Origin of the sequence: Pseudomonas sp. Xaverov 259 (genome assembly GCF_019352915.1) — a bacterium.
Taxonomy (GTDB): domain Bacteria; phylum Pseudomonadota; class Gammaproteobacteria; order Pseudomonadales; family Pseudomonadaceae; genus Aquipseudomonas.
This window is the reverse complement of record NZ_JAAAFV010000021.1, coordinates 277,748-332,600: the sequence shown is the minus strand read 5'-3', so window position 1 is coordinate 332,600 and position 54,853 is coordinate 277,748. Positions and strand designations below refer to the sequence as shown.

Genomic DNA, 54,853 nt, shown 5'->3' with positions numbered 1-54,853 from the left:
TTGGATGCGCTCGCCGGCATTTTTAGCCAGGAAGCCGCCGCTCACAGCACCGCGTTGACCCGACGCGCCATTAGCGGGCCTGTCACACCTGTCGAGCAACTCGCGCAGCTCTATGATCGGCTCGGCCATCCCGCCCAGAAAAGCCTGGCAAAGATGGTCATCGTGGCCAGACAGCATCTGGAGCGCCAGCAGAGTCTCGAAAAGTTAGTCGAACTTACGGGTGGGGACCCTGCACGTACCTTTGTTGTGCTTCGTCAGCTGACGGCGCAGGCCGAAGCACTCGTGCGCCAGACCCAGGCAGCGTCGACGCGTGACGCGCAAGTCAAAAGCGAGGCGGCACTGGCACGTGCTGCGCTGGCCAAGCTGGAGATTCAGTACAAGCGGGAGATCCAGGCGGGCCTCAATATTGCCCTGGCCCTGCAGTCAGGCAGTGATGATCCGGCGCAATGTCAGGCGATACGTACGCTCTACTACGCCAATGTGGTAGTGCGCCAATCCCTGGCCAGCATGATGCAGGCGCTTTTGAAAGAGTACGGTGGCGAGCAGTTTGCGGTCGGGCTCAATCTCATGCGCCGGGCCCTGGCTGATGATATTGCGGCGTACGTTTCGTCGATTCCTACCGCCAAATTGCGCACGCTTTTGTTGGGGTTACAGAGCTGTGGTCAATTGGGTGGAGTGCTGTCCAATTGCCAAGACCTGGTTCAGCGTCTGAATGTTGAACACGACGCCGTTGACCTGTTGCAACGTCTATTGGGCTATGCCGGCAATGGCATTGCCCCCTCCGAGGTTCAACTGCTGGCGGATGACTTGGCTGGGGATGCGGCGGCCCGCCAGTTGGCCTCTCTCAATGCGCTTTATCCTTTGATCAAAGGTTTGCCTGCGGCCTTATGGCGCGACTCGCGGGGGCGTGAGGAGGCTTTGCATAACTTCCTGCTCGTGATGGATGAGTTCACACGCCTGGAGAAGGGCCAGATTGAGCCGAGGGCGTTGATGTGACGGTACTGGCGTTTATCAACCGCTGGCTGCTCAAGGTCGCACAACGTGCTGAAGTCCTTGGTGCTGTCGTGGTACTGGCGATTGTGTTTATCTTCATCGTGCCACTGCCGACCTGGCTGGTGGATATCCTCATCGCGCTGAACATCTGTATTGCCTGCTTGCTGATCGTTCTGGCGCTTTACCTGCCGGGGCCTTTGGCGTTTTCGTCGTTCCCCTCGATTCTGCTGCTGACCACCATGTTTCGCCTGGCACTGTCGATTGCGACCACGCGGTTGATCCTGCTGGAGCAAGACGCCGGTGACATCGTCGAGGCGTTCGGCAACTTTGTGGTGGGTGGCAACCTGGCCGTAGGGTTGGTGATCTTCATGATCCTCACCCTGGTCAACTTTCTGGTTATCACCAAGGGTTCCGAGCGGGTTGCCGAAGTGGCCGCACGCTTCAGCCTGGACGCGATGCCCGGCAAGCAGATGTCTATCGACAGCGACTTGCGTGCAGGACTGATCGACGGTAATCAGGCGCGGGACAAGCGCGACCAGTTGTCTCGCGAGAGCCAGCTGTTCGGGGCCATGGACGGCGCCATGAAGTTCGTCAAGGGCGATGCCGTTGCAGGTCTGGTGATCGTGCTGATCAACCTGTTGGGCGGCTTTTCCACAGGCATGTTCCAGCATGGCATGACCGCCGGCGAATCCATTGCGCTGTATTCGGTATTGACCATCGGTGACGGTTTGATTGCGCAAATCCCTGCGCTGCTGATCTCGCTGACGGCGGGCATGATCATCACCCGTGCCGCGCCGGATGGGCGCCGGGGCGTCACTAACATGGGCGCAGAAATTGCCCGTCAGATGACCAGCGAACCCAAGAGCTGGATGATTGCATCGGTGGGCATGCTCGCGTTTGCGGCGTTGCCTGGCATGCCGACCCTGGTGTTTATTTTTATCTCACTGATGACGGGCTCCCTGGGCTATTACCTCGCGCGCCAACGTCAACGCCAAGAAGCTCCCGCGGCCGAGGCCACGCAGGCCGTGCGCCCGGAAGAAAACGGTGAAGAGGACTTGCGCGGCTTTGACCCGTCACGCCCCTATCTCCTGCAGTTTTCTCCCGTCTTGCGTGGAACGCCCGAGGTGGTTGATCTGGTTCACGGCCTTCGTCAGGCCCGCAATGCGCTCGTTGCGAATATCGGGTTGACGTTGCCGCCGTTCGAAGTCGAACTCGACGACTCGTTGGCGGACGACGAAATGCGCTTCTGCGTACACGAAGTGCCGATGATCAAGGCTTCGGTTGTTACGCAAGTGGCCGTGGAGCGTACAGCCTTGGCGCAGGTACCGGAGCACGCGATACCGGGCCTGGCCGAACGCGATGAGCAGGATTGGGTGTGGTTGGCGCCAGATGATCCTTTGCTTGATGACCCCGCGCTTGAGCGCTTCACTGCGACGAACCTGATCGTCGAGCGCATGAAGCAGGCGATGATGCTCTCCGGCCCCCAGTTCCTGGGGATCCAGGAGAGTAAGTCAATTCTCAGCTGGCTTGAACACAACCAGCCGGAGCTGGTGCAGGAACTACAGCGAATCATGCCGCTGTCGCGGTTTTCGGCAGTCCTGCAACGCCTGGCTGGCGAAGGCGTACCGCTGCGCGCCGTGAGGTTGATTGTCGAGTCGCTGATTGAATACGGCCAGCATGAACGAGAGCCGGACGCTTTGGCGGACTACGCGCGTATTGCGCTCAAATCGCAGATTTTCCACCAGTACAGTGAGGCCGACGGCCTGCATGCCTGGCTGCTGTCTCCACAGACCGAAAACGTGCTGCGCGAATCGCTGCGCCAGACCCAGACCGGGGTGTTCTTCGCCCTTGATAATGACAGCAGCGCGTCACTGATCCACCTGCTCAACCAAGCCTTCGTGGCTCGCCCCAAAAGCAAAAGCGTGATGCTGGTGGCGCAGGATTTGCGCAGCCCTTTGCGCACTCTTTTGCTCGAAGAATTCAACCACGTCCCTGTGATGTCTTTTGCCGAATTGGGGAGCACCTCAAAGGTGAAAGTGTTGGGGCGTTTTGACCTTGGCCAGACCGAGCTGATGCGTGGTACGGCGGCATGAAGACTGCGCCAGTTTCAGCACGGCGGAGCGTCCAATGATGTTCGAGCTGCGTGTTCTCGATGGCCTGCACCAAGGGGCCGCGCTGCCGCTGTTCGGTGAGCAGTGGAGCATCGGTGCCCATCCAGAGGCTGACTTGGTGCTGAGCGATCCAGGGATCGCCGAGCAGCACGCGCTGTTGCGGTTGGTCGGCTCCACATGGTCGGTGCAGGCCCAGGCGGGGTTGTTGCAGGGCGCAAAAGGGCAGGTAGTGGCGCAGATCACGCATCTGGCGCTGGGCGAACAATTTGGCGTGGGCGCCATTCGGCTGTATGTCGCCGTGGCGGATCAGCCTTGGCCCGAAGCACCCGCGCCGGCAACGTCAGCCAAGGTTATGGCCAAAGAAGCGCCCCAGACGTTGAAGTTGTCGGCCCTCGGGCCCTCGCAGCAAAAGCGTTTGATCAGTGTGGTGCTGGTGGTCGCAGTCATCATCATGGTGGTGGGCATTGCCTCCACCGGGGAGCGTGATCCGCAGGCCTCACTGATGCCAACAGGGCCCCAGAAAACCGAATTGGCCTCGCCGTTCGAGGTGCGCCAGCAGTTGCTGAATATGCTCAGTGAGCGTGATTTGAGCCAGCGGGTCAGTTTGCAGGTGATCAATGGCCAGGTCGCGCTCAACGGCGATGTTTCCGAGGAGGACCTGGCGTTGGTGACGCGCATGCTCGACCGATTTGGTGAGCAGTTCGACAGCGTTGTGCCAGTGCTCAGCCGTGTGCGTGCGCACGACAATGAGCTGCCATTCAAGATCGTTCAGATTATCGGAGGGGCGAATGGTCACGTCGTGCTGGAGGATGGCAACCGACTGTTTGTAGGAGACCAAGTGGATGACTTGCGCCTGGTGATGATTGACAACAGCAAGGTGGTTTTCGAGGGCGCGCAGCGCTATGAGGTGCGCTGGTGAATAAGGATTTGCAGGCGCGTCTCGACACCTGGCAGCGGCACCAGTCCCAGACGCTGGCAGGTTTTGCGCCGGTGACGATACGCGGGCGTGTGCAGCGTGTGAACGGCATGTTACTGCAATGTCGACTGCCTCAGGCACGCATAGGCGACTTGTGCCAAGTGGAAAAGCAAGGCGAGCACATGCTCGCCGAAATTATCGGGTTCGACCAGCAGGATGCCGTGCTCAGTGCGCTGGGTAACCTGGAAGGCGTGCGTGTGGGGGCGAGCGTAGAGCGCCTGGGCATATCCCATCAGGTACAGGTCAGCGAGAAGTTGTTGGGCCAGGTACTGGATGGATTTGGGCGGCCGATTACCGGTGAAGGCGCCAGCGCTTTTGCGCTGGCCGACACGGCGGACACCAGCCCCGTATTGTGCGAAGCGCCTTTGCCCACCGACAGGCCGCGAATCAATCGCGCGTTGGCCACGGGCGTGCGTTCGATCGATGGCCTGCTGACGCTGGGCGAGGGGCAGCGTGTCGGCCTGTTTGCCGGGGCCGGCTGCGGCAAGACCACGTTGCTGGCGGAGATAGCCCGCAACGTTGAGTGTGACGTGATTGTGTTCGGCCTGATCGGCGAGCGAGGCCGGGAGCTGCGCGAGTTTCTTGATCATGAACTCGATGATCAACTGCGCGCCAAAGCCGTCCTGGTGTGTGCCACCTCTGATCGTTCGAGCATGGAGCGGGCACGCGCAGCCTTCACGGCGACAGCCTTGGCCGAAGGCTTCCGACGCAAGGGCAAGCGTGTGCTGCTTCTGATCGATTCCCTCACACGGTTCGCCAGGGCCCAGCGAGAAATTGGCCTCGCCGCCGGCGAGCCCCTGGGCCGTGGTGGCTTGCCACCTTCGGTGTACAGCCTGTTGCCGCGCTTGGTCGAGCGTGCCGGGTTGACGCGTGAAGGCGTGATCACGGCGATCTACACGGTGCTGATCGAGCAGGACTCCATGAGCGACCCGGTGGCCGATGAAGTTCGCTCGCTGCTCGACGGCCATATCGTGCTGTCTCGCAAGCTGGCCGAGCGTGGGCACTATCCGGCAGTGGACGTATTGGCCAGCCTTTCGAGGATCTTGAGCAACGTGGCCGAGCCCGGGGATATCCAGGCCGGCACGGCGCTACGTCGGCTGTTGTCGGCGTACCAGCAAATCGAGCTGATGCTCAAGCTGGGTGAGTACCAGCCGGGTAGCGATGCATTGACCGACTTGGCGGTAGACAGTCGCAGCGCAGTGGACAGTTTCCTGCGCCAGGACTTGCGTGAACCCTCGCCGATGGCAGCCACACTGGAGCAACTCAAGGAGCTGACGGCCTATGTCCCATTCTGACGTGTCGATGGCGGATATCGAGACCTTGCGACGCCTGCGCCGTCATCGGGCCGACCGCGCTGAACGGGCCTTGCGTGAGGCCAAGCGAGCGCGGCAAACCCTGCAGACCCATATTCAACAGGCCCAGCAAGCCCTTGAGCAAACCCGTCAGGAAGAGGCTCAGCAAAGTGCGCAGTTGCTCAGCGAGCATCAGGGCCAGGTGCTCACGCTCAAAGCGCTGAACGCCTGGGGGTCACAAGAGCGTTCGTTGTCGGCCAGCACTTTGCGCGACGAAGGCCAGGTGCAGGCACTGCAAGCGCAGCACAAGGATAAGGACATCCAGGTGGGCAGTGCCCAGAAGTACGCCACGGAGTGTTTGCGCCAGGTGGAAAAACTTCAGGAACTGTCCAATTTGCTCGCTCAGGATTCGCTATGACACAGGTTTCAAATACCGCGCCTGAGCATCGACGCACGCGTGAGCTACGGGAGGAACGCGAGCCTGGCGTGGGGGCTTACGTTCCCTTGGAACAAGGGCGACTGTTTGCGCATCTGCTTGCCGGCGGTGCTGCAGAGAAGCGTTTTGGGCATTCGCGCCTGGATATCAAAGCCTCAGTCGAGGTCGCCAAGGCCGATGTATTGGTCGACCAACTCGTGGCGCCGATTCAGGCCGGTACACAGTGGCCGCTGCAATTCGTACTGAGCTTGCCACGCCTGGGGCGGATCAACGCCCTTGTGCATCGTGAGCAGAGCAGTTGGGCCATAGAACTGGACGCAGAGGACGATGCCACCAAGCATTGGCTGCGTGGTGTGCGGCAGCAGTGCCAGGAGCGGTGCACGCAAGCCTTGGGGCAACCGGTCAGGTTCTACCTGCCAGGTGACTGTACGTGATGAAGGTGCCTTTTTTAGCGTTACCTGTGGTCAAGCAGAGCACGGTGGCTGCACGCCGCAGGCTGGGGCGTGGGCTGCGTTTACCGTTTCAGGTTGCAGGGCAAGCGGGTGAGCTGCTGATCGAGCCCGGGCGTGCCCCTGTTGGCGGCGAGGCGTTGTGTTTTGAAACCGCCCTCGGCGTGTTGGCGTTCGCCGAGGCGGGGCCGTTGTTGAGCCTGCTGGGTGAATGCCCCGTGCCATTGGCCAAGGCTGGAAACGACCCACATTCATGGTTCTGGGCGCTGTTTGAGCACCACCTCAGTCCTCAAGTGAAAGCGTTGTTTGGCTATATGCGATTGCTGGTGACTGCGCGTCCGGTGGGTTTCGGCTGCCGAGTCAGCGTGACATTGGGGGCCTCTCGGGTTGTGGGCTACGTGTGGCTGGCCCACCAGAGCTTTCTGGCGTTGTGCGAGGCCGCACCTTGGCGCTCTATCGCCGCGCCGATGCCGGCGCAGTTCCAGCTGGCAATTGCCGTGCCCCTTGGGACCTTGCAGCTACCCATCGCACAAGTGCGCAGCCTGCGGATGGGTGATGTGCTGGTGCTCGAGCAGGCTTTTTTTCAATCCCAGGGCAATGGCTACGTGCAGGTCGGGAGGCAGCGCCTGCACGGCTGCATTGACGATGACACCGGGCCGCTGTGCCTGACCCTGACTTCTATAGAGGACACGAGTGTGAACGAGGACTTTTCAGCAGCCTATTACGCTGAGCCGGAAGATGAACCCGTGGCCGAAGTATTCGGGCACGAACCGTTCGATGACTTGAGCATGGCGTTAAGCGTGCGTTGTGGAATGCTCAACTTGACGCTGGGCGAGCTGCGCAACCTGGTTGAGGGTTCAGTATTGGGCATTACCGGTTATGCACCGGGAATGGCCGGCCTGTACTACGGTGATCGGCCGATCGGCCAGGGGCAGTTGGTGGAAGTGGATGGGCGCTTGGGCCTGCAGGTGACGCGAGTGGTTTTTTCGCGATGAGTATTCAGGGCATAGACCCCTTTGTACTTGCACTGTTCCTCGGCGCATTGTCACTGATGCCCATGCTGTTGATTGTGTGTACGGCCTTCTTGAAAATTGTCATCGTGCTGATGATCACCCGCAACGCGATAGGTGTGCAGCAAGTACCACCGAGCATGGCCATCAATGGCATCGCGCTGGCGGCGACGCTGTTTATCATGGCGCCGGTGGGTTACGAGATCGCCGAAACCGTCAAGGTATCGCCGCTGGATTTAAGCAGTGTGCAAATGGCCCTGCACACCGGCGGGGAGGCGATCAAACCCTTGCGCGCATTCATGCTGCGCAATATTGATCCGGATGTGTTGACGCACTTGCTGGAGAACACCGCGCGCCTATGGCCGGCCGCCATGGCCCAGGAAGTTCAGCGAGAAGACTTGATTCTGTTGGTGCCGGCTTTTGTGCTGTCGCAATTGCAGGCGGGGTTCGAGATCGGCTTCCTCATCTACATTCCGTTCATTGTGATCGACCTGATTGTCTCCAATTTGCTCCTGGCATTGGGCATGCAGATGGTCTCGCCGATGACCATTTCCCTGCCGCTCAAACTGTTGTTGTTCGTGATGGTTTCCGGGTGGTCACGGCTGCTCGACAGCCTCTTCTTTTCTTATCTCTGAGTGGCGTATGGAACCGATCGTGCTGTTCAAGCAGGGCATGCTGCTGGTCGTGGTGTTGTCGGCTCCGCCGTTGATTGTGGCGGTGGTGGTCGGCGTACTGACCTCTCTTGTACAGGCGTTGATGCAGGTACAGGACCAGACCTTGCCGTTTGGCATCAAGCTGGTGGCAGTGGGGATCACGCTGGTCATGACGGGGCGCTGGATCGGCGTGGAGTTGATTCAACTGATCAATCTGACATTCGACATGATCTCTCGCTCCGCGCTGAACTGAGGTTGCACCTGTGCTGCACTATCTTGATTACCTGCCCAGCCTGTTGGTCGGCATGGCGCGCATCTACCCTTGCGCCTTTCTGGTCGCGGCGTTTTGTTTTCAACATATCCGTGGCATGCCGCGCCACACCATTGTGGCGGCGCTGGCACTGCTGCCTGCGCCGGGCATCCATGCAACCTTCGCCGACCAGGAATTCTCTACGTTGATGCTCAGCGCGTTGGTGCTTAAAGAGGCGGCCCTGGGCACCTTGCTGGGTATATTACTGTCGATGCCGTTCTGGATGTTCGAGGCGGTGGGAGCGCTGCTGGATAACCAGCGGGGAGCCTTGGCCGGTGGCCAGCTCAACCCTTCGCTTGGCCCGGATGCGACACCCATCGGGCATCTGTTCAAGGAACTGACGATTTTTTTGTTGATGGCCACCCTGGGGCTTGGGGCGCTGACGCAAGTGATCTGGGACAGTTACTCGATCTGGCCGCCAACCGTATGGTTTCCACTGCCGCATGCCAATGGGTTTGGCGTGTTTCTCAACCTGCTCGGCGACACGTTCACCCACATGATGCTCTACGCCGCACCTTTCATTGCGGTACTGCTGTTATTGGAGTTTGGCATTGCACTGCTGGGGCTTTATAGCCCGCAGTTGCAGGTGAGTACGCTGGCCCCACCGGTCAAATGCCTGGCGGGTATTGGTATTTTGCTGTTGTATTTTGAACTGTTGCAGGACCTGATCGTCGGCCGCTTAAGCCTGCTGACTGAACTCAGGCACGCCCTTGGGCTGATGTTCAAGGTGGGAATGCCATGAGTGATTCCGGTGAGAAAAAACACCCGGCCAGTGCCAAGAAGCTGCGTGATCAACGCAAGAAAGGCCAGGTTGCCCAAAGCCAGGATGTCGGCAAGCTTCTGGTGCTCACAGCCATCAGCGAGCTCGCGCTATGGACCGCTGACCGCAGCCTGCAGCGGTTTCAGGAAATGCTGCTGCTGCCGATATCCCGCCTCAGCCGACCCTTTGTGTCAGCCCTGGAAGAGGTGTTGCTCGACGCCATGGTGGTGTTTTTTTCCTTTGCATTGCTGATGGTTTCAGTGGCGATCGCCGTCAAGCTGCTCAGTAGCTGGATGCAGTTCGGCTTGCTGTTCGCGCCAGAAATCCTCAAGTTGGATTTCAAACGTCTCAACCCCCTTAATCAGCTCAAACAGATGTTCTCCGCGCAGTCGCTGATGAACCTGCTGATGGGGGTCGCTAAGGCCGTGCTGTTAGGTGTGGTGTTGTATGCGGTGATCGGTCCCTCCCTTGGCGCCTTGATCAATTTGGCCAACAGCGACCTGCCCTCCTATATCCTGGCGCTGATCGAGCTGTTTCGCTACCTGCTGCATGCGTGCCTGGGCCTGTTGCTGGTGCTGGCACTTATCGACCTGACGCTGCAGAAGCACTTCTTTGCCAAGCGCATGCGCATGACCCAGGTCGAAGTCGTCAAGGAGTACAAGGACATGGAGGGCGACCCCCATGTGAAGGGCCAGCGCCGTTCGCTGGCGCAGCAATTGGCTCAGGAAGAGCCGAAGGTCAAGCTGCCCAAGCTGGAAGAGTCCGACATGTTGGTGGTCAACCCAACGCACTTTGCCGTCGCGTTGTATTACCGCCCCGGCAAGACACCGCTGCCGTTGCTGGTGGACAAAGGCACGGATGCCGACGCGCGTGAACTGATCAAAAGGGCTAAAGCGGCTGACGTGCCGGTCATTCAGTGTGTATGGCTGGCCCGCACGCTCTACACCCATAAGCTTGGCGCCAGTATCCCGCGTGAAACCCTGCAGGCCGTCGCGCTGATCTACCGCACCTTGCGTGAACTGGATGATGAAGCCAAGCGTGAAACCCTGGAATTGCCTGAGCTGGAACAGCGCTGATCAACGCGTGGCGTGAGCATCCAATGCATCAAGGTTGGCCAGTGACAACAGGCGGCTAATGGCACTCTCAAGCGCGTCGTGTTGAGCCGGCAGCGAGCGCCAGATGACCAAATTGCCCTGCGCGTCGAGATAGACAAAACAATCGTCATACGTCAGTGCTTGTTCAAAACGTCGTTCCAGTGCCTGTTGCACCTGCCCGGCTTGCAACGCTTCGCGCGCAACCTGCAAGGCCAACCCCTGGTGTGTGCCGGCCTGCAGCGTACACAGGTGGATACCGGGGAGGAGCTGCAGGTGAGCGGCAACGCCACTGCGCACGTCGGCTAAAAAAGCCTGACGATGCAGCGCATCGTCAGGCTGTGTCGTGGCGCTCATCGTTCCAGGGAAATGGTCTGGTAGTCTGCCCGTTCCCCAGAGGGCCCGGAGTCTACGCGCATCTCTGGCGGCCACCAGACCACCATTTTGTCACTGCTCGATTGCGGACGCGTGCAGGAGTCGCCCTTGCAGGTTGGCGTACAACCCGCGGCGATCATTGCTGCGCCGATCATGATAATGCTCAAGAGTGCGTGTTTCATGGCGTGGTCTTCAAGGGGGCGGTGAGGAGGGAAGGGCGGGGTGTGCCGATATGTTCATCTTTCACGACGGGCCGCATGGCGATAAACACTTCAGCTTCTTCACCTGGCTTGAGCCAGGCGCGTGGCCACACACTGACCGCCAGTGTTTGTGAGTTGCTGCATTCTTTTTCATCGATGCGCACGTTGCGTTTGATCTGGTTGCGCAAGACCACCACCGCCACATTGAACTGTGGGCCGGTGTACCACTGGCTGCGCTCGCTGTTGAGCGCCAACAGATCACGCGTGGCGCACAGTGTGTCCAACTGCAGCGGCATTGGCTTTGCCTTGAAGCCGTCGGGCACTTCGCCGCTGACCAGGTGCGCCAGGGCGCTGGTGATATCGCTGCGATTTATAGGCGGTTGATGGGCGGCTTGCCGGCGCGCCAGGGGCTTGAGGGCGGCCTGCAACTGGGCCTGATCCTCCTGGGGCAAGTAACGCGAAGGGTCAGACTGGTCACCGATGACCCGTGGGGTGAGGATGAACAGGCGCTCGCGTCGACTGTTCTGTCGTTCAGTCGAGGAGAACAATGCCTTGCCCAGCAACGGAATATCGCCCAGCAGTGGCACCTTGCTTTGTTTGTCTTTGTTGTCTGTGACATGGAAACCACCGACCACTAAAGAGCGCTTTTCCGCCATCACCGCCTGGGTGCTCACCTTGCCACGGCGAACATCGAGGTCATCGGGCTGTGCGTTGAGTTCGTCGAAATTGCCGTCTTCAATATCCACCACCAAATGGATCTGGTGGCCACCACGGCTGGTGATCACCCGTGGCACCACCTGAAAGCTGGTGCCGACGGTCACGGGTAAAATGGTTGCGTAGCGACTGCCGGCTTTCAGGTATCGCGTGCGGTTGAAGTCAATGACCGCCGGTTGGTTTTCCAATGTGAGCACCGAGGGGTTGGAGACCAGGGTTGCCAGCCCTTGGGCTTCCAGGGCTCGTATGTGGGCATAGAAACGCCCGGGGTTGCCAATCGACAACTGCGAGGTCGTGCCCGGTGCCACATTGACGCCGCCACGCCAGCGGCTGTTTTGAAAGCCCCATTCAACCCCGAACTCTTGCAACTTGGTGCGTTCGATGTCGAGGATGATGGCGTCGATCTCCACCAGCTTGCGCGCAACGTCGAGTTGGGTGATCAGCTCGCGGTACATCGTTTGGCGCTCAGGCAGGTCGTAGATCAGAATCGCGTTATTGCGCACGTCGGCTTCAACCCGGATGCGGCTGGTAGCGCGTGGGCCTCGAGGGCCGAGCGAGGCGCCCGTCGACAGCCCCTCTGCGTTCCCGGGGTTGCCGAGCATCTGCTCCAGCAGCGGGTTGTTCAGCCGCGGCACGTTGGGTGTAATCAAGCCCGGCGGTGAAGAAGTGCCGGAGGCTTGGGTGGCGTTGGCGACTGCGGAGTTGGAGCGCGGCTCCAGCAACCCACGCAGCACGCTGGCCACGCCTGCGATGGTGAGCTTTTCGCCGCGATAATCAATGGTGCGATCGGCCGCGTTGGCGTACTTGAGCGGGTAAGTCAGTATGCTCTGTTTTTCATCCGGGGATCTGCGCTGGCTGCTGAACTGTTTGATCTGCTCGATATAGCGTTTAGGACCGGAGACGAGCACAACGCCATCGTCCGGCAATTCACCCCAGCCAAATCGGCTGTCGAGCAGGCCAATATCGGTCAGGGCCTTTTTAAGGTTTGCGATCGTTTCCGACGAAACTTCCAGCCGCGCAGACTCTTGCTGATCCAGCGTGCTGATGTACAAGGTGTTGTTGTACAGGTACCACTGGAAGCGGTGTTCGACCCCGAGCCTGTCGAGCAGGGACTGGGGCGTGTTAGCGCGTATTTTGCCATTGACGACGCCCTCCAGCAGGCCTTCGATTTGCAGTTGGGTGCCGAAGGTCTGGGCGAAGTCCTCGAGCACTTCGCGTACAGGCTTGTACTGGGTTTCATAGGCATATGCCGTGTTTTTCCATTCCGAGGGAATCGCGGCAAGGGCGCTTTGCAGAGGCATCAGCAGGCACGTCAGAACCACTGGAATACGCCAGTCGGCGTGTTTCAATCGCGCACAGGGCGAGCTGATAGACAAGCGTAAACGCTTGTAAATGGGGTTGTTCATATAGGGTTCTCTAGTTAATAAAACTGCGCACGCAGCGGAGTGGGCCCAAGGTTTTGGGGCGTTCGGGCCAGCCGCTTGACCGTGGAGCGCCAGGTGTCGCGCTGATTGAGAAGGGATTCAAGTTGGTTAAAAAGAACGGCCGGATTGGCTTCTTGCGAGACGCATTGAAGTAGCCAGAGCTGCCCGGTGGAGGGCTCGACCGAAAGCGCTCCCTGAAAATACGCCAGGCTTGCCCCACCCATTCGTAGCCATGTTTCCATGGCTGTTTGTGTGGGCGTTGGCTGATGGGTAAGTTGGGCACTGAGCAAAAAACACTGCGGGTAGCGGCGCAGGTTTATGGCGTCGCCGCCCTCGTACAGCGTGATTTCTTGCTCTGTCCCCATCCGCCACTGGGTGAGCCGCTCGCTGAAACTCTCAGGTCCCATTGAAAATGATTTTTCCCATCTCGGCTCGGTGGCTGAGCACCGCTCCGGCGGCAGTCGTCTGTAGCATCAAGTCTTGTTTGAGCCTTAAGTGTTCATCCATCAAAGATGAAAACTCTCTCGAAGATAGTTCGTCAGGGACGTCCTGACCGAGCTGTTCGAACTGCCGGTTGTTTTTGGTTAAATCCCTGAAGATTTGCCCGCCCTCGCGTGCGTCGAGTTTCATACGCTGATCTCCGTTGAACGTGTATTTTTTATGTGGTTTGCGTTTGGGATCCGTTCCACGATTTTTTAAATATCCGGTAAAAAAATGCAGCTGGTCGGTTGAGAGGTTATTCCTCTGAAACAAAGTCTGAGTGAGGCACCAACAACGCATTGATCGAAGAGGCCCAGTCGATACGAAAGCTGCCTTCCTCCGCCTCCAGGATCAGCACTTGTGGCTCAACGGACTCGTCACACTGCAGGCGCCAGGGCGCTTCGGTATGTTGATTCAACCAGTGCTCTACATCCGCTTGATCCTGTGGGTTGCAGACCAGCTTTGCGCGGATCGCCGGAGCCTGGGCTACGAGCATTTGCTTGAGCATGGCCGACACCCGCTGAGTCGTCGTTGTATCCTCGAGCAACCTGCGAATTGCGCTGTGGGTTACCGATGTGGCGATGCGTTCGATGTTGTCGAGGATCGCCTGCTGTTGCGTGTGCCACAGGTGCAATTGGCGATTGGCGCGTTGCCAGAACTCATGCTGTGCCTGCAGCAGCAACTGATCGCGTTGCACATGGGCCTGGCGCAGGATTTCATCGGCCTGATCCTGGGCACTGTTTAACAATTCGGCGTCGCGAGCGCAGTCCGCCAACGTTTCCAAAGGAATCAACGAACTCGTGCGTGAAGGAAGTGGCTTGCTTAGCTCAATCGTGCGTTTGCACAGCATCGTCCTGGGACTCCTCGGCGAAGGAAAACACCGGCTCGTTGTTTGACGCACCGGTGCGCCATATAGCGGCCTTCCAAATTGTTTCGAGCTTGTCGTGGGTTTCACTCAGTCGAGGGGTCTGCTCAAGTGCGAGCACCCGGTGGCGGTCAAAGCTCAACCGCAGCCGCTGCCATATAGAGGGCTCTACCCAGGCGCGTAAATAGTGCAGAGGGTCTTCAGTGCTGATTTTCAGGGTGTTGGGCATCAGTGCCTTGGAAAGGCGTGCGCACCAGAGTTGCAGGTCCTGGCTCAACGGTGTGTGAGTCTTGATCTGGTAAACACCGCCGACCAGCGCGAGGATAAGGTCTCTGCGTTGCGCAGGTTCAAGGACCAACTGCAGCAGGGCTGGCGACGGTTCGACAGGCAGGCATGGGGCAATTCCCAACGCCGTTGCCATTGCCGCGTGCTGGCTCTGGCAGAGTGTTTTCGAATAGGGCCATGATGGGGTGAACGGCGGCCAGTCGTGGGGCGAATCGAGCCAGGGGCAGGCCCACCACTTGGCCCAGGTGAGGTTGTCATGCGTCATTCGCGTTCGGCTCGGCTTGTTGAGCGCCGCGCGCCTTTTTCAGCCAGAACCCTGCCGCTGCACACCCTGCTACCAGGACGATAAAGAACAATGTAAGCGTGGTCTGCCAAAAAGCGAGGTCACTCGGCTTAATCAGAAACGGCCCGAAGTAGGCGAGTTGCTGCTTTTGTTTGTAGGCGGTAGCCGGCACAAAGATCACGGTCAGTTTTTGCGGGTTTGCAACGGCCGTGGTCATGCCCGGTATGCTACTGGCGACCATCCGCCGAATGCGCGGCAGCAGGCTGTCAGGTTCCAGCCGTGGATCATGCTTGATGAAGACCGATGCCGAGGCCGGTTGTACCGGCTCTCCCGGTGCGACTCGCTCGGGCAGTACCACGTGCACCCTGGCGACAAGAACTCCATCGATATTGGACAAGGTCGCTTCCAGCTCCTGAGACAACGCATAGATATAGCGGGCACGTTCCTCAAGCGGTGTAGAAATCACACCTTCCTTGCGAAAGACGTCGCCCAGTGTGGACCGCGCAGTCTTTGGCAGCCCGGCGGCGGCAAGCGTGTGGACGGCGGCAGCAATATCGTCTGTACGCACGCGAACGACCACGCCGTCTTTTTCCAGCTGTTTTTGTGCCCGAATCTGCTTGTCTGCCAATTCAGCGATCACCTCATTGGCTTCCTGCTCGGATAACTTTCGGTGCAGTTCGACGCTTTCACCGCATCCGCTCAGCACCGATAAGAGGGTCAGCCATAAGAGAATAAAGCGGCAGCGGCGCATGGTTCACCTATTGCAGGTTAGTGGCTTTCTCAACGAACGAAGCGCAGTGTTTTATGACCTTGACGCCGATGTTGAGGATTTCTTTTGATTCAATAATGGTCTGTGCGGCGTCCGCCATTTTCAGCTCGTTTTGGGTCTTGGAGTATTCACGCAGCAGCTTGGGGATTTTTTCGTGGTTGGATTTCAACCGCTCTGATTGGTCCACCAGCGACCGACTGTTTCCTGGGACGGGGGGAGCCTGCGGGTAAGTAATGTTCTGCTCCAGTGCCGCACTGAAGAAATGCGCGTCGTGGGTGCTATCGCTGCTTTTTTCGGCGGGAAACCCGGGGGCACCTGAATAGGTTCCCCGCTCTTTTTCAAGCGTTGTGCGCATAGATATATCCCTCAGAAAAATAGTAAGGCTTTCTCTGGTTTTTAAACTAGAGAAAGCCTGTGCTACTTATTGTACTTTGTTCAGTACTTGGCTCCACTTGTTAGCTTTTGTAACTTGTGTTTCAATTTTTGCCATTTCGAGGGTGTTCTTGTTTCTTTCCTTAAGCTCTTTATTCAGTTCGCCCTGCAGTGCTTCGCTGCTGATGCTGCCGCCACTGTTACCGCCGCCGATTGGAGAGGACATAAATTCACCTTTGGGGTTACTGTCAGTTAATAGAGTGTTTGTTATGAGCTATTCGATTAATCGCGCTAAATCTTTATTTGATAATCGACGCTCGTATCCTTAGTGGCGAAGCCTCTAGAAACAGTTCCATCGGCGGATGGCTACTTGTTTCTATTTTTTTCATGCGTTAAGTGCAACACCCAGCTGCTTCATTCGATAATAGAGGGTGCGCTTGGCGACACCCAATTCCAACGCCACACAATCCACGCTGTAAGTGTGACGCTGTAGAGACTCTTCGATGAGTGTTTTCTCAATGCGTTGCAGACGGTCTTTCAGGCCCAGTTCCAATGGTTCGGCATTTGATGCCGATAAAGGCGGCAGCCCAAGGACAAAACGCTTGGCCGTGGAGCGTAGTTCGCGGACATTGCCCGGCCACGGATGACACAGCAACTGCTGGAGCAGTTCGGTTGTGGGGTGGGGGGCTGTGCAGTTGAAGTGCTCTGCCTCGTGTTTAACCATCTCCAGAAACAACGGTACGATACGCTCACGTCGGTCACGCAGCGGCGGCAGCTTGATATTAATAACGTTCAGGCGAAAATACAGGTCCCGCCTGAAGCTGCCTTGCTCGACCATGTCATGCAGTGATTGTTGAGCGGACGCAATGACGCGCATGTCGACCGGGATGAACCGTGTTGAGCCGAGCCGTTCAACACCGCGTGATTCGAGCATTCGCAATAGCTTGGCTTGAAGCGAAAGCGGCATGCTGTCGATTTCATCCAAATACAACGTACCCAAGTGAGCCGCTTCGATAAACCCTGCGCGTGACTGCACAGCCCCGGTATAAGCACCACTGTTGACACCGAACAATTGGCTTTCGGCGAGGCTCTCCGGAATGGCTGCGCAATTTACCGCGACAAAGTTGCCTCGTCGGCCCGACAGGCGGTGTACGCGTTGTGCCAGGGTATCTTTACCCGTACCGGTCTCTCCCAGCAACAAGATGTCAACATTAAGTGTCGCTGTGCTATTGATCGTGTTCTCTATATCCGAGCCATCAATGAGTGGCGTATCGGTTTCGCGTTCTTTTTGATCGGCGGCCGACATCGGATAGGTGCTCCACTCTCGTGATTTTTTGCGATTAAAAGGCTGTTATTCAAAACGTGCTTGGACTGCGCGTAAAGTATAAGATTTCTCGTCGAGTATGCAGGTAAGAGTAAGCCAGGCTTGCGTAGGAAAAGTCATTAACTTGTCGCTTAACATCATTCAAAGTGATTGATCTGTTGTTTGCGTAATAAATAGGAAATATCTTAAGCTTTCAAATAAACAACAAGATAGCGATTGCCGATAGACAAACAACCGCCCACAAAAAAGCCGATGCAGGGCATCGGCTTTTTGTTTGCGGCAATGCCGCAGGTGGCGCTTATACGTTGAAACGGAAGTGCATTACGTCGCCATCCTTGACGATGTACTCTTTGCCTTCCAGGCGCCATTTACCGGCTTCCTTGGTACCGGCTTCACCCTTGTACTGGATGAAGTCGTTGTAGGCGATGACTTCGGCGCGGATAAAGCCTTTTTCGAAGTCGGTATGGATCACGCCGGCGGCCTGTGGTGCGGTGGCACCGACCTTGACGGTCCAGGCGCGGACTTCTTCGACACCGGCGGTGAAGTAGGTCTGCAGGTTAAGCATTTCGTAACCGGCGCGGATCACGCGGTTCAGGCCAGGCTCTTCCAGGCCCAGGGCCTCGAGGAACATGTCCTTTTCTTCGCCGTCATCGAGCTCGGCGATTTCTGCTTCGATCTTGTTGCACACCGGAACCACGATAGCGCCTTCTTCGTCGGCGATGGCCTTGACCACATCCAGCAAAGGGTTGTTCTCGAAGCCGTCTTCGGCGACGTTGGCGATGTACATCACAGGTTTGGTGGTCAGCAGGTGGAAGCCTTTGACCACGGCTTTCTCGTCGACGCCCATGTTCTTCATCAGGCTGCGTGCCGGCTTGCCTTCGGTGAAGTGCGCGATCAACTGCTCCAGCAGGCCTTTTTGGACCACTGCGTCCTTGTCGCCGCCCTTGGCATTACGCGCGACTTTCTGCAGTTGCTTCTCGCAGCTGTCGAGGTCGGCGAAGATCAGCTCCAGGTCGATGATCTCGATGTCGCGTTTCGGGTCAACGCTGTTGGAGACGTGAATCACGTTCTCGTCTTCAAAGCAGCGGACCACGTGGGCGATGGCATCGGTTTCGCGGATGTTGGCCAAAAACTTGTTGCCCAGGCCTTCACCTTTCGACGCACCGGCCACCAGGCCTGCGATGTCGACGAACTCCATGGTGGTCGGCAGGATACGCTTGGGATTGACGATCGCCGCCAACGCGTCCAGGCGCGGGTCTGGCATCGGCACGATACCGCTGTTGGGTTCGATGGTGCAGAAGGGGAAGTTCTCCGCCGCAATACCGGACTTGGTCAGGGCGTTGAACAGGGTGGATTTGCCGACGTTGGGCAGGCCGACGATGCCGCAATTGAATCCCATGGTGTTTCCCCTCGGTAAGAGTCAGGCCTTCTGGCTGTGCAGGTTTTTCATCGCGCGGTTCCATTCACCGGCGAAGATATCCGGCAGCACGCCGAGGGCAAAGTCGATGCTGGCATCGAGTTTTTCCTGTTCGGCGCGTGGCGCACGACCCAGGACGAAATTTGAAACCATACTGGCAACGCCTGGGTGGCCAATGCCGAGCCGCAGACGGTAAAAATTATTCTGATTGCCCAACTGCGCAATGATGTCGCGCAGGCCATTGTGGCCGCCATGCCCGCCGCCGAGCTTGAGCTTGGCAACACCGGGTGGCAGGTCCAGTTCGTCATGGGCCACCAGGATTTCTTCGGGTTTGATCCGGAAGAAGCCCGCAAGCGCCGCGACAGCCTGGCCGCTGCGGTTCATGTAGGTGGTGGGAATCAGCAGACGAACATCCTGACCCTGGTGCGAGAAGCGCCCGGTCAGGCCAAAATACTTGCGATCGGCCACAAGGTTTACACCTTGCGCGTGGGCGATGCGCTCAACAAAAAGGGCCCCCGCGTTATGCCGGGTCTGTTCGTATTCGGCGCCTGGATTTCCCAGGCCAACGATCAGTTTAATGGCAGTCACGACAGGGGCCCTTCCTTTGGAGTTGTGGATAACATCGCCGCAACCTGTGTGCGGCGAAAGCGGTCAACAAAAGATCATTTACTCAAGAGTAAACGCCGCGTTATCGCCCGCTTTCTCGCTACGTTCCGGTCCGCGATGTTTCCTCAAGCTCCGACATTACAGAGTGAATTACTCTGCAGCGCCTTCTTCAGCTTCTGGTGCAACGCGTGGAGCGTGAACGTTTGCAACAGCTTTGTCATCACCGTGAGCCAGTGCAACAAACTCAACGCCTTTAGGGGCTTTGAGGTCGGACAGGTGGATGATGGCGCCGATTTCCAGAGCCGACAGGTCGACTTCGATGAACTCAGGCAGGTCTTTCGGCAGGCAGGTCACTTCGATTTCGTTCAGGACGTGCGAGATTTCGCCGCCTTTCTTAACCGGAGCTTCTTCGCCAACGAAGTGTACTGGAACGATGGCGGTCAGTTTCTGACCGGCAACAACGCGTACAAAGTCAGCGTGCAGCACGTGGCCTTTGGCCGGGTGACGTTGCAGAGCCTTGATGATTACGTTTTGCTTTTTGCCGCCAACGTTCAGTTCGATAACGTGGCTGTAGGCAGCATCGTTTTCGAGCAGTTTGGCGATTTCTTTGGCCAGCATGCTGATGGATTCAGGGGCTTTGTCGCCACCGTAAACTACAGCTGGAACCAGGCTTGCGAGACGACGCAGGCGGCGGCTCGCACCTTTCCCCAGGTCGGAACGCGCTTCAGCATTCAGAGTAAAATCGTTCATGTTGTATCTCCAAAATAACCACATTCGCCCCAGCGTTTGCGACCAGCGCTAAAGGCGATATGGGCAAAAAAGCCCCGCCCCAACAGAATGCTGGGGCGGGGCGCTTTTCGTCAGTGGGATGTTTCGTAAGGTTTGACCCTTATCGGAACATCGCGCTGATCGATTCTTCGTTGCTGATGCGGCGAACCGCTTCGGCAACTACCGGTGCGATATCCAGTTGACGGATACGCGAACAGGCTTGAGCTGCTGCGGACAACGGGATGGTGTTAGTCACCACCAGTTCGTCCAGCATGGAGTTCTCGATGTTCTCGATCGCTCGGCCCGACAGCACAGGGTGTGTGCAGTAGGCGAAGACTTTTGCTGCACCGTGCTCTTTCAAGGCTTTCGCCGCGTGGCACAGGGTGCCGGCGGTGTCGACCATGTCATCAACCAGAATACAGGTACGCCCTTCGACATCACCGATGATATGCATCACTTCAGAGTGATTGGCTTTCTCACGGCGTTTGTCGATGATCCCGAGGTCCACGCCCAAGGATTTGGCAACAGCCCGTGCACGCACGACGCCGCCAATGTCCGGGGACACGATCATCAGGTTTTCAAAGCGCTGGTCTTCGATGTCATCCACCAATACTGGGGAGCCGTAGATGTTATCTACCGGAATATCGAAGAACCCCTGGATTTGGTCAGCGTGCAGGTCAACCGTGAGAACACGGTCGATGCCTACCACGGTCAGCATGTCAGCAACGACTTTCGCGCTGATAGCCACACGTGCGGAACGCGGACGGCGATCCTGACGGGCATAACCAAAGTAAGGGATTACAGCTGTGATTCGAGTCGCTGAGGAGCGGCGGAAGGCATCAGCCATCACGACGAGTTCCATCAGGTTATCGTTGGTCGGAGCGCAAGTCGGCTGAATAATGAAAACATCTTTACCGCGGACGTTTTCATTGATCTCGGCTGTAATTTCGCCGTCGGAGAATTTACCGACAGAGATGTCACCGAGAGGGATATGCAGCTGACGTACGACACGTCGAGCCAGATCGGGGTTGGCATTCCCCGTAAAGACCATCATCTTGGACACGCGCAGTACCTAGAGGCTGAGGGTAACCTGGATGAGTATTAGAAAATGGCAGGGGCGGCTGGATTCGAACCAACGCATGGCAGGATCAAAACCTGCTGCCTTACCGCTTGGCGACGCCCCTGTATCTGTTGCAACGAGTACCCAGTACTCGGTTCCTTTTAGAGCAGACTTTGCAGCTTGCGATGCAACATCGAAACGTTGCTTCCCTTTGCTACAAACCCTGTAAGGGTCTCTGTAAGAAGGGCCGAGACTTTATCAGCTTCAGCTTTGCTTGGGAAGCCCCCAAACACACAACTTCCAGTTCCGGTTAATTTTGCTTCGGTAAATTTACCTAACAAATTCAAAGCGTTACGTACCTCTGGATAACGCCTTGCTACAACCGGTAAGCAGTCATTTCGACTGTTTCCCTTGGGAACGGGGCGCACTTTAATGGGAGGAGAGTTACGTGTCAACAGTGGATCTGAAAAAATTTCTGCTGTACTTACAGATACTTGCGGAACAAGCACGACATACCAAGGCTCTTCGGGGTATTCCGGGGTGAGTTTCTCCCCAACGCCTTCGGCAAAAGCCGCGTGCCCACGCACGAAAACCGGTACGTCGGCGCCCAGTGTCAGGCCTAGCGTGGCCAGGCGATCGTGGTCCCAGCCCAGTTGCCACAAGTGATTCAAACCGAGCAGCGTGGTCGCGGCATTTGAGCTGCCGCCACCGATGCCGCCGCCCATGGGCAAAATTTTATCGATCCAGATGTCGATACCGAGGGGGCAACCGGATTGCGCCTGAAGTTTTTTTGCGGCCCTGACAATCAGATTGCTGTCGTGGGGCACGCCTTCGAATTCGGTGTGCAACTGGATCACGCCATCGTCACGTACGGCGAAGGTCAGTTCATCGCCGTAATCGAGAAATTGAAACAGCGTCTGCAGTTCGTGGTAGCCGTCTTCGCGGCGACCAAGAATGTGCAGCATCAGGTTGAGTTTGGCGGGAGAGGGCAGCGTCAAGCGTTCTGAGGTCACGTTATTGCCCCAGCTTGCGCGGTTGCCATTCCTTGATCACCAGCGTGACGTCAAGGTCGGTGCCATGCAACTTGATGCGTTCAGGCAGCCAGTAACCGCTCTGTTCTACATAGCTCAAATACTCGACCTGCCAGCCATCCTGCTCAAGCGTAGCCAGGCGGCTGTCGCCGTTGAGGCTCAGGCGGCTCTTGCTGTCCGGCGCAGGCAAACCGCGTACCCACCACACCAGGTGCGAAACCGGCAGCTTCCAGCCGATCTGTTGTTCCAGCAGTTCTTCCGGCGTGGCTGCCTCATAGCGTCCCTGGTTGGCCACTTCCAGGCTCACTTGCCCGGGTCGGCCGGTCAGGCGTGCTGCGCCACGGCCCAGCGGTCCGGACAGACGAATATCGTAATAGTCCTGACGTTGCAGCCAGAACAAAGTACCGCTGCCGGAATCTTTCGGTGCGCGCACCCCGACTTTGCCGTCGATCTGCCAGCCGTCAATGCTGCTGAGCTGATCCTTGTGCTGCTGCCATTGCGCCTGGTTGCCCTGGCCTTCAACGGATTCACGGCTGCCTATGCCCGCGCAACCGGCGAGCAGGGCGATAAAACTGAAAACAATAACGTGGCGCAAGAACATAAGCTTAAAGGGTCTCGGATCCGGTCAGGCGCTTGATGGTACTGCGCAGGATGGGGCTTTCGGGTTGTTCCTTGAGGAATTTCTCCCAGATCTGGCGTGCTTCGCGCTGTTTACCGTTGGCCCACAGCACTTCACCCAGGTGGGCGGCCACTTCCTGATCCGGGAAGCGTTCGAGTGCCTGACGCAGCAAGCGTTCGGCTTCGTCGAGGTTGCCCAGGCGGTAATTCACCCAGCCCAGGCTGTCGAGTACGGCCGGGTCTTCCGGGTTGAGCTTGTGCGCCTGTTCGATCAGCACCTTGGCTTCAGCGTAACGCGTGGTGCGGTCCGACAGGGTGTAGCCCAGGGCGTTGAGCGCCATGGCGTTGTCCGGGTCGCGCTTGATGATCAGGCGCAGGTCTTTTTCCATCTGCGCCAAGTCATTGCGTTTTTCCGCCTGCATGGCGCGGGTGTACAGCAGGTTCAAATCGTCGGGGTATTGCAGCAAAGCTTGTTGCAGCAATTTCCAGGCGCGTTCGCCCTGCTTGTTGGCCGACAGCGTCTCGGCCTGGATCAGGTACAGCTGGATCGCATAGTCCGGTTCGGCATCGCGTGCCGCCGCCAGGCGTTTTTCGGCTTCGTCGGTGCGGCCGTTGCTCATCAGGATGTCAGCCTGACGCAGTTGGGCTGGCAGGTAGTCATTGCCAGGGCCGACCTGGGCGTACTCAAGCAGCGCAGCCTGCGGGTCGTTGCGTTCTTCCGCGATGCGGCCGAGGTTCAGGTGCGCCGAATCCACGTGGCTTTCGCGCTCGATCAACTCTTCCAAGTAACCCTTGGCCTCGTCCCAGGCCTTGGCTTCCAGGCACACCAGTGCCAGGGAGTAACGCAACTCGTCATCGTCGGGGTATTGCTGGACCAGGTTGGCGAACTGCACTTTGGCGTCTTCCATGCGGTCTTGCTCAACCAGCATTCGCGCATAGGTCAGCAGCAAACGCTTGTCGCCCGGGTACTTCTTGATGCTTTTTTCCAGCAGTGGAATGGCTTCCTTGCCGCGATTAAGGTTCTGCAGCAAGCGGGCGCGCAGCAGAATCGGGGCGATCTCGCCGTCTTCCGGCGGGTTCTGCTCCAGCAACTTGAGCGCAGCGTCGGCTTCGTCATCTTGTTGCAGCAGCAAAGCCTTGCCGAAAATCAGCTGGCTGTTCTTCGGATGTTTTTGCAGCAGGCGGTCAAAACTTTTCATCAAGCCATTGCGCGTGTCCTGGTCGGTGTCGGCAGCCGACAGCGCGAGGAAGTCGAAATGCGTGTCGCCCTTGCCCTGCAGGACTTTTTCCATATAGACCATGGAGTCGTCATAACGCCCGGCGCGTGCCAGTTGCACGGCCGCCGCGCGTTGCGCTTCGAGGTCGTCCGGGGCGTTTTTCGCCCAGATCAGCGAAGTATCCAGCGCAGCCTGGTCAGCGCCCAGGTATTCGGCGATGCGAAACGCACGCTCCGAAATGCCCGGGTCCTGGGTATTGATGGCCTGGGTCACGTAGTTATCCAGGGCAATATCGAAACGATTGCGCTGGCCGGCGAGTTCGGCGGTCAGCAGGCTATAGATCGTTTCTTCATTGAACGAGGAGTAAACCTTGGGCTTTTCAGGGGCTGGGGTGCTGTCTTCGACCGGCGGCGTACCGTCCGGCGACACGGGTGCCAAGGCCTGGCAGCCGCTGAGGAAGACAAAAGCAAGGAGCAACGCGGAAGATCTATTCATATAGGAAGAGGACGACTAACCTGCGGTCGGATCATCATGACACAAGCCTTCGGCCAAACATAACCGAGTCTCAATGGGCGCCTTTATAGGCACAAGCTACTAGGACAATAGACGACGGTGGTTGTTCTGGATCTTTCGAAGTAGGACAATTGTCGGCTTCCCGACATCATCAGCGATATTGAATGGCCTTCCTCGCACTCGGTATTAACCACAAGACTGCAACCGTAGACGTGCGCGAGCGCGTGGCGTTTACGCCAGAGCAGTTGGTTGAGGCCTTGCAGCAGCTCTGCCGGCTCACCGACAGCCGCGAAGCTGCGATCCTTTCGACCTGCAATCGCAGCGAGCTTTATATAGAGCAAGAACATCTTTCGGCGGATGTGGTGCTGCGCTGGCTGGCCGATTATCACCATTTGGACCTCGACGACCTGCGCGCCAGTGCTTATGTGCACGAAGAGGATGCGGCAGTTCGTCACATGATGCGCGTCGCCGCAGGGCTCGACTCGCTGGTGTTGGGCGAGCCACAGATCCTCGGCCAGATGAAATCCGCCTACGCAGTGGCCCGCGAGGCCGGCACCGTCGGCCCGTTGCTCGGCCGATTGTTCCAGGCTACGTTCAATTCGGCCAAGCAAGTGCGCACCGACACAGCCATCGGTGAAAACCCGGTGTCCGTCGCGTTCGCCGCTGTCAGCCTGGCCAAACAGATTTTCAGTGACTTGCAGCGCAGCCAGGCGCTGTTGATCGGCGCCGGTGAAACCATCACCTTGGTCGCCCGCCACCTGCATGACCTGGGCGTGAAGCGTATTGTGGTCGCCAACCGCACCCTCGAGCGCGCAAGCATCCTGGCCGAGCAGTTTGGCGCCCACGCCGTGTTGCTGTCGGACATCCCGGCCGAGCTGGTGCGCAGCGATATCGTCATCAGCTCCACCGCCAGCCAGCTGCCGATCCTCGGCAAGGGCGCGGTCGAGAGCGCGCTGAAGCTGCGCAAGCACAAACCGATCTTCATGGTGGATATCGCCGTTCCCCGCGATATCGAGCCTGAAGTCGGCGAGTTGGACGACGTTTATCTCTATAGCGTCGATGATCTGCACGAAGTGGTCGCCGAAAACCTCAAGAGTCGCCAGGGCGCAGCCCAGGCCGCCGAGGAAATGGTCAGCACCGGCGCCGAAGACTTTATGGTGCGCCTGCGTGAGCTGGCGGCGGTCGATGTGCTCAAGGCGTATCGTCAGCAGGGCGAACGCCTGCGTGATGAAGAATTGATCAAGGCCCAGCGTTTGTTGGCCAACGGCAGCAGCGCCGAAGAAGTGCTGATGCAACTGGCACGCGGCCTGACCAACAAATTGCTCCACGCCCCCAGCGTTCAGTTGAAAAAGCTTACCGCCGAAGGCCGCCTCGATGCGCTGGCCATGGCCCAGGAACTCTTTGCCCTCGGTGAGGGCGCGTCAGATAGCTCTTCGGATAAAAAACCGCAATGAAAGCGTCACTGCTCAATAAACTGGACGTGCTCCAGGACCGTTTCGAAGAACTGACCGCCTTGCTCGGCGATGGCGAGGTCATCTCCGATCAGACCAAGTTCCGTGCCTATTCCAAGGAATACGCCGAAGTTGAGCCGATTGTGGCCACCTATAAAAGCCTGATGAAAGTGCAGGCCGACCTTGAGGGCGCCCAGGCACTGCTCAAGGACAGCGACCCGGACATGCGCGAAATGGCCGTGGAAGAAGTCCGCGAAGCCAAAGACAAGCTGGTCGAGCTCGAAGGCGACCTGCAACGCATGCTGCTGCCCAAAGACCCGAACGACGGGCGCAACGTGTTCCTCGAAATCCGCGCCGGCACCGGTGGCGACGAGGCGGCGATCTTCTCCGGCGACCTGTTCCGCATGTATTCGCGCTACGCCGAGCGACGTGGCTGGCGGGTCGAGATTTTGTCCGAGAACGAAGGCGAACACGGCGGCTATAAAGAAGTCATCGCGCGGGTCGAAGGTGACAACGTCTACGGCAAGCTCAAATTCGAGTCCGGCGCGCACCGCGTGCAGCGGGTTCCGGCAACCGAATCCCAGGGCCGTATCCACACCTCGGCCTGCACCGTGGCCGTGTTGCCCGAGCCGGACGAGCAGGAAGCCATTGAAATCAACCCGGCGGACTTGCGTGTCGACACCTACCGCTCGTCGGGCGCTGGTGGTCAGCACGTGAACAAGACCGACTCGGCGATCCGTATCACCCACTTGCCGTCGGGCATCGTGGTCGAGTGCCAGGAAGAACGCTCCCAGCACAAAAACCGTGCGCGGGCCATGTCCTGGCTGTCGGCCAAGCTCAACGACCAGCAGACCAGCGCCGCCGCCAACGCGATTGCCAGCGAGCGCAAGTTGCTGGTGGGCTCGGGCGACCGCTCCGAACGCATCCGCACCTACAACTTTGCCCAGGGCCGGGTCACCGACCACCGGGTCAACCTCACCCTTTACTCCCTCGACGAAATTCTCGCCGGTGGCGTTGATGCGGTGATCGAGCCTTTGCTGGCCGAATACCAGGCCGATCAATTGGCGGCGATAGGTGAATAAATGACGATTATTGCCAGCCTCCTGCGCGCTGCTGACCTGCCTGACTCGCCCACCGCGCGTCTGGATGTGGAATTGCTGCTGGCCGCAGCCTTGGGCAAATCGCGCAGCTACCTGCACACCTGGCCGGAAAAAATCGTCAGCAGCGAAAACGCGCTGACCTTCGCCGATTACCTGCAGCGTCGTCGCGCGGGTGAGCCGGTGGCCTACATCCTCGGCCAGCAGGGCTTCTGGAAGCTGGATTTGGAGGTCGCGCCGCACACGCTGATCCCGCGTCCGGAAACCGAGCTGCTGGTGGAAGCTGCCCTTGAATTGTTGCCGGCCACGCCTGCCAAGGTCCTCGACCTGGGGACCGGCAGCGGCGCGATCGCCCTGGCCCTGGCCAGCGAGCGCCCGGCCTGGCAGGTCACCGCCGTCGACCGCGTACTGGAAGCCGTGGCCCTGGCCGAACGCAACCGCCAGCGCCTGCACCTGAAGAATGCCACGGTGTTGAGCAGCCATTGGTTCAGCGCGCTGCACGGCCAGCGCTTTGACCTGATCATCAGCAACCCGCCTTACATTGCCGATAACGATCCGCACCTGGTGGCCGGCGATGTGCGCTTTGAACCCGCCAGCGCCTTAGTGGCGGGCCATGATGGGCTGGACGATTTGCGCTTGATCATCGCCCAGAGCCCGGCCCATTTGAATGCCGGCGGCTGGCTGTTGCTCGAACACGGTTACGATCAGGCTTCGGCGGTGCGTGATTTGTTGTCGGGTGAGGGCTTTGAAGAGGTCCACAGCCGCATCGACCTCGGCGGCCACGAACGCATCACGTTGGGGCACCGCCCGTGCTGACCGACCAGGAGCTGTTGCGCTATAGCCGACAGATTCTGTTGCAACATGTCGATATCGACGGCCAATTGCGCCTGAAAAACGCGCGTGCGCTGATTGTCGGCCTCGGCGGCTTGGGTGCGCCAGTCGCGCTGTACCTGGCCGCCGCCGGTGTGGGCGAGCTGCACCTGGCAGACTTCGACACCGTCGACCTGACCAACCTGCAACGCCAGATCATCCACGACACCGACAGCATCGGGCAGACCAAGGTCGATTCGGCCATGCGCCGCCTGAGCGCCATCAACCCGGACATTACGTTGGTCGCCCATCGCACCGCGCTGGATGCCGATTCACTCGCCGCCGCTGTGGCTGCGGTAGACGTGGTGCTCGATTGCAGCGACAACTTCTCCACCCGTGAAGCCGTCAACGCCGCTTGCGTTGCAGCTGGCAAGCCTTTGGTCAGCGGCGCGGCCATTCGCCTGGAAGGCCAATTGTCAGTGTTCGACCCGCGCCGCGCCGAAAGCCCGTGCTACCACTGTTTATACGGGCACGGCAGCGACACCGAACTGACCTGCAGCGAAGCCGGTGTGATCGGCCCGTTGGTCGGCCTGGTCGGCAGCCTGCAAGCCCTGGAAGCCTTGAAGTTACTGGCAGGTTTTGGTGAGCCGTTGGTGGGGCGCTTGCTGCTGATCGATGCCTTGACCACGCGTTTTCGCGAACTGCGCGTCAAGCGCGACCCCGGCTGCAGCGTGTGCGGGACGGCCCATGGTTAAGGACGCGCCCATCGGTGTGTTCGATTCCGGCGTCGGCGGCCTGTCGGTGCTGGATGAAATCCAGCAATTGTTGCCCCATGAGTCACTGCTGTACGTGGCTGACGGCGGGCACATACCTTACGGTGAGAAATCCCCGGCCTTTATTCTTCAGCGCAGCCGTTTGGTCGCCCAGTTTTTCCGCGAACAAGGCGCCAAAGCCTTTGTGATTGCCTGTAACACCGCAACCGTCGCCGCCGTGGCCGATTTGCGCCAGGACTACCCCGACTGGCCTTTGGTGGGCATGGAGCCGGCGGTCAAACCCGCCGCCGCCGCCACCCGCAGTGGCGTGGTCGGCGTGCTCGCCACCACCGGCACGTTGCAAAGTGCCAAGTTCGCAGCGTTACTCGACCGCTTTGCCACCGATGTGCGGGTGATTACCCGGCCGTGCCCGGGCCTGGTGGAGTTGATCGAAACCGGTGACCTCAACAGTCCGGCGCTGCGCCAGCTGTTGCAGGGCTACGTCGAACCGCTGCTGAGCGCCGGTTGCGACACCATTATCCTTGGTTGCACCCACTATCCCTTCCTCAAGCCACTTCTGGCGCAGATGCTTCCCCCCAGCATCGTCCTGATCGACACCGGCGCCGCCGTGGCGCGTCAGCTCAAACGCTTGCTGGGCGAGCGTGACTTGCTGGCTGCCGGCAATCCACAGCAGGCGCAATTCTGGACCAGCGGTGATCTGTACCACCTAAGAAATATCCTACCGACACTATGGAAACATTCCGGAGTTGTGCGAAGCTTTGGCTCGTGAAAAATTCGTGAAAATTCGCTGAACTTCTGCTTCTGCGTAAGCTTCTATAGCGAGTTAGCCTGTTTAAAACCATACAACTTCGTTCTCAAAGGATGTGCTCTTATGAAGCGCTTGTTCTGTTTGGCTGCGATTGCGGCCGCTGTGGTGGGACACTCGGTTTCAGCTCAGGCTGCCGGCCTGGAATTTGGAGTGGGGGGCACCAGCGATTCGACCATGACCTACCGCCTTGGCCTGACGTCGGACTGGGATAAAAGCTGGTGGCAGAGCGATACCGGGCGACTGACCGGCTACTGGAGCGGCGCTTACACCTACTGGGACGGCGACAAGCGCGCGAGTGTCAGCAGCCTGTCGTTCTCGCCTGTGTTCGTTTATGAGTTTGCCGGAGAGAGGGTCAAGCCTTACATCGAAGCGGGCATCGGTGTAGCGGTGTTTTCACGCACGCGGGTTGAAGACAACAACATCGGCCAGGCCTTCCAGTTCGAAGACCGCCTGGGCTTTGGCTTGCGCTTTGCCGGTGGGCATGAAGTGGGCATTCGCGCCACGCACTATTCCAACGCCGGCATCAGCAGCAACAATGACGGGGTAGAGAGTTACTCGTTGCACTACACCTACCCGTTGTAACTCTCAAGCCTGCGCAAGCCAGCACCCACATAGCTTGACTTGGAATACAGTCAAAATGTGGGAGCGGGCTTGCTCGCGAAGACGGTGTTTTCAGACGCCTGATGCATCGCCTGACACGGCGCTTTCGCGAGCAAGCCCGCTCCCACAGGTTGATCGCGTTTAGCCGGTTTTGGCTCTACATGGCTTGACGTGAAACACAGCCAAAACTGTGGGAGCTGGCTTGCCTGCGATAGCGTCGGGTCAGCCAGCATATTTGTCACTGTAAAACCGCCATCGCAGGCAAGCCAGCTCGCACATAGCTTGACTTGGAATACAGTTAAAATGTGGGAGCGGGCTTGCTCGCGAAGACGGTGTGTCAGACGCCTGATGCATCGACTGACACTGCGCTTTCGCGAGCAAGCCCGCTCCCACAGGTTGATCGCGTTTGGCCCGTTGTGGCTCTACATGGCTTGATGTGAAACACAGCCAAAACTGTGGGAGCTGGCTTGCCTGCGATAGCGTCGTGTCAGTTGGCATATTTGTTACAGGAAAATCGCCATCGCAGGCAAGCCAGCTCCCACATTTTGATCTTCATCAGTCTTGGGATCAGCGATATGCCGTCGCAATGCCTTGGCGCTCTTCAAGGCACTCCGGTGCGCCCATCTCGAACTCCCGACAGATAAGCGGCCGCCGCTCGTAGATTGTGCACATCATCGTGTCCCGATCCAGTGCCGCGCACCAGCCGTCGTCCAGACGCAGCATCACTTCACCGCCCCAGTCGTCGGTATCGATAAAGCGTTCCGGCACACCCGTGTCGGTAATCAGCATGACTTCCAGCTGGCAGCAGCAGGCCGCGCACGTCGAGCAGGTGACGGCGGGTTCGGTGATTTGAGTGTGGGGGATGTTGGTCATAGGCGCGCAGTGTAAGGCAAGCGACTTGCGCGCGCATGAATGCTCTGACGGACGTCAGTGCCCAAGCTGCCGCGCCACCCAGTGCATGACCGGGAACAGGATGGCCCAGAGCAGAGCCAGGCCGATCAACGTCAGCGTCGTGTCGTAGCCGAAACGCACACCGGCCAATTGGCTACCGGCGTAGTAAGACAACGGCCCGCCCACCGCGCCCAGCAGGCTGGCGCGCCACCAGGGTTGTGCACTCCAGGCCAGGCAATGGCGCAGCGTGGTGGCGAGCAGTGCCCAGAGCATGATCAGCCAGAAGGGAATCAGCGGGCCTGGAGAACCAAAGTGAAACACGCCAAAGGTGCGCAGTGAGGTGTCAATCACGGTGCCCAGCAGCGTGACGGCGAGGATCACTTGGCTTTCCGACGACCATGAACTTGTCCACAGCAAATGGATAACCAGTACGGCGGCCCCGAGCCATAACCCGCGGCTGTCACCGCCCAGCACACAGGCAAACCAGCCGCACTGGAACAGCGCGGCATTGGCCAGCGGTTTAAGCACTGAAGCGCCCGAGCAACGGCGGGTTGATCGCCGCAGGCTTGGCCAGCAGCAACTGCGCGGTACCGATCGTTCGCTCCATAAACCCGCCTTCGCAGTAGCACAAGTAGAATTCCCACAGGCGCAGGAAGTACTCATCGTAGCCCAACTCGGCAAGACGGCCATGGGCGCGTCGGAAGTTCTCATGCCACAGGCGCAAGGTGCGTGCGTAGTGCAAGCCGAAGTCTTCCATGTGCAGCAGGTTCATGTCGGTGTCGCGGCTGACGATCTGCAGCATGTTCTGCACAGAGGGCAGCGCGCCGCCGGGGAAAATATAGCGCTGGATAAAGTCGACACTGTTTTTGGCCTGCTCAAAACGCTGCTCGCGAATGGTGATGGCTTGCAGCAGCATCAGGCCGTCGCTTTTGAGCAGGTGCGCGCATTGCTTGAAGTAGGTCGGCAGGAAGCGATGGCCGACCGCTTCGATCATCTCGATGGACACCAGCTTGTCGTACTGGCCGGTCAGGTCGCGGTAGTCCTGCAACAACAGCGTCACTTGGTCCCTGAGGCCCAAGCTCTCGATGCGTTTTTCGGTGTAGGCAAACTGCTCTTTGGACAAGGTCGTGGTGGTGACCTTGCAGCCATAGTGCTGCGCCGCATACAGCGCCATGCTGCCCCAGCCGGTGCCGATTTCGAGCAAATGGTCGGTGGGTTTGAGTGCGAGCTTCTGACAGATGCGTTCCAGCTTGTTCAACTGTGCCTGTTCCAGGCTGTCGTCGGGCGTCAGGAACTGCGCCGCCGAATACATCATGGTCGGGTCGAGGAATTCCTCGAACAGGTCGTTGCCCAGGTCATAGTGGGCGGCGATGTTTTTCTGCGAGCCCTTGCGAGTGTTGCGGTTAAGCCAGTGCAGGCCTTGGGTGAACGGCCGCGCCAAGCGCGCCAGGCCGCCTTCCATGGCGTCGAGCACATCAAGGTTGCTGACCATCACGCGCACCACCGCGGTGAGGTCCGGGCTGCTCCAGTAACCGTGGATAAACGCCTCGCCGGCGCCGATCGAGCCATTGGCCGCCACCAAGCCCCAGACCGCCGAATCGTGAATCTGGATTTCGCCCAACAGATGCGCTTCGCGTGCGCCGAACACCTGGCGCTCGCCGTCCTCGATCACCACCAATTGGCCGTGGCGCAGTTGGCTGAGCTGGCGCAGCACACCTTTGCGCAACAGCGCACTGGTCACGCCGTTGACGTTCAGGCGGTTGGTCTTGACCGATAAGCTAGGGGATTTCATGGCGGCGATCCTTGGTATACCCGACTGCGGTGCGAGAGGCGCCATCGGCGGCCTGATGGGAAAAAATCGGTGTGCGTTTGAGCAACAGGCGCATGGCTTGCCAGTAAATCGCCAGGCAGGTCTTGGCGGTCATCCACGGGAAGCGCCACAAGTAGCGATGCAGGCTGGCGCGGGTCAGCGCTTCTTTTTGCAGGCTCAAGGTGGCGTCGAAGACTTTTTGCGTGCCCTGCCAATCGGCCATGTGCACACCCAGCCTGTCGGCCGGCGGGCTGAAGCTCATGCGGTATTCCAGGTCGCGGGGTAAAAACGGCGACACATGGAACGCCTTGGCCACGGCGAAGTGCTGGTGTTCCTCGGCGCCGAGCGCCTGGGCCGGCAGCACATAGTGGTAGCGCTCGCGCCACGGGGTGTTGGTCACTTCACACAGGATCGCGGCTAGTTGCCCATCGGCCTCGAAGCAGTAGAAGAAACTCACCGGATTAAAAGCCAGGCCCCAACTGCGGGCCTGGGTCAGTAGGCAGATAACGCCCTGGGGCTTGCGCCCCAGCGCCTTGCCGACTTCCTGGCGCACGGCATCGCTCAAGCTGATGCCGTGACGCGTAAATTCACGCAGGTAGTCCTGCTGGCGAAAACCGAAGGGCGCCAGGCGGCCGTTGCCGGCCAGGGGCGATAGCCCGAGCACTTCGTCTTGTTCGCTCAAATCCAGGTACAGCAGGCCGATGCGGTAGCGAAAGGCGTGGGCCTTGGGCGCAAACCGGCGATGGGCGATCCAGCCGCTGTACAGGGCGCTGTTCATAGGGTTTCGCCAAAGGCCTGGGCCACGCGCAATGCGCTGGTCACGCCGTCTTCATGAAAACCGTTGGCCCAATAGGCGCCGCAATAAAATGTGTTACGCGCGCCGTGCAATTCTTCCCAGCGGTTTTGCGCGGCCACTGCTGCCAGGCTGTATTGCGGATGCGCGTAGGTGTAGCGCGCGAGGATCTTCAGCGGGTTGATCATCGGCGTCTGGTTGAGGCTGACGCAAAAAGTGGTGTCGCTGTGAATGCCTTGCAGGATGTTCATGTCGTAAGTGACGGCCGCCTGGGTTTGCGCGGTGCCGCTCAGTCGATAATTCCAGCTGGCCCAGGCCAATTTGCGCTCGGGCAGCAGGCGCGTGTCGGTGTGCAGCACCACGTCATTGTCGGCGTAGGGTAAAGCACCAAGAATCTCCAGCTCGGCCTGGCTCGGGTCGGCCAGCAACGCCAAGGCCTGGTCGCTGTGACAGGCGAACACCACGCGATCAAAGGTCTCGCTGCCGGCGGGGCTGTGGATAACCACGCCATCGCCTGTGCGTTCGACTTTATCCACAGGACAATTGAGACGGATCTGCTCACGAAAACTGCGGGTCAGTGGCTCTATGTAGCTGCTGGAGCCGCCTTCAATCACGCACCACTGCGGCCGGTTGTTCACCGACAACAAGCCGTGGTTCTTGAAAAACCGCACAAAGAACTGCAACGGGAAACCGAGCATGTCCGCCAGGGACATCGACCAAATCGCTGCGCCCATCGGCACGATGTAATGGCGGATAAAGCGTGGGCCATAACCCCCGGCGTCGAGGTAGTCGCCCAGAGTCATGTCGGCGCTGATGCGTTGCTCTTGCAGGTCCAGCGGAGCCTGGCGGTTGAAGCGCAGAATGTCGCGCAACATGCCCCAGAACCCCGGCGACAGAATGTTGCTGCGTTGGGCAAACAGGCTGTTGAGGTTATTGCCGTTGTACTCGAAGCCTGCGTGCTGGTCGCACACCGAGAAGCTCATTTCGGTCGGCTTGAAGGTCACGCCGATCTGCCCGAGCAGGCGGATGAAATTGGGGTAGGTCCAGTCGTTGAACACGATGAAACCGGTGTCCACGGCATAGCGTTGACCTTCGACTGTGACATTGACGGTGTGGGTATGCCCGCCAATGCGCTCGCCCGCCTCAAACAGCGTGATGTCGTGGCGACGGCTGAGCAGGTAAGCGCTGGTCAGCCCGGCGATACCGCTGCCGATGATGGCGATCTTCACAGGTCGTCCTTCCTCGGTGGCGGGCTGCGCAGCATGCGTTTGCCGATAATCAGTTGCGCGCGGTTTGGCAGCTTCGACAGTGGCCACAAGGTGGCGATAAACATCGCCGGGAAGGCGATTTCCAGCGGGCGCTTTTCCAACTTGGCGAAAATATGCCGTGCAGCCTTCTCGGCGGACCAACTCAGCGGCATCGGGAAATCATTGCGTTCGGTCAGTGGCGTGTCGACAAAACCCGGGCTGATCACCGTGACGTCGATGTTCTCCGGCGACAGGCTGATGCGCAGCGATTCAAACAGGTAACGCAGCCCGGCCTTGGACGCGCCATAGGCTTCGGCACGTGGCATTGGCAGGTAGGTCACGGCGCTGGCGACACCGACCAAGTGCGGAGTAAGGCCTTTGCGCAACAGCGGCAATGCCGCTTCGATGCAATAGCTGCTGGCAAGCAGGTTGGTGCGCACCACGTGCTCGACGATGGAGGAATCGAATTGCCGGGCGTCAACATACTCACAGGTGCCGGCGTTGAGGATCACCGTATCCAATGAGCCCCAGACCTCGCCGATGTGTTCGCCTATCTCGCGTACGGTCTGGCTGTTGGTCAGGTCGCCGGCTACCACCAGCACTTGGCCTGGGTAACGCAGGGCGAACGCTTCAAGCGGGCCTTTGCTGCGCGAGCTGAGCGCCACATGCGCGCCACTCTCGAGCAGTTCGACGGCCAGAGCGGCACCGATGCCACTGCTGGCACCGGTCAACCAATAACGGCGTGGCGGTACAAGGCTCATCCGATTCTCCTTTTTAGCCAACTGACCACAGGGCCGACTACCGGTAAGTGTTCATAGAGCAACGCGCCCGCATCGAAATAATCGCGGTGGCGGTAGACCTTGTCGCGCCACATCAGGTGCGAACAACCTTCCACCCGAATCACCTTGCCACTGGCCAGGCGCGGGTGGCAAAAACTCATTTTCCAGCGCAGGTAGCCTTCACCTTCGGCGACCTGGTCGAAGCCGTGGAAGTCAAAACGCAACTGGCTGATGTTGCTGTACATCTCGGCGAAGTAGGCGCGCAAAGCGGGCAGCCCCTGCACTTCATGCAGCGGATCGGTGAAGGCGATGTCCTGGCTGTACAAGCTGTCGAGCAGGTGCAGGTTGTGCTTGTCCAGCGTGGTAAAGGCCTGGGCGAACCGGTGCAGGAAGTCACTCATGTTCGGCGACCTCCTGGCGTGAAGGCAGGTTGCGAAAAGCGGCCAGGGCGCGCTCGCGGGATTTTTTCAGGTCGACAATCGAGCGTGGGTAATCGGCCGCGCCGAACAGGCCACCGGCGGCTTCGGGGTTGTGCACTTCTTTCTTGTTCAGCGCCGCTAATTCTGGCAGCCAGTGCTTGATGAACACCCCTTCGCTGTCGAACTTTTCCGACTGGCTCAACGGGCTGAAAATCCGGAAATACGGTGCCGAGTCGGTGCCGGTGGACGAACTCCACTGCCAGCCGCCGTTATTGGCAGCCAGGTCGCCGTCGATCAAGTGGCGCATAAAGAAGCGCTCACCTTCACGCCAGTCGATCAGCAGGTTCTTGGTCAAAAACATCGCCACCACCATGCGCAGGCGGTTGTGCATCCAACCGGTTTCCAGCAGTTGGCGCATGGCCGCATCAATGATCGGCAGGCCGGTGCGCGCTTGCTGCCAGGCGGCCAAGTCCTTGGGCGCATCGCGCCAGGCCAGGGCCTCGGTTTCGGGGCGGAACGCGCGGTGGCGCGATACCCGTGGGTAACCGACCAGAATATGCTTGTAGAACTCGCGCCACAGCAACTCGTTGATCCAGGTGATGGCGCCGATATCGCCGCTTTCAAACTCACCCTGGTTGGTTTGCAGGGCGGCGTGCAGGCACTGGCGCGGTGAAACCACACCGGCGGCGAGGTAGGCCGAGAGCTGGCTGGTGCCGGGTTTGGCCGGGAAGTCGCGTTCGTCTTTGTAGTAGCTGATCTGTTGGTCGGCGAAGGCGTCAAGGCGGCGGCGGGCTTCTTCTTCACCGGCGGGCCAGAGGGCGCGCAGGGTGTCGCTGGGTGTTGCGAAACCTTCGACCTGATCCGGGATGGTGTCGCTGTTCACCTTCAGCGGTGCCTGTTGTTGCGGCGTGGCCACCAGGCGCGGCAAGGCGCTGTGCAGGCGGCTGTAGCAGACCTTGCGGAACTGACTGAACACCTGGAAGTAAGTGCCGGTTTTGGTCAGCACGCTGCCGGGTTGGAAAAGCAATTGGTCAAGGTAGCTGTGAAACGTCACCCCGTCAGCCTCCAGGGCGTTGGCCACGGCTACATCGCGACGGCTTTCATGAATGCCGTATTCCTCGTTGACGTGCACCGAGTCCACCGACAGTTCCCCGCACAGTTTGCCCAGCACGGCGGGTGCCTCGTCCCAGGTGGGGGCGGTGCGAATCAGCAAGGGAATGTTCAGTTCGCTAAGGGCCGGGCTCAAGTGCTTGAGGTTGCGCAGCCAGAAATCGACTTTGCACGGCGCATCATCATGGGCCAGCCATTGCTGCGGCGTGATCAGGTACACGGCGACAACCGGGCCGCGCTGGCAGGCGGCGGCGAGGGCGGTGTTGTCGTGCAGGCGCAAGTCGGTGCGCAGCCAGATCAAATGCATTTAGACAATTCCACGCTGGATCAGTAACTGGTGGGCCGACAACGGGTCTTCGGCCACGAACAAATCAGGAGTGTCACGGGTTAATACGGCTAACTCGTCTTGGTGGATGCATACCGTTGGTCCGGCAATCAAAATTGGGCAACTGATGCCGCCTGAAAGTTTGCTGAGTGCCGACAGGTGGATGGCTTTGCTTGAATACAGCAGCACCGCACGCGGCTGCAGATGTTCCACCGCCAGGGCCAGTTCGCCGGCCGGCAATGGCCAATCAAAGACTTCCACGGGGCAATCGGCACTGCTGGCCAGCCAGGCGCTGAGCCACAGGTGCGGCTCCAGCGGCACGTCGGATTGGTTGACCAGCAACAGCGGCGCGCCTTGCAGCTGGCGGTTGTTGTGGTAAATGCGCGCGCCGAACTTGCTGCGCAGCCAGGACAGAAAGAACACCCGTTCCATTTGTGCGCCGAATTGGCCCTGCCAGCGTTGCTCCAGCGCGGTGAGCAGCGGCAGCATCAATTGCTCACACAAGGTGCGCGGCGGGTACAGCGCCATGGCCTGGTTGAACAGGTCGTCGACCCGGCGTTCGGTCAGTTCGCTGATCGCGGTGATCAGTTTATGCCGCAGCACATGCCATTCATTTTCGACGCTGTCGGGGCTGGCCTGGGCGGAATCGATCAGGCCTTTGACCTGGCTGACCGGTACGCCACGGTTGAGCCAGGTCAGAATGGTGTGGATGCGTTGCACGTGTTCGGCGCTGAACAGCCGATGGCCCTTGGGCGTGCGCTGGGGCACGATCAGGCCATAACGGCGCTCCCAGGCGCGCAGGGTCACAGCGTTGACGCCGGTCTGGCGCGCTACTTCGCGAATCGGCAGCCAGCCGTCTTCGATGGCTTGGGCGATGTCTTCGACAGGTTCGTCTTGCAGGGCAGGTGTCATGGTCTAGATCGCATTACGCAGGCTGAGGTTTTCCGGGTGCGGCTGCAGGTAAGCCTGCTGCGCGATATAGCGGTCCGGGTGTTGGCGAAAGTGATGTTTGAGCAAGGTCAGCGGCACCACCAGTGGCACGATGCCGGTGCGGTATTGGCCGATGACGGTTTGCATTTCCTGCTTGTCATCGGCGCTGATGGCCTGCTTGAGATAGCCGCTGATGTGTTGCAGCACATTGGTGTGGGTGCCGCGGGTGGCGCACTTTTTCAGGCCGCTCATCAACTCGCTGAAATAGCCGGCAGCCAGTTCATCCAGGTTGATGCCCTTGCCCATGCTGCCCAGCAGGTGGCCGAGGCTTTTGTAATGCACGGGGCTGTGGGCCATCAGCAGGTATTTGTAACGCGCATGGAACGCCAGTAGACGGTGGCGAGTGAGACCCTCGGCCAGTAGTTGTTGCCAGCTGGCGTACACGAACACACGGGTGAGGAAGTTCTCACGCAGTACCGGGTCATTCAGGCGGCCGTCTTCTTCCGCCGGCAGGTTGGGGTGGCGTGCGCAAAACGCCTGGGCATAAATGCCGCGCCCGCCGCCATCGACGGGGGTGCCGTTGTCGCGGTAGACCTTGACCCGCTCCAGCCCACACGACGGTGACTTTTGCATGAAGATGTAGCCGCACAGGTCAGTGTGCTCGGCCGCCATCTGCTGGCCGTAATCATCCAAAGGCTGCGTCACATTGAGTTCGCGATGCACGGTGCCGACGGCCTGCGGGTGGGCAGGGTCGCCCACCAGGCGAATCGGTTCGCGCGGAATGCCCAGGCCGATCGCCACTTCGGGGCACAACGGCACGAAGTCGAAATAATCGGCGAGGGTTTGGCTGCACAGCAGGGATTGTTTGTGGCCGCCGTTGAAACGCACGTTCTCGCCCAACAGGCAGGCGCTGATAGCGATCTTCGGTTTTGCGATGCTGGACATGGCCGAACCTCTGCAAGATTCCTGTACAACGTTTAAAGTTTGTACAACTAAATCTCATCATAGATTCGATGCTGTACAAGTCAAATGTTTTGTACAAGTATTTGCGGCGGAAGCTATTTCCAGCCGATGCACCAGTCTTCGGCGTTTTGCAAGGTTTGCCAGGCAAAGCGTTCGGCGCGGCGGGTCATGACGGCTTGCAGCTCGATTTCGAGCACGGTGCCTTCGTCGTCACGAAACAGCTCGGTGACGAGGAAGTGTTTTTCCTTGTTGCGCGGGCGTGCTGCTGTCCACTTCGACAGCAGCAACTTTGTCGGGTTGATACGGTTCATTGCAGGTGCTCGATCAGACGGCGTGCGGCTTCCTGGCCGCTGAGCCATGCGCCTTCGACCCGCCCGGACAGGCACCAGTCACCACACACGTACAAGCCCAGGTCCGCGTCGGCCAGCACGCCGAATTCATGCCGCTCCGACGGCCTGGCGTAGAGCCAACGGTGGGCCAGGCTGAAGGACGGCGCGGGCATGGCGCTGTGCAGCAGTTCGGCGAAGGCACCATGCAGGTGTTCGATCACCGCTTCTCTGGGCAGGTCGAGGTTGGCCTTGCTCCAAGCGCTGGTGGCGTGCAACACCCAGGTGTCGAGCGTGGCGTCACGTCCAGGTTTGCTGCGGTTGCGTGCCAGCCAGTCGAGCGGGCTGTCTTGCACAAAGCAGCCTTGCATCGGCGTATCCAGCGGCGTGTCGAAGGCGAGTGCGACGGCCCAGGTCGGGTCCATCTTCACCCCGGCGGCGGCACTTGCCAGCTTGGGCGCGGCTGCCAGCAGGGCGGTGGCCTGGGGCGCCGGCGTGGCAATCACCACGTGGCTGAAGGGGCCATGATTGCCGCCGTCGGCATCCAGCAGGTTCCAGTGCTGCGTGCCTTGGAACACGTCGGTGATGCGGCAACCGAACTCCACCGGCAGGTCGTCAAGCAGTGCGCGGGTAATAGCGCTCATGCGCGGCGTGCCAACCCAGCGGATCTGCTCGTCGGGGGAGGGCGTGAGCTGGCCGGACTTGAAGTTGTACAGCTGCGGTTTCCACTGTTCGGCCCAGCCGTTGCTCTGCCAGCGCTGTACTTCGTTGACGAAGCGCCGGTCGCGGGCTGTGAAGTATTGCGCGCCCATGTCCAGGGCGCCGGCATCGCTGCGCTTGCTGGACATGCGGCCACCACTGCCATGGCTTTTATCGAAAAGTTGTACAACGTGCCCCGCGTCTCGTAACGCTCGGGCGGCGGAGAGACCGGCGATGCCGGTGCCGATGATCGCGATGGGAACAGTCATGGGGGGCCTCGTTTTACCTTTGAGTACAGACTACGCCGACACCCATAGCTGTACAATATTGTTTTTTGGTATAAGTTTTGGCGTACCTGTTCTAACGGCGTGACCTATGGTTAAGGGTGAGGGTTAAGAAGGAGGCTTGAACCGGCCTCTGAAACCAACGCCCACTTTCAAAAGATCCCTGCTTATAAAATAGACTAGCGATGGGCGGCAAACGTTACATGAGGAGAAACCCATGCATATTTTGCTGACCGGCGGTACGGGTTTGATCGGTCGTCAACTCTGCCTGCACTGGCTTGCCCAAGGGCATCGCCTGACGGTGTGGAGCCGTGAGCCGGATACTGTGGCCAAATGGTGCGGTGCCGAGGTACTCGGTGTTGGCCGATTGCAAGACGTGATCGGCACTGTGGATGCGGTGGTCAACCTGGCTGGCGCGCCGATTGCCGATCGCCCGTGGACCAAAAAGCGCAAGGCATTGCTGTGGAGCAGCCGTATCAGCCACACCGAAACCTTGCTGGCTTGGATGCAAGGCCTGGCGCAAAAGCCGGCGGTGCTGATTTCGGGCTCTGCAGTGGGTTGGTACGGCGACGGCGGCGAGCGCGAACTGACCGAAGCCAGTGGCCCGGTGCAGGATGATTTCCCCAGCCAATTGTGCATCGCCTGGGAAGAAACCGCGTTGCGCGCTGAAGCCTTCGGCACCCGCGTGGTGCTGGTGCGCACGGGCCTGGTGTTGGCGGCCAAGGGCGGCTTTTTGTCGCGGCTGCTGCTGCCGTTCAAACTGGGGCTGGGCGGGCCTATCGGCAATGGTCGGCAGTGGATGCCGTGGGTCCATATCAAAGATCAAATCGCCCTGATTGATTTTCTTCTGCACAACGCTGACGCCAGCGGTCCTTATAATGCCTGCGCGCCACACCCGGTACGTAATAGCGAGTTCGCCAAGACCCTGGGCCAGGTGCTGCACCGCCCAGCGTTCATGCCGATGCCTGCATTTGCCTTGAAGATCGGCCTGGGCGAGTTGTCCGGGTTGTTGCTGGGCGGGCAGAAAGCCGTGCCGGAACGGTTGCTGGCCGCCGGTTTCATTTTTCAGTTCACTGAGTTGCACGCGGCTCTGGAAGACTTGTCCAGCCGCCTCTAGCCATAGGATGTTGCATGACGGATCACGCGTTGTTACTGGTCAACCTGGGTTCACCGGCCTCCACTTCGGTGGCCGATGTGCGCAGCTACCTTAATCAGTTTCTGATGGACCCTTACGTGATCGACCTGCCGTGGCCCGTGCGGCGCTTGCTGGTGTCGCTGATCCTGATCAAGCGCCCTGAGCAGTCGGCGCATGCCTACGCTTCGATCTGGTGGGAGGAGGGTTCGCCGCTTGTGGTTCTGAGCCGGCGCTTGCAAGCGCAAATGACCCAGCAGTGGACCCACGGCCCGGTGGAGTTGGCGATGCGCTACGGCGAGCCGTCGCTTGAAACCACCCTTACGCGTCTCGCAGCTCAAGGCATTCAAAAAGTCACCCTGGCGCCGCTGTATCCGCAGTTCGCTGACAGCACCGTGACCACGGTGATCGAAGAAGCCAGGCGTGTGGTCCGCGACAAGCAGCTCAACGTGCAGTTTTCTATCTTGCAGCCTTTCTACGATCAGCCGGAATACCTCGACGCCTTGGTCGCCAGCGCCCGGCCGTACGTGGCGCAGGAATTCGATCACTTGTTGCTGAGCTTCCATGGGTTGCCTGAGCGCCATCTGAAAAAACTCGACCCCACAGGCCAGCATTGCTTCAAGGATGCTGACTGCTGCAAGAACGCTTCGCCCGAAGTGCTTGCCACCTGCTACCGCGCCCAGTGTTTCAGCGTGGCGCGCGACTTTGCCGCGCGCATGGGCTTGCCGGAGGGCAAGTGGTCGGTGGCGTTCCAGTCGCGCCTGGGCCGCGCCAAGTGGATCGAACCCTACACCGAGGCCCGCCTGGAGGCATTGGCCCAGCAAGGCGTGAAGAAGCTGCTGGTGATGTGCCCGGCGTTTGTCGCCGATTGCATCGAGACCCTCGAGGAGATTGGCGATCGCGGGCTGGAACAGTTCCGCGAGGCAGGGGGCGAGGAGTTGGTGTTGGTGCCGTGCTTGAACGATGACCCGCAGTGGGCGGTGGCGCTCAATACGCTGTGCGAGCGGGCGCCGTTGTCACTCTAATCAAGCCAAACACAAACTAAATGTGGGAGCGGGCTTGCTCGCGAATGCGGTGGATCAGTCAATACATCCGGTGACTGGCACTCCGCCTTCGCGAGCAAGCCCGCTCCCACATTGATGGTGCCCACTTTGAGTTTTCGGTGTTTATTCGTGGTGCGGTTCACCAAGGAAGGTCAACGACGTAAACAGCCCGCGCGTGGCCACATCAGCATTGTCCTTCAGCGGCACTTCAACCTGCGCGGCAATCACATTCAACCCTTCATTACGCACCAGTACCTGGGCGCGGCCGTCCTTGTCGGTCTCGGTGCTCAAGGTGTTCGGCGCATTGCGATAATCGCCCACCAGCTTGATCCCCGCCGCAGGTTTGCCGTCCAGCAGCACCCGCACCGGCAGTGACTTGCCCGGCCCTACGGTCAGCGGGTCGACTTCCGGCAGAATCACCAGCTTGAGCTGATCCAGTTTGGGCAGCTTCGCCCCCGGCTGGTAAATAGCCAGGCTGTACTTGAAGGTCTGGGTCGACTCAATCGCCCCCGGCACCTTACTGCGGCCCTGGTTGATCCACTTTTTGTCCGCCGTCTGCGACCACATGCCGTTATTTAGGGCCACCGCCAGCACGGCCGGTGATTTGAGCGGCTTGAGGCGTGCATGGTCGGGCAGGCGCTCCACGGTCACCGGGATCATCTTGCCGCCGGCGTCATACGCCCAGGCACCGCTGATTTTCTGCGCCTTGAACGCATTGTCCTCGGCGCCGTGGCCGTAGATCACTTCGATATTGCCGCGCCGCTGTTCGGTCCACAGGCCATGGGCCGAGACTTGGGTGGCAAACAGCAGGCCGATGACGGCCAGGGATTTGAAAGCATGCATGGTGGCGTCCTGTTACAGGTTGAGGGTCAGGCTGACGGTGAAGTTGCGCGGCTCACCGGGCATGACCCAGTAATTGCTGTAGGAGCGCTCGTAGTACTTTTCGTCGAATAAATTATTGAGGTTCAGGCCCACGGTGACGTTGTCACTGGCCTTGTAATGGGCCAGCAGGTCGACGGTGCGATACGCCGGCAACTCGAAGCTACCGCCGGCCTCGCCGGAGCGATCGCCGACGTAGGTAAATGCCGCGCCCAGGTCTGAGCCGCGCAGTGCGCCGTCCTGAAACTCATACACGCCCAGCAGGCTGCCGCTGCGCTTGGCCACGCCGAGAATCCGGCTGCCGGTGGGAATGGTTTTGTCGCCTTTGGTCACTTGCGCATCGATGTAGGCAAAGGCGCCGATCACGCGTACCGCGTCCGTCACTTGCCCGGTCAGTTGCAGGTCAAAACCCTGGCTGCGCGCCTTGCCCATGGCGCGGTTGGTGTCGGTGGACGGGTCCAGTGCCAGCACGTTTTCTTTTTCGATGTGGAAGGCGGCCAGGGTGGTGCTCAAGCGGTCGTCAAACAACTCACTCTTGATGCCCACTTCATAGCCCACGCCTTCTTCCGGCTTGAAGGATTTGCCGCCGGCGTCCAGGCCATTGTTGGGTTTGAACGAGGTGGAGGCGTTGGCAAACACGCCGATTTGCGGCGTGAGTTGGTAGAGCAAACCGGCGCGCTGGGTGAGGGCGTCGTGGGTCTGGCGGCTCTTGGCGTGGTTGCGGGTGAAGTCATCGGTGCTTTGCTCGAAATGCTCAAAGCGTGCGCCGACCATGCCGCGCAGGCGGTCGGTGAAGATGATCTGGTCTTGCAGGTTCAACGCCTGGCTTTTGACCTGCTCGTAGAAGTCAGTACCGGAACGTGGGCCGTTGGGTTTGGGCTGGCCGTAGACGGGTTTGTAGATGTCGATGGGGTAGAGGCTGCCGCCGATCGCGGTGACGCGTTCCTTCTTGCGGTAGTCCTCGTATTCGGTGCCGATCAGCAATTCATGCTGCCAACTGCCGATATCAAACATGCCGCGTAATTCAAGCTGGGTGATGCTGTCGTGCCAACCCGTGGAGCGTTCGCGGTAACGGCGGTTGACGGTGTGGCCGTCTGCATTCAGTGCGCGGCTCTCCGAGGCATCGCCCCACAGGCTGCCCTGTTTGTAATGGCTGGCCAGGCGCAATTGCCAGGCGTCGTTGAGGTGATGCTCCAACGCGGCCTGGATGCGGTTGTTGTGGTTGCGGATGTTGCCGTCGTTGGGTTCGCCGAGGAAGGTGGAGCGCGACATGCCCTGCGGCGCGACGATGCCACGGTCGAAGGTGGAGCTGTGGCGCACAAATTCGCTTTCCACCAGCAGGCGGGTGTCTGGGTTCAGCTGCCAGCTGAAAGACGGTGCGACGAACACGCGCTGGGCGTCGACGTGATCGCGGAAGCTGTGGTTGTCTTCCACTGCCAGGTTGACCCGCGACAACACGCGGCCTTCGTCATCCAGCGGTGTGTTCACATCCAGCGCAGTGCGGTAGCGATCCCAACTGCCGGCGCTGGTTTGCACAGTGGTGAAGGCTTCGGGCTGCGGCTTCTTGGTGACAATGTTCACCGTGCCGCCCGGATCGCCACGGCCATACAGGCTGGCGGCGGGGCCTTTGAGCACTTCGATGCGCTCGATATTGGCCGCGTCCGGTGTACTCGGGTAGCCACGGTTGGCGCTGAAACCGTCCTGGTAAAACTCCGACGTGGTAAAGCCGCGTACGCTGTACTCATACAGCGTGAGGCCGCCGAAGTTGTTCTGCTTGGACACGCCGCCGGCAAATTCAAGGGCGCGTTCCACGTTGGTGCTGCCCAGGTCCTTGAGTACCGTGGCGGGAATTACGCTGATAGATTGTGGGATATCACGCAGGGCCGTGTCAGTCTTGGTCGCGCTGGCGGAACGGGTGGCGCGGTAGCCTGTGACCGGGCCAGTGGCGGATTCATAGGCGTCGCTGGTGACGCTGATGGTGTCCAGTTCAACGCTGTTGTCTTCGGCGTAGGCGGGGTCGAGCAACAAGCCCATGGCCAGGCCAGCCAGGGGGGCAAATCTTCGAGACGGCATGATAGAGCGTTCCAATAGCGATATTGAAACAATATAACATGACCAATGAGAATGAATTCCTTTAGAAATATTAGGTTACAGGAGCCCGCGCACGGGCTCCCACAGCCGTTATTCCTCTTCTTTGACCGGAGCCGGCGGTGGCCGCAGGCCGATTTCCGCCACCAGCTTGATCTCTTTGCCGTTGCGCATCACTTGGATGACCACCTTGTCGGTCGGCTTGATCCGCGCCACCTGGTTCATCGACTTGCGGCCATCACCGGCCGGTTCGCCGTCGATGCTCAAAATCACATCGCCCAATTGCAGGCCGGCTTTTTGCGCCGGGCCATCGCGGAAAATCCCGGCGACCACGATGCCTGGGCGACCGGTCAGGCCGAACGACTCGGCCAGTTCCTTGGTCAGGGGCTGTACTTCAATGCCCATCCAGCCGCGAATCACCTGGCCGTGTTCAATGATCGCCTTCATCACCTCCATCGCCAGCTTCACCGGAATCGCAAAGCCGATGCCCTGGGAGCCGCCGGACTTGGAGAAGATCGCGGTGTTGATGCCGGTCAGGTTGCCATTGGCATCCACCAGCGCGCCGCCGGAGTTGCCCGGGTTGATGGCCGCGTCGGTCTGGATAAAGTCTTCGTAGCTGTTAAGCCCCAACTGGTTGCGCCCCGTGGCGCTGATAATGCCCATGGTCACGGTCTGGCCGACACCGAACGGGTTGCCGATAGCCAGTGCCACGTCACCCACGCGCAGCCCTTCGGAGCGGCCGATGGTGATGGAGGGCAGGTTTTTCAAATCGATCTTGAGTACGGCGAGGTCGGTTTCCGGGTCGCTGCCGACCACACGGGCCAGGGTTTCACGGCCGTCGCGCAGGGCCACCACAATCTGGTCGGCGCCGCTGGTCACGTGGTTGTTGGTGAGGATGTAGCCTTCCGGGCTCATGATCACGCCCGAACCCAGGCTCGACTCCATGCGCCGCTGCTTGGGGCCGTTGTCGCCGAAATAGCGGCGAAACTGCGGGTCTTCAAACAGCGGGTGCGCCGGTTTGTTGATGACTTTGGTGGTGTACAGGTTGACCACGGCGGGCGCGGCGATGACCACGGCGTCTGCGTAGGTGACCGGGCCTTGCACCACGGAGCTGGTTTGCGGGGCCTGTTGCAGGTTCACATCCAGGCTGGGTAAGCCCACCCATTGGGGATAACGCTGAATAATCAGCATCGCGATCAGCACGCCAGCCAACAATGGCCATCCAAAAAAACGCAGTGCCTTGAGCATCAAGTAAGTCCTGACAGGTTGCAGGGGGCGGGAGAGCGCCCATAATGTCGCGCATTATACGAGGCTGCGAGCGCCTCGGAACGGGATATTTAGGAGTCTTTTATGGCTGTCCCCCTTAGCACTCTGGTCGAGGAAGCGGACCGCTACCTTGGCAGCGCAAAAATTGCCGATTATTGCCCCAATGGCCTGCAGGTCGAGGGGTGCCCGCAGGTGATGCGCATCGTCAGCGGCGTCACGGCCAGCCAGGCGTTGCTGGACGCTGCGGTTGAAGCCCAGGCCGACCTGGTGCTGGTGCACCACGGTTATTTCTGGAAAGGCGAAAACCCGTGTATCACCGGCATGAAGCAGCGCCGCTTGAAAACCCTGCTCAAGCACGAAATCAGCCTGCTGGCCTACCACCTGCCGCTGGACCTGCACCCGGAGGTGGGTAACAACGTGCAACTCGCCCGTCAGTTGGACATCACTGTCGAAGGCCCGCTGGACCCGAACAACCCGAAAATCGTCGGCCTGGTCGGCTCCCTGGCCGAACCCTTGTCGCCGCGTGATTTTGCCCGCCGCGTGCAGGATGTAATGGGCCGCGAACCGCTGTTGATTGAAGGCAGCGAGATGATCCGCCGTGTGGGTTGGTGCACCGGCGGCGGGCAAGGGTACATCGACGATGCGATTGCCGCTGGCGTCGACCTGTACCTGAGCGGCGAAGCCTCCGAGCAGACCTTCCACAGTGCGCGGGAAAACGACATAAGCTTTATTGCTGCCGGGCACCACGCCACCGAGCGTTATGGCGTGCAGGCATTGGGTGACTATCTGGCGCGGCGTTTCGCGCTGGAGCATCTGTTCATCGATTGCCCGAATCCAATCTAATGTGGGAGCCAGCTTCCAGATAAGGCCAAACTCGGGGGCATATTCATATACCGTTTCGATCTAGCCGGCTCCCTGAATAGAAGAAGGTGCTGTGCTAGCATGCCCCGCTCGAACACGGCCCGCTGGCCGTCCATAAGATCGTTTTTCCGTGAGTAGCCATGGTCGACAAACTGACGCATCTGAAACAGCTGGAGGCGGAAAGCATCCACATCATCCGCGAGGTCGCCGCCGAGTTCGACAACCCGGTGATGCTCTACTCGATCGGTAAAGATTCCGCCGTGATGCTGCATCTGGCGCGCAAGGCCTTCTTCCCGGGCAAATTGCCGTTCCCGGTGATGCACGTCGACACCCGCTGGAAATTCCAGGAGATGTACACGTTCCGCGACAAAATGGTCGAAGAGCTGGGCCTGGACCTGATCACCCACATCAACCCCGATGGCGTGGCGCAGAACATCAACCCGTTCACCCACGGCAGCGCCAAGCACACCGACATCATGAAGACCGAAGGCCTCAAACAGGCCTTGGACAAGCATGGTTTCGACGCAGCCTTCGGTGGTGCCCGTCGCGATGAAGAGAAGTCCCGCGCAAAAGAGCGCGTGTACTCGTTCCGCGACAGCAAACACCGCTGGGACCCGAAGAACCAGCGCCCGGAGCTGTGGAACGTCTACAACGGCAACGTCAACAAGGGCGAGTCGATCCGTGTGTTCCCGCTGTCCAACTGGACCGAGCTGGACATCTGGCAGTACATCTACCTCGAAGGCATCCCGATTGTGCCGCTGTACTTCGCCGCCGAGCGCGATGTGATCGAGAAGAACGGCACGTTGATCATGATCGACGACGACCGCATCCTCGAGCACTTGTCCGACGAAGACAAAGCCCGAATCGTCAAAAAGAAAGTACGTTTCCGTACCCTTGGCTGCTACCCGTTGACGGGCGCGGTGGAGTCCGAAGCCGAGACGCTGACGGACATCATTCAGGAAATGCTCCTGACGCGAACTTCCGAGCGCCAGGGCCGGGTCATCGACCACGATGGCGCAGGCTCGATGGAAGATAAAAAACGTCAAGGCTATTTCTAAGGGGCTGTCATGTCGCACGTATCTGATTTGATCAGCGAGGACATCCTCGCCTACCTGGGCCAGCACGAGCGCAAAGAGATGTTGCGCTTCCTGACCTGCGGCAACGTCGACGACGGCAAGAGCACCCTGATCGGGCGCCTGCTGCACGACTCCAAGATGATCTACGAGGATCACCTGGAAGCCATCACCCGTGATTCGAAAAAATCCGGCACCACGGGCGATGATATCGACCTGGCCTTGCTGGTCGACGGCCTGCAGGCCGAGCGTGAACAGGGCATCACCATTGATGTTGCCTACCGCTACTTTTCCACCGCCAAGCGCAAATTCATCATCGCCGACACCCCCGGCCATGAGCAATACACCCGCAACATGGCCACCGGTGCATCCACCTGTGACCTGGCGATCATCCTGATCGACGCCCGCTACGGCGTGCAGACCCAGACCCGCCGCCACAGCTATATCGCCTCGTTGCTGGGCATCAAGCACATCGTGGTTGCCGTCAACAAGATGGACATCAATGGTTTCGACCAAAGCGTGTTCGAGTCGATCAAGGCTGATTACCTGAAGTTCGCCGAAGGCATCGCCTTCAAGCCGAGCACCATGGCGTTCGTGCCGATGTCGGCGCTCAAGGGCGACAACGTGGTGAACAAGAGCGAGCGCTCGCCTTGGTACACCGGCCAGTCGCTGATGGAGATCCTCGAAACTGTCGAGATCGCCAACGACCGCAACTACACCGACCTGCGTTTCCCGGTGCAGTACGTCAACCGTCCGAACCTGAACTTCCGTGGTTTTGCCGGCACCCTGGCCAGCGGCATCGTGCACAAGGGCGACGAAGTGGTGGTGTTGCCGTCGGGCAAGAGCAGCCGCGTCAAATCCATCGTTACCTTCGAAGGTGAGCTGGAACACGCAGGCCCAGGCCAGGCCGTGACCCTGACCATGGAAGACGAGATCGACATCTCCCGTGGCGACCTGCTGGTGCATGCCGACAACGTGCCGCAAGTCACCGACGCTTTCGACGCCATGCTGGTGTGGATGGCCGAAGAGCCGATGCTGCCGGGCAAGAAATACGACATCAAGCGTGCCACCAGCTACGTGCCGGGTTCGATCACCAGCATCATGCACCGCGTGGACGTGAACACCCTGGCCGAAGGCCCGGCAAGTTCGCTGCAATTGAACGAGATTGGCCGGGTCAAGGTCAGCCTCGACGCGGCCATTGCGCTGGATGGCTATGACAGTAACCGCACCACTGGCGCGTTTATCGTCATCGACCGTTTGACCAACGGCACCGTGGCTGCGGGCATGATCATCGCGCCGCCAGTGGGCCATGGTGGCGCTGCGCAACACGGCAGCCTCGCCCATGTTGCCACCGAAGAGCGCGCCCAGCGCTTCGGCCAGCAACCGGCCACCGTGCTGTTCAGCGGCCTGTCCGGCGCCGGTAAAAGCACCTTGGCTTATGCGGTTGAGCGCAAGCTGTTCGACATGGGCCGTGCGGTATTCGTGCTCGATGGCCAGAACCTGCGTCACGACCTGAACAAGGGCTTGCCGCAGGACCGTGTTGGGCGTACCGAGAACTGGCGCCGTGCTGCTCATGTGGCGCGTCAGTTCAACGAAGCCGGCTTGCTGACTCTTGCGGCCTTCGTTGCCCCGGATGCCGAAGGCCGTGAACAGGCCAAGGCGTTGATCGGCAGCGACCGCTTGCTGACGGTCTACGTGCAGGCATCGCCGCTGGTGTGCGCCGAGCGTGATCCGCAAGGCCTGTACGCCGCGGGTGGGGATAACATCCCAGGTGAGTCCTTCCCGTATGACGTGCCGTTGAATGCCGACTTGGTGATCGACACCCAGGCCACGTCGCTGGAAGACAGCGTCAAGCAAGTGCTGGAGCTGTTGCGCCAGCGCGGCGCGATCTAAACCTCGCCGCCACAAAAAAGCCCGCCACCGATCACTCGGTGGCGGGCTGATCGTTCCCACGCTCTGCGTGGGAATGCCGCTCTGGACGCTCTGCGTCCGCTGTTGAAGTCGTGACGCGGAGCGTCACAGGAAGCATTCCCACGCAGAGCGTGGGGACGATCATCTGGCAGGGTATTCCGTGTGCAGCTTATCCAGCAGCGCATCCTTGTCTTCCCACAGCTGGTTAATCCACCCCTGGAACGCCAACCGATACTCCCCATCCTGCTCATAATTCTTGCCGATAAACCCGGCCGGAATCTGCACTTCCTCAAACTGCACCACCACGTCCCTCACATTCCCGCACAACAAATCCCAATAACCTGGGCGCCCGGCAGGGTAGTGGATGGTCACGTTCACCAATGACTTGAGCTGCTCGCCCATGGCATCCAGCACAAACGCAATCCCGCCCGCCTTAGGCTTGAGCAGGTAATGGAATGGTGATTTCTGTTGTGCATGCTTGCCCGGCGTAAACCGCGTGCCTTCGGCAAAGTTGAAAATACCCACCGGGTTGTCGCGAAACTTCGCACAGGTCTTGCGCGTGGTTTCCAGGTCTTTGCCTTTCTTTTCCGGGTGCTTTTCCAGATATGCCTTGGTGTAGCGCTTCATAAACGGAAAGCCCAGCGCCCACCATGCCAGGCCAATCACCGGCACCCAGATCAGCTCTTGCTTGAGGAAGAATTTCAACGGGCGAATCCGCCGATTGAGCACGTACTGCAACACCATGATGTCGACCCAGCTCTGGTGGTTACTGGTCACCAGATACGAGTGCTGATAGTCCAGGCCTTCAAGGCCCTTCAGGTGCCAGCGCGTGCGCCGCACCAGGTTCATCCAGCCCTTGTTATTGGTTACCCAGGCTTCGTGCGTATGGTTCATCAGCCATTCGCTGAAGCGTTTGGCAAATGGCAGCGCCTTGAACAGAGCGACGATAAACAAGAACGAACACAGCAGGATCGTGTTCAGCGCCAACAACAAGGAGGCGATGACCCCACGCACGGCGGCAGGTAGAAAATCCAGCATTTAGATATCCATAGGTCGGTTGGCGGCTTGGATCGCCGTCAGGGCGATGGTGTACACGATGTCGTCCACTTGTGCGCCGCGCGGCAGGTCGTTCACCGGTTTGCGCAGGCCTTGCAACATTGGCCCCAGGCTCACGCAATCGGCGCTGCGCTGCACAGCCTTATGCGTGGTGTTGCCGGTGTTCAGGTCCGGGAACACAAATACCGTGGCCTTGCCGGCGACCTGGCTGTTGGGTGCCAGTTGCCTTGCGACGGTTTCATTGGCGGCGGCATCGTACTGCAATGGCCCGTCGATCAGCAGTGAGTTTTGCTGTTCGTGGGCGAGCAGGGTGGCTTCGCGGACTTTTTCGACTTCTTCGCCGCTGGCCGAATCACCGCTGGAATAGCTGATCATCGCCACCCGTGGGGTGATGCCGAAGGCGGCGGCCGAGTCGGCGCTTTGCAGGGCGATTTCCGCCAGTTCCACGGCGCTTGGGTGCGGGTTCATCACGCAGTCGCCGTACACCAGCACCTGCTCGGGGAACAGCATGAAAAATACCGACGAAACCAAGGTGCAGCCCGGCGCCGTTTTGATCAGTTGCAGGGCAGGGCGGATGGTGTTGGCGGTGGAGTGAATAACCCCGGAGACCAGACCGTCCACTTCATCCAGCGCGAGCATCATGGTGGCGATCACCACCGTATCTTCCAATTGTTGCTCGGCCATCGGCGCGTTCAGGCTCTTGCTTTTGCGCAGTGCGACCATCGGCTCGACGTAGCGCTGGCGAATCAGGTCCGGGTCGAGAATCTCCAGGCCTTCGGGCAATTCGATGCCGTGGGCGCGGGCGACGGCTTCCACGTCGGCAGGTTTGGCCAGCAGCACGCAGCGCGCAATGCCTCGGGCCTGACAGATGGCGGCGGCCTGTACGGTCAATGGCTCGCTGCCTTCGGGCAACACGATGCGTTTGTTGGCGGCCTGGGCGCGCTGGATCAACTGATAGCGGAACACCGCCGGCGACAGGCGCATTTCCCGTGGCGTACCGCAGCGTTGGTGCAGCCAGCGTGCATCGAGGTGGCTGGCGACGAAATCGGTGATGATCTCCGCACGTTCGCGGTCATCAATCGGAATTTCCTTGTTCAGGCTATTGAGCTGGTTCGCCGTGTCGTAGGAACCGGTGCTCACCGACAACACCGGCAGCCCGGCCTGGAAAGCGCCACGGCACAGATCCATGATGCGCGGGTCGGGCAAGGTGTCGCTGGTCAACAGCAGGCCTGCCAGGGGTACGCCGTTGATCGCGGCGAGGCTGACGGCCAGGATGATGTCGTCACGGTCACCCGGCGTTACCACCAGCACGCCCGGCTTGAGCAGCTCCACGGTATTACGCATGGTGCGCGCGCAGATGATGATCTTGGTCATGCGCCGGGTTTCGTAGTCGCCGGCGTTGAGTATCTGCGCGCCCATCAGGTCGGCCACGTCGCGTGTGCGCGGGGCGTTGAGTTCGGGCTGGTAAGGGATGCAACCGAGCAGGCGGAAATCGCCGCTGCGCAACAGGGGCGAATGCTCCTTGAGGCGCGCCGAGAAGGCTTCCATGCTTTCGTCGGTGCGCACCTTGTTGAGGATCACACCCAGCACTTTCGGGTCTTTGGGGCCGCCAAACAGCTGGGCCTGCAATTCCACGCGGCCCGATAGCTCGGTGAGCACTTCGTTCTCCGGCGCCGACACCAGGATCACTTCCGCGTCGAGGCTCTTGGCCAGGTGCAGGTTGACCCGCGCCGCATAGCTGGCGCTGCGGGTCGGCACCATACCTTCGACGATCAGCACGTCCTTGCCCACGGCGGCCTGCTGGTACAGGGTGATGATTTCTTCGAGCAACTCGTCGAGCTGGCCGTCGCCGAGCATGCGTTCCACATGGGCCAGGCCCAAGGGTTGTGGTGGCTTCAGGCCGTGGGTGCGCGCCACCAGTTCGGTGGAGCGTTCGGGGCCAGTGTCGCCCGGATGTGGCTGGGCAATCGGTTTGAAGAAGCCGACTTTCAGCCCGGCCCGCTCAAGGGTACGCACCAGCCCAAGGCTGATGGAGGTCAGACCCACACCAAAATCGGTGGGCGCGATAAAAAAAGTCTGCATGCGAATTCTCTGGAGGTGCATGGCTTCGGTGGCGCTCTATGGCTGAGCGCCTACCGGGAATCAGGCACCAAGGTTATCGTTATTCAGGCGCTTGCGCACACCAGCCGCACGTAAAGGGTTGGCCTATTTTTTCAAGGCGTTGCGCAGCATCGAGTACCCAGGCGCGCGACTGCCATGGTGGCTGGTGGCGCAGGTGCTGGGTGTGGCCGCAGGACAGCTTGGCCACCCAGTGCAGGTCATCATCCTGTAGGAAGCTGATGATGAATGATGCTGTAGATCGGTTCCGTCTGTCCGGGTTCTGTTCGCTTTCGGACAAATCCTTGTTTAGACTTGTCCGTTCTTCATTCTTATGCAAAAGGTCTCGCCCCATGACGATCGCCGCTAACAAGGCTGTCTCCATCGACTATACCCTGACCAACGACGCTGGTGAGGTCATCGACAGCTCCGCCGGCGGCGCGCCGCTGGTCTACCTGCAAGGCGCAGGTAACATCATCCCGGGCCTGGAGAAGGCTCTGGAAGGCAAGAACGTCGGTGACGAACTGACTGTCACCGTAGAACCTGAAGATGCCTACGGCGAATACTCCGCCGAACTGGTCAGCACTCTGAGCCGCAGCATGTTCGAAGGTGTTGATGAGCTGGAAGTGGGCATGCAGTTCCACGCATCCGCCCCGGACGGCCAAATGCAGATCGTCACCATCCGCGATCTGGACGGCGACGACGTGACTGTCGACGGTAACCACCCTCTGGCTGGCCAGCGCCTGAACTTCCAAGTGAAGATCGTTGCCATCCGCGACGCTTCCCAGGAAGAAGTGGCCCACGGCCACGTCCACGGTGAAGGCGGTCATCACCATTGATTGTGGTTTGATCAATAGGTAGCAAAAACGCCCCGACTGGTTCGGGGCGTTTTTTTTGCGCTTGAAAATACACCGCAATTCAAGTGTGGGA

The 54,853-nt window shown here is 59.6% G+C and carries 59 protein-coding genes and 1 tRNA gene (1 of these 60 only partly in view); 23 read left to right on the top strand and 37 right to left on the bottom strand.

From position 1 onward, the window contains the following. The 11 genes in view from K0H48_RS06905 to sctU are tightly spaced (at most 37 nt apart) and all read left to right on the top strand, a layout consistent with a single transcriptional unit that may run on beyond the window. Positions 1-996, top strand: the 3' portion of a protein-coding gene (locus K0H48_RS06905) for a TyeA family type III secretion system gatekeeper subunit (RefSeq protein WP_219266892.1). The gene continues 102 nt to the left of window position 1, outside the view; 996 of the gene's 1,098 nt are visible here — the last part of the coding sequence; its start codon lies off the left edge, out of view; it ends in the stop codon at positions 994-996. Continuing rightward, positions 993-3,086 carry a type III secretion system export apparatus subunit SctV gene (sctV, locus tag K0H48_RS06900; RefSeq protein ID WP_219266891.1) on the top strand — a complete coding sequence of 698 codons (2,094 nt, stop codon included), beginning with the start codon at positions 993-995 and terminating at the stop codon, positions 3,084-3,086. The genes K0H48_RS06905 and sctV overlap by 4 nt, the downstream gene beginning before the upstream one ends. Before the next feature lie 37 nt (positions 3,087-3,123). Continuing rightward, positions 3,124-4,023, top strand: coding sequence for an FHA domain-containing protein (locus K0H48_RS06895; RefSeq protein ID WP_219266928.1), 900 nt, complete (start codon positions 3,124-3,126; stop codon positions 4,021-4,023). Beyond that, positions 4,020-5,375, top strand: coding sequence for a FliI/YscN family ATPase (locus tag K0H48_RS06890; RefSeq protein ID WP_368862098.1), 1,356 nt, complete (start codon positions 4,020-4,022; stop codon positions 5,373-5,375). The genes K0H48_RS06895 and K0H48_RS06890 overlap by 4 nt, the downstream gene beginning before the upstream one ends. After that, positions 5,362-5,790 carry a YscO family type III secretion system apparatus protein gene (locus tag K0H48_RS06885; RefSeq protein WP_219266890.1) on the top strand — a complete coding sequence of 143 codons (429 nt, stop codon included), beginning with the start codon at positions 5,362-5,364 and terminating at the stop codon, positions 5,788-5,790. The genes K0H48_RS06890 and K0H48_RS06885 overlap by 14 nt, the downstream gene beginning before the upstream one ends. Beyond that, positions 5,787-6,242, top strand: a complete 456-nt coding sequence (locus K0H48_RS06880; RefSeq protein ID WP_219266889.1) for a type III secretion system HrpP C-terminal domain-containing protein — start codon at positions 5,787-5,789, stop codon at positions 6,240-6,242. Before K0H48_RS06885 ends, K0H48_RS06880 begins: the two co-directional genes overlap by 4 nt. Next, entirely contained in the window at positions 6,242-7,252 is a 1,011-nt protein-coding gene (locus K0H48_RS06875; RefSeq protein ID WP_219266888.1) for a FliM/FliN family flagellar motor switch protein, read from the top strand. The genes K0H48_RS06880 and K0H48_RS06875 overlap by 1 nt, the downstream gene beginning before the upstream one ends. Beyond that, entirely contained in the window at positions 7,249-7,902 is a 654-nt protein-coding gene (gene sctR, locus K0H48_RS06870) for a type III secretion system export apparatus subunit SctR (protein ID WP_219266887.1), read from the top strand. Before K0H48_RS06875 ends, sctR begins: the two co-directional genes overlap by 4 nt. A gap of 7 nt (positions 7,903-7,909) precedes the next feature. Continuing rightward, positions 7,910-8,173, top strand: coding sequence for a type III secretion system export apparatus subunit SctS (gene sctS / locus K0H48_RS06865; RefSeq protein WP_138816950.1), 264 nt, complete (start codon positions 7,910-7,912; stop codon positions 8,171-8,173). Positions 8,174-8,183: 10 nt separating this feature from the next. Continuing rightward, entirely contained in the window at positions 8,184-8,972 is a 789-nt protein-coding gene (gene sctT / locus K0H48_RS06860) for a type III secretion system export apparatus subunit SctT (RefSeq protein ID WP_138816949.1), read from the top strand. Continuing rightward, positions 8,969-10,066, top strand: coding sequence for a type III secretion system export apparatus subunit SctU (gene sctU, locus K0H48_RS06855; protein ID WP_219266886.1), 1,098 nt, complete (start codon positions 8,969-8,971; stop codon positions 10,064-10,066). Before sctT ends, sctU begins: the two co-directional genes overlap by 4 nt. On the opposite strand, the gene K0H48_RS06850 is transcribed toward sctU, so the two are convergent. The 19 genes from K0H48_RS06850 to K0H48_RS06765 all read right to left on the bottom strand — a co-directional run bounded on the left by K0H48_RS06850 (position 10,067) and on the right by K0H48_RS06765 (position 24,384). After that, positions 10,067-10,438: a transcriptional regulator gene (locus K0H48_RS06850; RefSeq protein ID WP_219266885.1), complete on the bottom strand. Its 372-nt coding sequence runs from the start codon at positions 10,436-10,438 to the stop codon at positions 10,067-10,069. Further along, positions 10,435-10,638, bottom strand: coding sequence for an HrpT family type III secretion system protein (gene hrpT, locus K0H48_RS30675; RefSeq protein ID WP_257626860.1), 204 nt, complete (start codon positions 10,636-10,638; stop codon positions 10,435-10,437). The genes K0H48_RS06850 and hrpT overlap by 4 nt, the downstream gene beginning before the upstream one ends. Continuing rightward, positions 10,635-12,776 carry a type III secretion system outer membrane ring subunit SctC gene (sctC, locus tag K0H48_RS06845; protein ID WP_219266884.1) on the bottom strand — a complete coding sequence of 714 codons (2,142 nt, stop codon included), beginning with the start codon at positions 12,774-12,776 and terminating at the stop codon, positions 10,635-10,637. Before sctC ends, hrpT begins: the two co-directional genes overlap by 4 nt. A gap of 14 nt (positions 12,777-12,790) precedes the next feature. Beyond that, positions 12,791-13,201 carry a type III secretion system chaperone gene (locus K0H48_RS06840; protein WP_219266883.1) on the bottom strand — a complete coding sequence of 137 codons (411 nt, stop codon included), beginning with the start codon at positions 13,199-13,201 and terminating at the stop codon, positions 12,791-12,793. Then, on the bottom strand, positions 13,191-13,424 hold the full coding sequence (locus K0H48_RS06835) for a hypothetical protein (protein ID WP_219266882.1): 234 nt from the start codon (positions 13,422-13,424) through the stop codon (positions 13,191-13,193). The genes K0H48_RS06840 and K0H48_RS06835 overlap by 11 nt, the downstream gene beginning before the upstream one ends. A 106-nt stretch (positions 13,425-13,530) precedes the next feature. After that, positions 13,531-14,067: a type III secretion system stator protein SctL gene (gene sctL / locus K0H48_RS06830; RefSeq protein ID WP_257626859.1), complete on the bottom strand. Its 537-nt coding sequence runs from the start codon at positions 14,065-14,067 to the stop codon at positions 13,531-13,533. Between the two features lie 34 nt (positions 14,068-14,101). Next, positions 14,102-14,689, bottom strand: a complete 588-nt coding sequence (locus K0H48_RS06825; RefSeq protein ID WP_219266880.1) for a type III secretion protein — start codon at positions 14,687-14,689, stop codon at positions 14,102-14,104. Then, positions 14,679-15,458 (bottom strand): type III secretion system inner membrane ring lipoprotein SctJ, encoded by a 780-nt coding sequence (sctJ, locus tag K0H48_RS06820; RefSeq protein ID WP_219266879.1) that lies wholly within the window; start codon positions 15,456-15,458, stop codon positions 14,679-14,681. The genes K0H48_RS06825 and sctJ overlap by 11 nt, the downstream gene beginning before the upstream one ends. Before the next feature lie 7 nt (positions 15,459-15,465). After that, the gene (locus tag K0H48_RS06815) at positions 15,466-15,831 is read right to left on the bottom strand and encodes a hypothetical protein (protein ID WP_219266878.1); all 366 of its coding nucleotides are present in this window, start codon (positions 15,829-15,831) and stop codon (positions 15,466-15,468) included. Positions 15,832-15,897: 66 nt separating this feature from the next. Continuing rightward, complete coding sequence (locus K0H48_RS06810; protein WP_219266877.1) at positions 15,898-16,074, bottom strand: hypothetical protein; 177 nt, start codon at positions 16,072-16,074, stop codon at positions 15,898-15,900. Between the two features lie 159 nt (positions 16,075-16,233). Beyond that, complete coding sequence (locus tag K0H48_RS06805) at positions 16,234-17,154, bottom strand: sigma 54-interacting transcriptional regulator (protein WP_219266876.1); 921 nt, start codon at positions 17,152-17,154, stop codon at positions 16,234-16,236. A gap of 316 nt (positions 17,155-17,470) precedes the next feature. Then, complete coding sequence (gene ychF, locus K0H48_RS06800; protein WP_065929659.1) at positions 17,471-18,571, bottom strand: redox-regulated ATPase YchF; 1,101 nt, start codon at positions 18,569-18,571, stop codon at positions 17,471-17,473. A gap of 21 nt (positions 18,572-18,592) precedes the next feature. Further along, positions 18,593-19,177, bottom strand: coding sequence for an aminoacyl-tRNA hydrolase (gene pth, locus K0H48_RS06795; protein ID WP_010213318.1), 585 nt, complete (start codon positions 19,175-19,177; stop codon positions 18,593-18,595). A 168-nt stretch (positions 19,178-19,345) separates the two neighbouring features. Beyond that, a complete protein-coding gene (locus K0H48_RS06790; RefSeq protein ID WP_200432594.1) occupies positions 19,346-19,945 on the bottom strand; it encodes a 50S ribosomal protein L25/general stress protein Ctc in 600 nt (199 codons plus the stop codon). Between the two features lie 139 nt (positions 19,946-20,084). Next, positions 20,085-21,026 carry a ribose-phosphate pyrophosphokinase gene (locus K0H48_RS06785; protein ID WP_003208392.1) on the bottom strand — a complete coding sequence of 314 codons (942 nt, stop codon included), beginning with the start codon at positions 21,024-21,026 and terminating at the stop codon, positions 20,085-20,087. Between the two features lie 46 nt (positions 21,027-21,072). After that, positions 21,073-21,147, bottom strand: a tRNA-Gln gene (locus tag K0H48_RS06780). 37 nt (positions 21,148-21,184) lie between these two features. Continuing rightward, positions 21,185-21,988: a 4-(cytidine 5'-diphospho)-2-C-methyl-D-erythritol kinase gene (gene ispE / locus K0H48_RS06775; RefSeq protein ID WP_094948979.1), complete on the bottom strand. Its 804-nt coding sequence runs from the start codon at positions 21,986-21,988 to the stop codon at positions 21,185-21,187. Between the two features lie 49 nt (positions 21,989-22,037). After that, on the bottom strand, positions 22,038-22,655 hold the full coding sequence (lolB, locus tag K0H48_RS06770; RefSeq protein ID WP_219266874.1) for a lipoprotein insertase outer membrane protein LolB: 618 nt from the start codon (positions 22,653-22,655) through the stop codon (positions 22,038-22,040). Positions 22,656-22,659: 4 nt separating this feature from the next. Beyond that, positions 22,660-24,384, bottom strand: a complete 1,725-nt coding sequence (locus tag K0H48_RS06765) for a tetratricopeptide repeat protein (protein WP_138816935.1) — start codon at positions 24,382-24,384, stop codon at positions 22,660-22,662. A 182-nt stretch (positions 24,385-24,566) separates the two neighbouring features. Between K0H48_RS06765 and hemA the strand changes: the two genes are divergently transcribed. From hemA to K0H48_RS06735, 6 genes are all read left to right on the top strand, one after another. Then, positions 24,567-25,856 carry a glutamyl-tRNA reductase gene (hemA, locus tag K0H48_RS06760; RefSeq protein ID WP_056859135.1) on the top strand — a complete coding sequence of 430 codons (1,290 nt, stop codon included), beginning with the start codon at positions 24,567-24,569 and terminating at the stop codon, positions 25,854-25,856. Further along, positions 25,853-26,935 carry a peptide chain release factor 1 gene (gene prfA, locus K0H48_RS06755; RefSeq protein ID WP_219266873.1) on the top strand — a complete coding sequence of 361 codons (1,083 nt, stop codon included), beginning with the start codon at positions 25,853-25,855 and terminating at the stop codon, positions 26,933-26,935. The genes hemA and prfA overlap by 4 nt, the downstream gene beginning before the upstream one ends. Then, positions 26,936-27,766, top strand: a complete 831-nt coding sequence (prmC, locus tag K0H48_RS06750) for a peptide chain release factor N(5)-glutamine methyltransferase (RefSeq protein ID WP_219266872.1) — start codon at positions 26,936-26,938, stop codon at positions 27,764-27,766. Continuing rightward, the gene (locus tag K0H48_RS06745; protein WP_219266871.1) at positions 27,760-28,515 is read left to right on the top strand and encodes a molybdopterin-synthase adenylyltransferase MoeB; all 756 of its coding nucleotides are present in this window, start codon (positions 27,760-27,762) and stop codon (positions 28,513-28,515) included. The genes prmC and K0H48_RS06745 overlap by 7 nt, the downstream gene beginning before the upstream one ends. Further along, positions 28,508-29,302, top strand: coding sequence for a glutamate racemase (murI, locus tag K0H48_RS06740; protein WP_219266870.1), 795 nt, complete (start codon positions 28,508-28,510; stop codon positions 29,300-29,302). Before K0H48_RS06745 ends, murI begins: the two co-directional genes overlap by 8 nt. Positions 29,303-29,404: 102 nt before the next feature. Continuing rightward, positions 29,405-29,923: an acyloxyacyl hydrolase gene (locus K0H48_RS06735; protein WP_138816929.1), complete on the top strand. Its 519-nt coding sequence runs from the start codon at positions 29,405-29,407 to the stop codon at positions 29,921-29,923. A 585-nt stretch (positions 29,924-30,508) separates the two neighbouring features. Here K0H48_RS06735 and K0H48_RS06730 read toward each other — a convergent pair. The 12 genes from K0H48_RS06730 to K0H48_RS06675 all read right to left on the bottom strand — a co-directional run bounded on the left by K0H48_RS06730 (position 30,509) and on the right by K0H48_RS06675 (position 40,502). After that, a complete protein-coding gene (locus tag K0H48_RS06730) occupies positions 30,509-30,814 on the bottom strand; it encodes a YkgJ family cysteine cluster protein (protein ID WP_219266869.1) in 306 nt (101 codons plus the stop codon). Between the two features lie 54 nt (positions 30,815-30,868). Next, positions 30,869-31,360 (bottom strand): DUF2878 domain-containing protein, encoded by a 492-nt coding sequence (locus K0H48_RS06725; protein ID WP_219266868.1) that lies wholly within the window; start codon positions 31,358-31,360, stop codon positions 30,869-30,871. Beyond that, positions 31,353-32,624 (bottom strand): cyclopropane-fatty-acyl-phospholipid synthase family protein, encoded by a 1,272-nt coding sequence (locus tag K0H48_RS06720; protein WP_219266867.1) that lies wholly within the window; start codon positions 32,622-32,624, stop codon positions 31,353-31,355. Before K0H48_RS06720 ends, K0H48_RS06725 begins: the two co-directional genes overlap by 8 nt. Continuing rightward, the gene (locus K0H48_RS06715) at positions 32,611-33,420 is read right to left on the bottom strand and encodes a DUF1365 domain-containing protein (RefSeq protein WP_219266866.1); all 810 of its coding nucleotides are present in this window, start codon (positions 33,418-33,420) and stop codon (positions 32,611-32,613) included. The genes K0H48_RS06720 and K0H48_RS06715 overlap by 14 nt, the downstream gene beginning before the upstream one ends. Continuing rightward, entirely contained in the window at positions 33,417-34,664 is a 1,248-nt protein-coding gene (locus K0H48_RS06710; RefSeq protein WP_219266865.1) for an FAD-dependent oxidoreductase, read from the bottom strand. The genes K0H48_RS06715 and K0H48_RS06710 overlap by 4 nt, the downstream gene beginning before the upstream one ends. After that, positions 34,661-35,443 (bottom strand): SDR family oxidoreductase, encoded by a 783-nt coding sequence (locus K0H48_RS06705; protein ID WP_219266864.1) that lies wholly within the window; start codon positions 35,441-35,443, stop codon positions 34,661-34,663. Before K0H48_RS06705 ends, K0H48_RS06710 begins: the two co-directional genes overlap by 4 nt. Beyond that, positions 35,440-35,862, bottom strand: a complete 423-nt coding sequence (locus tag K0H48_RS06700; protein WP_219266863.1) for a nuclear transport factor 2 family protein — start codon at positions 35,860-35,862, stop codon at positions 35,440-35,442. Before K0H48_RS06700 ends, K0H48_RS06705 begins: the two co-directional genes overlap by 4 nt. After that, positions 35,855-37,297, bottom strand: coding sequence for a deoxyribodipyrimidine photo-lyase (gene phrB, locus K0H48_RS06695; protein WP_219266862.1), 1,443 nt, complete (start codon positions 37,295-37,297; stop codon positions 35,855-35,857). The genes K0H48_RS06700 and phrB overlap by 8 nt, the downstream gene beginning before the upstream one ends. Continuing rightward, positions 37,298-38,227, bottom strand: a complete 930-nt coding sequence (locus K0H48_RS06690; RefSeq protein WP_219266861.1) for a MerR family transcriptional regulator — start codon at positions 38,225-38,227, stop codon at positions 37,298-37,300. Between the two features lie 3 nt (positions 38,228-38,230). After that, positions 38,231-39,190, bottom strand: coding sequence for a DUF523 and DUF1722 domain-containing protein (locus tag K0H48_RS06685; RefSeq protein WP_219266860.1), 960 nt, complete (start codon positions 39,188-39,190; stop codon positions 38,231-38,233). A gap of 113 nt (positions 39,191-39,303) precedes the next feature. Next, positions 39,304-39,519, bottom strand: coding sequence for a TIGR02450 family Trp-rich protein (locus tag K0H48_RS06680; RefSeq protein WP_219266859.1), 216 nt, complete (start codon positions 39,517-39,519; stop codon positions 39,304-39,306). After that, entirely contained in the window at positions 39,516-40,502 is a 987-nt protein-coding gene (locus tag K0H48_RS06675; protein WP_219266858.1) for an NAD(P)/FAD-dependent oxidoreductase, read from the bottom strand. Before K0H48_RS06675 ends, K0H48_RS06680 begins: the two co-directional genes overlap by 4 nt. Positions 40,503-40,734: 232 nt before the next feature. Between K0H48_RS06675 and K0H48_RS06670 the strand changes: the two genes are divergently transcribed. Both K0H48_RS06670 and hemH read left to right on the top strand, forming a co-directional pair. Beyond that, a complete protein-coding gene (locus tag K0H48_RS06670) occupies positions 40,735-41,634 on the top strand; it encodes a TIGR01777 family oxidoreductase (protein WP_219266857.1) in 900 nt (299 codons plus the stop codon). A 14-nt stretch (positions 41,635-41,648) separates the two neighbouring features. Then, positions 41,649-42,674 (top strand): ferrochelatase, encoded by a 1,026-nt coding sequence (gene hemH, locus K0H48_RS06665; RefSeq protein WP_219266856.1) that lies wholly within the window; start codon positions 41,649-41,651, stop codon positions 42,672-42,674. 141 nt (positions 42,675-42,815) lie between these two features. Here hemH and K0H48_RS06660 read toward each other — a convergent pair whose 3' ends face one another. The 3 genes from K0H48_RS06660 to algW form a co-directional block, all read right to left on the bottom strand. Next, the gene (locus tag K0H48_RS06660; protein WP_219266855.1) at positions 42,816-43,535 is read right to left on the bottom strand and encodes a DUF4198 domain-containing protein; all 720 of its coding nucleotides are present in this window, start codon (positions 43,533-43,535) and stop codon (positions 42,816-42,818) included. 12 nt (positions 43,536-43,547) lie between these two features. Then, positions 43,548-45,644 carry a TonB-dependent siderophore receptor gene (locus tag K0H48_RS06655; RefSeq protein ID WP_219266854.1) on the bottom strand — a complete coding sequence of 699 codons (2,097 nt, stop codon included), beginning with the start codon at positions 45,642-45,644 and terminating at the stop codon, positions 43,548-43,550. A gap of 108 nt (positions 45,645-45,752) precedes the next feature. Then, a complete protein-coding gene (gene algW / locus K0H48_RS06650; protein WP_219266853.1) occupies positions 45,753-46,907 on the bottom strand; it encodes a Do family serine endopeptidase AlgW in 1,155 nt (384 codons plus the stop codon). A 102-nt stretch (positions 46,908-47,009) separates the two neighbouring features. Here algW and K0H48_RS06645 point away from each other — a divergent pair, with 102 nt between their 5' ends. From K0H48_RS06645 to cysN, 3 genes are all read left to right on the top strand, one after another. Further along, the gene (locus K0H48_RS06645; RefSeq protein ID WP_219266852.1) at positions 47,010-47,768 is read left to right on the top strand and encodes a Nif3-like dinuclear metal center hexameric protein; all 759 of its coding nucleotides are present in this window, start codon (positions 47,010-47,012) and stop codon (positions 47,766-47,768) included. Positions 47,769-47,926: 158 nt separating this feature from the next. After that, positions 47,927-48,844 carry a sulfate adenylyltransferase subunit CysD gene (gene cysD, locus K0H48_RS06640; RefSeq protein WP_124385055.1) on the top strand — a complete coding sequence of 306 codons (918 nt, stop codon included), beginning with the start codon at positions 47,927-47,929 and terminating at the stop codon, positions 48,842-48,844. A gap of 9 nt (positions 48,845-48,853) precedes the next feature. After that, entirely contained in the window at positions 48,854-50,752 is a 1,899-nt protein-coding gene (cysN, locus tag K0H48_RS06635) for a sulfate adenylyltransferase subunit CysN (protein ID WP_219266851.1), read from the top strand. A 159-nt stretch (positions 50,753-50,911) separates the two neighbouring features. On the opposite strand, the gene K0H48_RS06630 is transcribed toward cysN, so the two are convergent. The 3 genes from K0H48_RS06630 to K0H48_RS06620 form a co-directional block, all read right to left on the bottom strand. Beyond that, positions 50,912-51,808, bottom strand: a complete 897-nt coding sequence (locus K0H48_RS06630) for an acyltransferase (RefSeq protein WP_219266850.1) — start codon at positions 51,806-51,808, stop codon at positions 50,912-50,914. Continuing rightward, complete coding sequence (gene pta, locus K0H48_RS06625) at positions 51,809-53,908, bottom strand: phosphate acetyltransferase (RefSeq protein ID WP_219266849.1); 2,100 nt, start codon at positions 53,906-53,908, stop codon at positions 51,809-51,811. A 79-nt stretch (positions 53,909-53,987) separates the two neighbouring features. Next, on the bottom strand, positions 53,988-54,278 hold the full coding sequence (locus K0H48_RS06620) for a DUF3565 domain-containing protein (protein WP_256666305.1): 291 nt from the start codon (positions 54,276-54,278) through the stop codon (positions 53,988-53,990). On the opposite strand from K0H48_RS06620, the gene K0H48_RS06615 reads away from it, so the two are divergent. Continuing rightward, positions 54,277-54,762 (top strand): peptidylprolyl isomerase, encoded by a 486-nt coding sequence (locus tag K0H48_RS06615; RefSeq protein ID WP_219266848.1) that lies wholly within the window; start codon positions 54,277-54,279, stop codon positions 54,760-54,762. The genes K0H48_RS06620 and K0H48_RS06615 overlap by 2 nt on opposite strands. The last annotated feature ends 91 nt before the right edge of the window (positions 54,763-54,853 follow it).

Excerpts from the sequence above, each read along its gene's own strand:
- K0H48_RS06895 (WP_219266928.1), top strand. The coding sequence starts at position 3,124 with ATGTTCGAGCTGCGTGTTCTCGATGGCCTGCACCAAGGGGCCGCGCTG.
- K0H48_RS06885 (WP_219266890.1), top strand. The coding sequence starts at position 5,362 with ATGTCCCATTCTGACGTGTCGATGGCGGATATCGAGACCTTGCGACGC.
- K0H48_RS06880 (WP_219266889.1), top strand. The coding sequence starts at position 5,787 with ATGACACAGGTTTCAAATACCGCGCCTGAGCATCGACGCACGCGTGAG.
- K0H48_RS06875 (WP_219266888.1), top strand. The coding sequence starts at position 6,242 with ATGAAGGTGCCTTTTTTAGCGTTACCTGTGGTCAAGCAGAGCACGGTG.
- sctR (WP_219266887.1), top strand. The coding sequence starts at position 7,249 with ATGAGTATTCAGGGCATAGACCCCTTTGTACTTGCACTGTTCCTCGGC.
- sctS (WP_138816950.1), top strand. The coding sequence starts at position 7,910 with ATGGAACCGATCGTGCTGTTCAAGCAGGGCATGCTGCTGGTCGTGGTG.
- sctU (WP_219266886.1), top strand. The coding sequence starts at position 8,969 with ATGAGTGATTCCGGTGAGAAAAAACACCCGGCCAGTGCCAAGAAGCTG.
- K0H48_RS06850 (WP_219266885.1), bottom strand. The coding sequence starts at position 10,438 with ATGAGCGCCACGACACAGCCTGACGATGCGCTGCATCGTCAGGCTTTT.
- hrpT (WP_257626860.1), bottom strand. The coding sequence starts at position 10,638 with ATGAAACACGCACTCTTGAGCATTATCATGATCGGCGCAGCAATGATC.
- sctC (WP_219266884.1), bottom strand. The coding sequence starts at position 12,776 with ATGAACAACCCCATTTACAAGCGTTTACGCTTGTCTATCAGCTCGCCC.
- K0H48_RS06840 (WP_219266883.1), bottom strand. The coding sequence starts at position 13,201 with ATGGGACCTGAGAGTTTCAGCGAGCGGCTCACCCAGTGGCGGATGGGG.
- K0H48_RS06835 (WP_219266882.1), bottom strand. The coding sequence starts at position 13,424 with ATGAAACTCGACGCACGCGAGGGCGGGCAAATCTTCAGGGATTTAACC.
- K0H48_RS06825 (WP_219266880.1), bottom strand. The coding sequence starts at position 14,689 with ATGACGCATGACAACCTCACCTGGGCCAAGTGGTGGGCCTGCCCCTGG.
- sctJ (WP_219266879.1), bottom strand. The coding sequence starts at position 15,458 with ATGCGCCGCTGCCGCTTTATTCTCTTATGGCTGACCCTCTTATCGGTG.
- K0H48_RS06815 (WP_219266878.1), bottom strand. The coding sequence starts at position 15,831 with ATGCGCACAACGCTTGAAAAAGAGCGGGGAACCTATTCAGGTGCCCCC.
- K0H48_RS06810 (WP_219266877.1), bottom strand. The coding sequence starts at position 16,074 with ATGTCCTCTCCAATCGGCGGCGGTAACAGTGGCGGCAGCATCAGCAGC.
- K0H48_RS06805 (WP_219266876.1), bottom strand. The coding sequence starts at position 17,154 with ATGTCGGCCGCCGATCAAAAAGAACGCGAAACCGATACGCCACTCATT.
- ychF (WP_065929659.1), bottom strand. The coding sequence starts at position 18,571 with ATGGGATTCAATTGCGGCATCGTCGGCCTGCCCAACGTCGGCAAATCC.
- K0H48_RS06790 (WP_200432594.1), bottom strand. The coding sequence starts at position 19,945 with ATGAACGATTTTACTCTGAATGCTGAAGCGCGTTCCGACCTGGGGAAA.
- ispE (WP_094948979.1), bottom strand. The coding sequence starts at position 21,988 with ATGCTGCACATTCTTGGTCGCCGCGAAGACGGCTACCACGAACTGCAG.
- lolB (WP_219266874.1), bottom strand. The coding sequence starts at position 22,655 with ATGTTCTTGCGCCACGTTATTGTTTTCAGTTTTATCGCCCTGCTCGCC.
- K0H48_RS06765 (WP_138816935.1), bottom strand. The coding sequence starts at position 24,384 with ATGAATAGATCTTCCGCGTTGCTCCTTGCTTTTGTCTTCCTCAGCGGC.
- hemA (WP_056859135.1), top strand. The coding sequence starts at position 24,567 with ATGGCCTTCCTCGCACTCGGTATTAACCACAAGACTGCAACCGTAGAC.
- prfA (WP_219266873.1), top strand. The coding sequence starts at position 25,853 with ATGAAAGCGTCACTGCTCAATAAACTGGACGTGCTCCAGGACCGTTTC.
- prmC (WP_219266872.1), top strand. The coding sequence starts at position 26,936 with ATGACGATTATTGCCAGCCTCCTGCGCGCTGCTGACCTGCCTGACTCG.
- murI (WP_219266870.1), top strand. The coding sequence starts at position 28,508 with ATGGTTAAGGACGCGCCCATCGGTGTGTTCGATTCCGGCGTCGGCGGC.
- K0H48_RS06735 (WP_138816929.1), top strand. The coding sequence starts at position 29,405 with ATGAAGCGCTTGTTCTGTTTGGCTGCGATTGCGGCCGCTGTGGTGGGA.
- K0H48_RS06730 (WP_219266869.1), bottom strand. The coding sequence starts at position 30,814 with ATGACCAACATCCCCCACACTCAAATCACCGAACCCGCCGTCACCTGC.
- K0H48_RS06720 (WP_219266867.1), bottom strand. The coding sequence starts at position 32,624 with ATGAAATCCCCTAGCTTATCGGTCAAGACCAACCGCCTGAACGTCAAC.
- K0H48_RS06715 (WP_219266866.1), bottom strand. The coding sequence starts at position 33,420 with ATGAACAGCGCCCTGTACAGCGGCTGGATCGCCCATCGCCGGTTTGCG.
- K0H48_RS06705 (WP_219266864.1), bottom strand. The coding sequence starts at position 35,443 with ATGAGCCTTGTACCGCCACGCCGTTATTGGTTGACCGGTGCCAGCAGT.
- K0H48_RS06700 (WP_219266863.1), bottom strand. The coding sequence starts at position 35,862 with ATGAGTGACTTCCTGCACCGGTTCGCCCAGGCCTTTACCACGCTGGAC.
- phrB (WP_219266862.1), bottom strand. The coding sequence starts at position 37,297 with ATGCATTTGATCTGGCTGCGCACCGACTTGCGCCTGCACGACAACACC.
- K0H48_RS06690 (WP_219266861.1), bottom strand. The coding sequence starts at position 38,227 with ATGACACCTGCCCTGCAAGACGAACCTGTCGAAGACATCGCCCAAGCC.
- K0H48_RS06685 (WP_219266860.1), bottom strand. The coding sequence starts at position 39,190 with ATGTCCAGCATCGCAAAACCGAAGATCGCTATCAGCGCCTGCCTGTTG.
- K0H48_RS06680 (WP_219266859.1), bottom strand. The coding sequence starts at position 39,519 with ATGAACCGTATCAACCCGACAAAGTTGCTGCTGTCGAAGTGGACAGCA.
- K0H48_RS06675 (WP_219266858.1), bottom strand. The coding sequence starts at position 40,502 with ATGACTGTTCCCATCGCGATCATCGGCACCGGCATCGCCGGTCTCTCC.
- K0H48_RS06670 (WP_219266857.1), top strand. The coding sequence starts at position 40,735 with ATGCATATTTTGCTGACCGGCGGTACGGGTTTGATCGGTCGTCAACTC.
- hemH (WP_219266856.1), top strand. The coding sequence starts at position 41,649 with ATGACGGATCACGCGTTGTTACTGGTCAACCTGGGTTCACCGGCCTCC.
- K0H48_RS06660 (WP_219266855.1), bottom strand. The coding sequence starts at position 43,535 with ATGCATGCTTTCAAATCCCTGGCCGTCATCGGCCTGCTGTTTGCCACC.
- K0H48_RS06655 (WP_219266854.1), bottom strand. The coding sequence starts at position 45,644 with ATGCCGTCTCGAAGATTTGCCCCCCTGGCTGGCCTGGCCATGGGCTTG.
- algW (WP_219266853.1), bottom strand. The coding sequence starts at position 46,907 with ATGCTCAAGGCACTGCGTTTTTTTGGATGGCCATTGTTGGCTGGCGTG.
- K0H48_RS06645 (WP_219266852.1), top strand. The coding sequence starts at position 47,010 with ATGGCTGTCCCCCTTAGCACTCTGGTCGAGGAAGCGGACCGCTACCTT.
- cysD (WP_124385055.1), top strand. The coding sequence starts at position 47,927 with ATGGTCGACAAACTGACGCATCTGAAACAGCTGGAGGCGGAAAGCATC.
- cysN (WP_219266851.1), top strand. The coding sequence starts at position 48,854 with ATGTCGCACGTATCTGATTTGATCAGCGAGGACATCCTCGCCTACCTG.
- K0H48_RS06630 (WP_219266850.1), bottom strand. The coding sequence starts at position 51,808 with ATGCTGGATTTTCTACCTGCCGCCGTGCGTGGGGTCATCGCCTCCTTG.
- pta (WP_219266849.1), bottom strand. The coding sequence starts at position 53,908 with ATGCAGACTTTTTTTATCGCGCCCACCGATTTTGGTGTGGGTCTGACC.
- K0H48_RS06615 (WP_219266848.1), top strand. The coding sequence starts at position 54,277 with ATGACGATCGCCGCTAACAAGGCTGTCTCCATCGACTATACCCTGACC.
- K0H48_RS06620 (WP_256666305.1), bottom strand. The coding sequence starts at position 54,278 with ATGGGGCGAGACCTTTTGCATAAGAATGAAGAACGGACAAGTCTAAAC.